This is a genomic window from Roseateles chitinivorans (assembly GCF_002761755.1).
Classification (GTDB): Bacteria; Pseudomonadota; Gammaproteobacteria; order Burkholderiales; family Burkholderiaceae_C; genus Roseateles; species Roseateles chitinivorans.
Genome location: NZ_PEOG01000035.1, coordinates 1 through 55359, shown reverse-complemented (window position 1 = coordinate 55359; position 55359 = coordinate 1). Strand labels below are relative to the sequence as shown.

Genomic DNA, 55359 nt, shown 5'->3' with positions numbered 1-55359 from the left:
GTCGGCAACCGGGTGCTGGCACTGCATCGCCAGCGCATCGGCGCGCTGGAGCTGCCGGCCGAGTTGCCTTGCGGCGGCTGGATCTGGCTCGACGATCGTCAGCGCGACCTGGCGATGAGCGATCCGACTTCGACGCCGGACAGCTCGTCCGCCCGATCGGGCGGCACGCCCGCCTGAACCGCCCCGTGGCCGCCGGATCGTGGCGGACCGCACCGGGTCTTGTTGGACCGCACCGGATGGGCGTCAGGCGCCCGTCGACGCCGCGCCCTCGCGCGAAGGCCGGACGGTCCCCGGGAAGTCCCCGAGCCCGAGCGGCCACGACCTTCGGTAGAAACGCGCCACCTGGACGCCGCCTGCGAAGCGGCGCCACCGATCTGAAGGGCGGACGGCCGGAATCCTCGACGGCCGGGTCGTATGGGAGTGTCTGAAATCGAACATCTCGGGGATCCTGGCGCCGCCAGCGTGGCGATGCAGGTGCGGGCGGAACGCCTGACCAGCCTGCAGGCGCGCGTGGCGATGCCGGCCTGCGTCGGCGGGCTGTTCAGCCTGCTGCCGGTGGCGCTGCTGTGGTCGCACCTGCCGGCCGTGGACCTGCTGGGCTGGCTCGCGGCGCGCTGGGGCATCTCGGCCTGGCGTGCCCTGGAAGCGCGGCGCTTCCTGCGCCTCCCGCTGGCGGAGCGCGCCTCGTCGCGCCGGGAGCAGCGCTACCTCGTCGGCCTGGGCCTGGACGGCCTGGCCTGGGGCGTGATCGGCGCCCTCTTCGCCACCCCCAACCTGCCCGAGATCGACGGCGCGGTCATGACCACCCTGGTCGGCCTGGTCGCCTTCACCATGGTGTCGCTGGGCCACTGGGCGCGCGGGCAGGCGCTGTTCGCCTCGCTGGTGATCGCGCCGCTGGCGATCCGCCTGGCGCTGCAGGGCGGCACGACCGGTTGGCTCAGCGCCGGCGGTCTGACGATGTTCTGGTTGCTGACGGTGCTCGAGTCGCGCCGCATCGAGGCGCGCACGCTGGAACTGCTGCGGCTGCGCTTCGAGCAGGCCCGGCTGGCCGAGCAGCGCCGCCTCGCGCTGGATGCGGCGGAGGAAACCAGCAGCAGCAAGAGCCGCTTCGTCGCGGTGATGAGCCATGAGATCCGCACGCCGCTGAACGGCATCATCGGCATGACCCAGTTGCTGGAGCGCGGCGAGCTCAGCCCGCAGCAGCGCGAGCAGGTGGAGATCGTGCGCCGTTCCGGCCGCCACCTGCTGACGCTGGTGAACGACATCCTGGACCTGGCGCGCATCGAGTCGGGCAAGCTGGTCGTCGAGGCCCGCCCCTTCGACCTGCGCGAGGTGGCCGGGGACGTCGGCCGCCTGCTGGGTGAGACGGCGCGCGCCAAGGGCCTGGACTTCTCGATGACCATCGCGCCACAGCTGCCGGCCCGTGCGATGGGCGATGCCTCGCGCATCCAGCAGGTGCTGCACAACCTGGTCGGCAACGCGATCAAGTTCACCGATCACGGCAGCGTCGAGGTCGAGGTCTCGTCGGTGCTGGACATGCGCGCGGGCACGCTGCTGCGCTTCGCCGTCAAGGACACCGGCGACGGCATCCCGGCGGACCAGCTCGAGCGCATCTTCGCCCCGTTCGAGCAGGCCGGCCGCGCCGACGACCCGCGCGCGCGCCGGGATGGCGCGGGACTCGGGTTGACGATCTCGCGCGAACTGGCCCGCGCGATGGGCGGCGACCTGCGCTGCGCGTCGGCGCCGGGCCAGGGCTCGGTGTTCGAGTTCACCCTGCCGCTGCTGGCCTGCGCCGTCGAGATGCCGGCGCCGCCCTCGAGCGCCGCCCCCCACTCCACCTCCACCTCCGCCTCCACCTCCACCTCCGCCTCCGCCTCCGCCTCCGCCTCCGCCTCCACCTCCGCCTCCACCTCGACCTCGACCTCGACCTCGACCTCGACCTCATCGGACCCGTCGAGCACATCGGCCACCGCGACCGCAACCCCGTTGCCGGCACTGGACGGCCGCGTGCTGCTGGTCGACGACAGCCCGGTCAACCTGCTGGTCGCCACGACCATGCTGGAGCGCTGCGGCCTGCGGGTGGTGCCGGCGGAACACGGCCGCGAGGCGCTCGAGCAGTTGCGCGCGCAGCGCTTCGACCTCGTGCTGATGGACTGCCAGATGCCGGAGCTCGACGGCTACGCGGCCACCGTCGCCTGGCGCCAGGAGGAAGCGCGTCGGCTGCTGCCCCGTACGCCGGTGGTCGCGCTGACCGCCAGCGCCGTCGACGACGACCGGGCACGCTGCCTGGCCAGCGGCATGGACGGCTACCTGGTCAAGCCGTTCGAGATGGAGGAGCTGCTGGCTGTCGTCACCCAGCATCTGTGCGGCCCGGCGGCCCCGACGCCCCCGGCGGCAGATAATCCCGCCCCATGCACGTCTTCCGAGGCTTCCACCATCCCGGCGTCGCGGCGCACAGCGCGCTGACGATCGGCAACTTCGACGGTGTCCACCGCGGCCATCAGGCCATGCTGGCGCTGCTGCTGTCCGAGGCCCGCCACCGCGGCCTGCCGACTTGCGTGCTGACCTTCGAGCCGCATCCACGCGACTTCTTCGCCAGGAAACTCGGCAAGCCCGAACTGGCGCCGGCGCGCATCGCCACGCTGCGCGACAAGCTGCAGGAACTCGAGCGCTGCGGCGTGGACCAGGTGGTGGTGCTGCGCTTCGACGAGGCGCTGGCCTCGCTGCCGGCGCAGGACTTCATCCAGCAGGTGCTGATCAACGGCCTGGGCGCGAAGTACGTGCTCGTCGGCGACGATTTCCGCTTCGGCGCCAAGCGCCAGGGCGACTACGCGACCCTGGACGCCGCGGGGCAGCGACTGGGCTTCGACGTCGCCCGGATGATGAGCTACGAGGTGCACGGTCTGCGGGTGTCGAGCTCGGCCGTGCGCGAGGCGCTGGCCGCCGGCGACATGGACGGCGCGGCGCGGCTGCTGGGCCGGCCGTATGCGATCTCCGGCCATGTGATCCATGGCCAGAAGCTGGGTCGCCAACTGGCCGAGACCGCGCCGGGCCGCGGCGACGGCTTCCGCACGCTGAACCTGCGCTTCGACCACGACAAGCCGGCCGCGCACGGCATCTTCGCGGTGCGGGTGCATGGCATCGACGGCGACGAGGGCATGACGCTGGACGGCGTCGCCTCGCTGGGCGTGCGCCCCACGGTGGAGGATGCCGGGCGGGTGCTGCTGGAAGTCCACGCGCTGGACTGGCCGGCGAAACTGGCCGCCCGCCTGGGGGCCGCGGAGGCCTACGGTAAACTCGTGCGCGTGGAACTCCTCCAAAAACTGCGCGATGAAGCCCGTTTCGACGGGCTTGATTCGTTGACGGCCGCGATCCATGAGGACGTCCGTCAGGCGCGCGAGTTCTTCGCGCAACAGGCGGGCCCCCATGCCGCCGTCCGCCGCCAGACCACCCGCGACCGAATTTGACGGGCTGACCGCCCTCCCCCCGCGTTCAGCCGGCGCGCGGCGTCCCACGCCCCCGCGCCCTCCTCCTCGTTCCTCGCTGCCCCACGATGCCTGGGGCCGCCCTCTTCGATTGCCGCTGCCATGACCGACACGTCCAAGCCCGACACGTCCAAGCCTGATTACCGCTCGACGCTCAACCTGCCCGACACCGCGTTCCCGATGCGCGGCGACCTGCCCAAGCGCGAGCCGGGCTGGGTCAAGGAATGGGAAGACCAGGGCATCTATCAGCGCCTGCGCGTGGCGCGCCAGGGCAAGCCCAAGTTCGTGCTGCACGACGGCCCGCCCTACGCCAACGGCCAGATCCACATGGGCCACGCGGTCAACAAGATCCTCAAGGACATGATCGTCAAGGCGCGCCAGCTCGAGGGCTTCGACGCCGCCTACATCCCGGGCTGGGACTGCCACGGCCTGCCGATCGAGAACCAGATCGAGAAGACCTTCGGCCGCGGCCTGCCGCGCGACGAGGTGCAGGCCAGGAGCCGCGCCTACGCCGGCGAGCAGATCGACCAGCAGCGCGCCGACTTCAAGCGCCTGGGCGTGCTGGGCGACTGGGACCGCCCCTATCGCACGATGGACTTCAAGAACGAGGCCGGCGAGATCCGCGTCCTCAAGCGCCTGTTCGAGCGCGGCTTCGTCTACCGCGGCCTGAAGCCGGTGTACTGGTGCTTCGACTGCGGCTCGTCGCTGGCCGAGTTCGAGATCGAGTACGCCGACAAGCAGTCCCCCGCCGTCGACGTCGCCTTCCTGAGCGCCGAGCCCGATAAGCTGGCCGCCGCCTTCGGCCTGCCCAAGCTGGACAAGGACGCCTTCACCGTCATCTGGACCACGACCCCGTGGACCATCCCGGCCAACCAGGCGCTCAACCTGAATCCGGAGCTGCCGTATGCGCTGGTCGACACCGAGCGCGGCTACTTCGTCGTCGCCGAGGCGCTGGTCGAGAAGTGCCTGGCCCGCTGGGGGATCGAGGGACGCGTCGTTGCGACCGCCGCCGGTCGCAACCTGGAGCTGCTGAAGTTCAAGCATCCGCTGGCGCATGTGCATCCGGGTTTCGACCGCGAGAGCCCCGTGTACCTGGCCGACTACGCCACCGCCGACGACGGCACCGGCGTGGTCCACTCGGCGCCGGCCTACGGCGTGGACGACTTCAACTCGTGCATGGCGCACGGGATGGCGTTCAAGGACATCAAGAACCCGGTGCAGGGCAACGGCGTCTATGAAGCCGAGCTGCCGCTGTTCGGCGGCCAGCACATCTGGAAGGCCAACCCGGTGATCGCGCAGGCGCTCGCCGATGCCGGACGCCTGATGGCGCAGAGCAAGATCAGCCACAGCTATCCGCACTGCTGGCGCCACAAGAGCCCGGTGATCTATCGCGCCGCGGCGCAGTGGTTCGTGCGCATGGATGAGGGCGACGGCGTGTTCACCGTCGACAAGGCCGAGAAGACGCTGCGCCAGCTGGCGCTGGACGCGATCGAGCAGACCAGCTTCTATCCGGAGAACGGCCGCTCCCGCCTGCACGACATGATCGCCGGCCGGCCCGACTGGTGCATCTCGCGCCAGCGCAGCTGGGGCGTGCCGCTGCCGATCTTCCTGCACAAGGACAGCGGCCAGCCGCATCCGAAGACGCTCGAGTTCATCGAGCGTGCCGCTCAGCTGGTCGAAGCCGGCGGCATCGAGGCCTGGTCCAAGCTGGATCCGGCCGAGTGGCTGGGCGCAGAAGCCGAGCAGTACTCGAAGGGCCAGGACATCCTGGACGTGTGGTTCGATTCCGGCTCGACCTTCCAGCATGTGCTCAAGGGCTCCCATGCCGGCGCGGCGCACGACACCGGCCCCGAGGCCGACCTGTATCTGGAAGGCCATGACCAGCACCGCGGCTGGTTCCACTCGTCGCTGCTGATCTCCTGCGCGCTCAACGGTCGCGCGCCCTACAAGGGCCTGCTGACCCATGGCTTCACCGTGGACAGCCAGGGCCGCAAGATGAGCAAGTCGCTGGGCAACGGCGTCGATCCGCAGGAGACCAGCAAGTCGCTGGGCGCGGAGATCATCCGGCTGTGGGTGGCGGCGTCGGATTACTCGGGCGACATCGCCGGCGACAAGAAGATCCTGGATCGCGTCGTCGACGGCTACCGCCGCATCCGAAATACGCTGCGCTTCCTGCTGGCCAACACCTCGGACTTCGACCCGACCCGGGACGCGGTGCCGATGGACCAGCTGCTCGAGGCCGACCGCTATGCGCTGGCGCGCGCCGCGCAGTTCCAGGAGGAGATCCTGGCGCATTACCAGCGCTACGAGTTCCACCCGGTCGTGGCCAAGCTGCAGGTGTACTGCTCGGAAGACCTGGGCGCCTTCTACCTGGACGTGCTGAAGGACCGCCTGTACACGAGCGCGCCGAAGTCGGCCGCGCGGCGCTCGGCCCAGACCGCGCTGTGGCACATCACCCACGCGATGCTGCGCTGGATGGCGCCGTTCCTGAGCTTCACCGCCGAGGAGGCCTGGAAGGTCTTCGCCGGCAAGCAGGCCGGCGACACGATCTTCACCGAGACCTTCTGGTCCTTCGGCGTCGCGCACGACGACGGCCTGATCGACAAGTGGAACCGCATCCACGAGATCCGGGATGCGGTGAACAAGGCGATCGAGGCGGTGCGCACGACCGGCGCGATCGGCTCGTCGTTGCAGGCGGAAATCGCGCTGGGCGTGAACGGCGAGGACCTGGCGCTGCTGAGCAGCCTGGGCGACGACCTGAAGTTCGTGCTGATCACCTCGGCCGCGAACGCGGTGCTGGCCGATGAACTGAGCATCTCGGTGACGCCGTCGACGCACCAGAAGTGCGAGCGCTGCTGGCACTACCGCGCGGACGTCGGCATCAATCCCGAGCATCCGACGATCTGCGGCCGCTGCGAGAGCAACCTCTACGGCGACGGCGAGACCCGCATGGTGGCCTGAGCCCCGGCGCATCGACGACAAGGCCGCCGCGCCCTCCGGGCCGGCGGCCTTTCTCATGGACGTGTGAGGGTGCGAGCGGCGCGGGTGATCTCGCGTGATCTTGCAGGATCGGCGCAGGACCGGCGCGGGATCAGAACGTGTCGATGTTCAAGTCCACGCCGATCAGCTCCCGACGTGCGCCGCCGGGTCCGCCGCGCGCCTCGAGGAACACCCGCCCGCGATAGAGGCCCGCGGGCAGGCCGGGGTTGTCGCCCTCGACGAACTGCAGGCTCACGCCCGGCAGCCGGCGCCCTTCGCAATCGACCGTCGCCGCCAACGGCATCGGCGCGCAGGCCGTGGAACCCGCCGGCCGCCGGAACGCGCGCAGGACGACGGTCCGATCCCGACTCTCCAGCACATCCCTCACCGTCGCGACGACACGGCTGAAGGAGGACACGCCGCCGGTGACCGCGCCGTCGCCGCGCGCGCGCGGCTGCACCGCCAGCGCGACACGCACCGGCGAGCCGTCCTGCGGGGCCAGGAGCGCCGCGAGGTCCGGCGTCTCATACCCACGGGCCGCCGTGACGGTGCCCGCGACCAGATGCCCGATCCGCAGCCGCAGCGGGAAGCGTTCGCGATAACGCCCGTCGCGCGTGCCGACCGCCTCGATCTCGATCTGGCCGACATAGCTCCCCCGCATCAGGCCGGGGTTGTCCTCCGCATGGAAGGACACCGTCAGTCGGGCGCTCCGCCGCTCGCCGCACGTGGTGTCGTCCTCCATCCGCGAGGCCCAGCCGCAACCGGTCTCGCGCTGGCCGCGCAGACGGATCTCGACCCGGTGCCGCGTCAGCTCGTCCTCGACGACCGCCTGGATGACGCTGTAGCCCGAAGCGCCGGAGGCGGTGGGCTCGGCAGGTCCGGTGCCGCCGGCCTGCGCCGGCACGAGATAGACCACCGAGCCGCTCGAGACGTCTTCCGCGTGATCGCGGGAGACGAACGGGACGCCCGCCAGGACGCTGAGGCGATCACCGAGGGTCCGCGCGCCGGGAAACACGCCCTTCACCCATTGGACGAGCGCCGCGGTGCGCGGGCCCTCCGAGCCGCGCCAGCGCTTGTCGCGGGCGCTCGCCGTGGCGACGACATGCCAGTAGCCCCAGCGAGCCTGCCAGAAGGCGCCGCCGCTGTCGCCGGAGGTCAGCGAGAACCAGCGATCGGTCTGGCCGGTCGGTTGATAGTCGACGGTGAACCGCTGCCGCGCGCGGCCGGTCGCACGGCCGGGCGATCGCGCCCAGAGGCGCCCTGCGCGGTCGATCGACCGGGTGCCGACATGCCAGGCGCCATAGCCGACGAACTCGGTGGGCGCGCCTTCGGGACGGGCGCTGGCGGTCGAGTCGTCGTCGAGGTCGTCGAGCAGCGGTGGCGCTTCCGACACCAGCGGGCGGGCCGTCCGGCGCGGCAGCCGCAGGATCGCCAGATCGCTGTCGCTCTCGCTGGCATCCTGCTCGGCCGCGCCGCCGTCCTGCGGCGGTCGCGGCATCGGGATGAAGGCCAGGCCCCGCCCTTCATGCTTCGACAGGAGACGGCTGCTCAGCGTCACCGGGCCCAGCGACCGGGCCCAGGGAGCGCTTCGGAAATCGCTGGCCACGCAATGCGCGGCGGTCATGACGTAGGCATGCTGCTCGTCGTCGCCCAGCCAGGTGGCGGTGCAATTGCGGTCAGTGCCGGGGAAGCCCAGTTGACCGACGTTGCGGAACCGGGGCCGAAGGCTCTCGGGCTCCAGCCTGGCCTGGACCAGGTGCATGGAAGACAGCGGTTCGTCAAGCCGACCACCGAGGGCCTCGAACCGCTGTTCATTGATGCCGATGGCGAGGGCGCTGGTGGCCGCCACGGCCGTGGCGATCGCGATCGCCACGCGTTTGATCCGGTATTTCATCGTCGCTGCCTGTGCTCTTGGAGACAGGCAGCGATCGTGTTGAGGGACCCTCTAAAGCGGGATCGCTAGTGGCGGTGGTAGCGACCCGGACACTGACCTCGTTGAATGGGGGTGGCAGTCAATCTTTGCTAGTCAACCCTCGCATCCAGACCAAACCGTCAGAAGTTCCACACGCGACATCGCCCCGACGCGGCCGGTACTCGCAGCCGATCCAGCCCTCCCAGCCCGTGGCCGCCGAGATCTCGTCGATCGCCCCCAGCACGCTGCGCCAGTCCAGCGATCCCTCGTCCGGCTCATGCCGGCCCGGCACGCCAGCGATCTGGCAATGCGCGACACGGCCGGTCGGCAGCCAGCGCCTCACCTGGGCAACGACATCCCCCTCGACACGCGCACAGTGATACAGGTCCATCTGGACCCTCAAATGCGCCGAACCGATGCGCTCGACGATCGCATGCGCCTCCTCCTGGCGCTGCAGCAGGTAGCCGGGCATGTCGTACGGGTTGATCGGCTCGATCATCAGCGTCACGCCCGCGCGAGCCCCCTGCTCCGCCGCCCAGCACAGAGCCGCCTCGTAACGCGCGATCGCGGCATCGCGCGATGCCCCCGCCGGCAACACACCCGCCAGGACGTGCAGCCGCGGCGAACCCACATGGCAGGCGTAATCCAGGCCTCGTTCGATCGAATCGCGGAACTCGTCGTCACGCCCCGCCAGCGAGGCCAGGCCACGCTCGCCCGCCGACCAGTCGCCCGGCGGAGCATTGATCAGCACCACCTTCACACCCGCCTCGTCAGCGCGCGCACGCAACTCGGCAGCGGGCACGTCGTACGGGAAGAGACACTCCACGGCAGCAAAGCCGTCGCGGGCAGCAGACTGGAAACGATCCAGGAAAGGGGCGTCCTGGTACAGGAAACCGAGGTTGGCAGCGAATCGAAGCATGCGGCGTAGTGTCACCGAGCCCGCGCAAGACTGCCCGAGGCCGGCGGCGGAGCCCGCTTTTGGCGCTCAACTCGCTTTGCTCACCTGCGGTTCGCGACGCTCGGACAGAACGCGCCTGGTCAGTCCTGGAAGCGGGCTCCGCCGCCGGCCTCGGGCAGTCTTGCGCCCCCTCCACGAGGAACGGCCCCGCAGGGCCGTTCGTTCAGGTGGTGGGCGGGTCAGCAGCAGCGACCGGTGCGGGCGTTGTAGCGAGCCTCCTGGCGCTCGAGGAAGAAGGCCTCGTAGCTCAGGGGCTCGTCGTCCGGATGCGTGCGGGCCATGTGCGCCAGATACGCGCCGTAGTCCGCGCCAATCAGTTGCTGGCGCACACCACGGGCCATGTAGCGGCCCGCCTGCAGCAGGTCCGACGCAGCAGACAGCGCCGCCTGCGCTGCCTCCGCGGCCACCTGCTTAAGCATGGCCGCCCGCCGTCACGCCCTCGGGCATGCGCTCGAACGGGGTCTCGTGCACCGTGGGCTTGCGCTCGGCGCGCGCCTTCAGCACCGCCTTCACGCTGTACACCAGCACGCTGATCACGACGAACATGAACAGCCCGCACAGCGCCGCATCCAGGCGGTCATTGAAGATCACCCGCTCCATCGCCTCCAGGCTCTTGGCCGGCGCCAGCACCTTGCCAGCCGCCAGCGAGTCGGCGTACTTTGAGGCATGCGCCAGGAAGCCCACCTTCGGGTCGGCGCTGAAGATCTTCTGCCAGCCCGCCGTCATCGTGCACACCAGCAGCCAGGCCGCCGGCACGATCGTGGTCCAGGCGTAGCGGTCCTTCTTCATCTTGAACAGCACCACCGTGCCCAGCAGCAGCGCTACGGCGGCCAGCATCTGGTTGGCGATGCCGAACAGCGGCCACAAGGTGTTGATGCCACCCAGCGGATCGACCACGCCCTGGTACAGGAAGTAGCCCCAGGCCGCCACGCACAGGCCGGTCGCGATCAGGTTGGCCGGCAGCGACTCGGTGCGCTTGAGCGCCGGCACGAAGGTGCCCAGCAGGTCCTGCAGCATGAAGCGGCCGGCACGGGTGCCCGCGTCGACGGCGGTCAGGATGAACAGCGCCTCGAACAGGATGGCGAAGTGGTACCAGAAGGCCATCATCGCCTTGCCGCCCACCACCTGGTGCAGGATGTGCGCCATGCCCACCGCCAGGGTCGGGGCGCCGCCGGCGCGCGCCAGGATGGTGTTCTCGCCGACATCCTTGGCGGTCTGCACCAGCATGTCCGGCGTGATCACGAAGCCCCAGGTGGACAGCGTCGCCGCCACCGTCTCCGGCGTGCTGCCGACCAGCGCGGCCGGGCTGTTCATCGCGAAGTAGACGCCCGGCTCGATGCACGAGGCCGCCACCAGCGCCATCACCGCGACGAAGGACTCGGCCAGCATGCCGCCGTAGCCGATGAAGCGCGCGTTGACCTCGTTGTCCAGCATCTTGGGCGTGGTGCCCGAGCTGATCAGCGCATGGAAGCCCGAGACCGCGCCGCAGGCGATCGTGATGAACAGGAAGGGGAACAGGTTGCCGGACCACACCGGGCCGTTGCCGGCCGCGAACTGGGTGAACGACGGCATCTGCATCGGCGGAGCGACGACCACGATGCCGATCGCCAGCGCGATGATCGTGCCGATCTTCAGGAAGGTGGACAGGTAGTCGCGCGGCGCCAGCAGCAGCCACACCGGGATGCAGGCGGCCACGAAGCCGTAGCCGATCAGCATCCACGTCAGCACCTTGCCGTCGTAGGTGAACATCGGCGCCCAGGTCGGGCTCTCATGCACCCACTGGCCGCCGACGATCGCCAGCATCAGCAGCACGAAGCCGATGATGGACACCTCGCCGATGCGACCCGGACGGATGAAGCGCAGGTACACGCCCATGAACAGCGCGACCGGGATCGTCGCCGCGACGGTGAAGGTGCCCCAGGGCGAGTGCGCCAGTGCCTTCACCACGATCAGCGCCAGCACCGCCAGGATGATGATCATGATCATGAACGCGCCGAACAGCGCGATCACGCCGGGCACCGTGCCCATCTCCTGCTTGACGAGGTCGCCCAGCGAGCGGCCGTCGCGGCGGGTGGAGATGAACAGCACGATGAAGTCCTGCACCGCGCCGGCGAAGATCACGCCGGCCAGGATCCAGAGCAGGCCCGGCAGGTAGCCCATCTGCGCCGCGAGCACCGGACCGACCAGCGGACCGGCGCCGGCGATGGCGGCGAAGTGGTGGCCGTACAGGACGTACTTGTGGGTCGGGACGAAGTCCAGGCCGTCGTTGTGCTTCCAGGCCGGCGTCTGGCGGGTGGGGTCCAGGCCCAGCACCTTGGTCGCCAGGAAAAGGCTGTAGTAGCGGTAGCCGATGAGGTACACGCAGATCGCGGCGACGACGACCCACAGGGCGCTCACCGCTTCTCCGTTGGCGAGCGCCACGGTGGCCAGGGCGAACGCCCCGAGGATGGCCACGCCCGCCCAGGCGAGGTGGCGACTCAAGTTCGACATCGATGTCTCCTTATCTGGCGCGCACCGATGGACGAATGGGGCCTGGGCACGCGGGCTTTGTTTGCCGCGGCAGTTTCCATTCCCGTGCGATTCCCCACATCCGTCGACCGGACTAGCCCACCGGCGTAGGACCGCTTAAGTGGAAACCCTCAGCGGCGCGGAGGCCGCCCCGTGGGGCGAGGCGCGCCCGGCCTGTTCAGGCGGTCAGACCTCGTCGCGGTGCGGGCCGCGGGCGTGCTCCACCGCGTAGCGGATCAGCTCGGCCTGGCCTTCCAGCTCGAGCTTGCGCTTGATGTTCTGGCGATGCGTCTCGACGGTCCTCACGGACAGGTCGAGCGCCTTGGCGATCTGCTTGCTCGATTCGCCGCGGCCGAGCGCGGAGAGGATCTCGCTCTCGCGCGGCGACAGGATGGGCCGCGGCTGCTGGCTGCGAAACATCCGCTTGGACACGCCCGGGCTGAGGAAGGTGCCGCCGGCCGCGACCGCGTCGATGGCGGCGACGATCTCGCCGGCCGGCGCGTCCTTGAGCACGTAGCCGCGGGCGCCGGCCTGCAGCGCGCGCTGCACGTACTCGGGGTTGTCGTACATGCTGTACATCAGCACGCGCAACTCGGGCGCACGCTCCAGCATCGTCTGCGCCAGCTGGATGCCGTTGTGCCCCTTCAGGCCGACGTCCAGCAGCACGACCTCCGGCTGCGTGGCGATCAGCATCATCATCGCCTCCTCCGCATTGCCGGCCTCGCCGACGACCAGGTAGCGAGGCTCGCCCTGCAGGCGCGAGCGCACGCCCTCGCGCACCAGCGGATGGTCGTCGACCAGCAGGAGGCGCACCGGCGTGGAGGTGCCGGGGGCGGAGGGGCGCTCGGGACTCATGGGGCGGGATTGTCGCGCGCCAGCCGCCGGATCGCCGCGGCGCTCACCAGCGCCTCGATCTGGGTGCCGTGTCCCGGACTGGTCTGCAGCTCCAGCGCACCGCCGACCGAGGCCATCCGCTCGCGCATGTTGCGCAAGCCGATGCCCAGCCGCGGATCGGCGCGCTCGGCCGCCTCGGGATCGAAGCCGGCACCGTCGTCGAGCACCCGCAGCAGGACACCGCCGGGCTCGCCGCGTGGATCGTCGGGCGCGAACTCGAGCGCCATCTCGACCCGCGCCGCGCCCGCGTGCTTGGCCACGTTCGTCAGCGCCTCCTGCGCGACACGGAACAGCACCGTGTTGAGCAGCTCCGGCAGTTCGCGGGGCGCCCCGGCCACGCGCATCGAGACCGGCACCGCGCCGCCCTCGTCGAATTCGCGCGCCAGGTGCTCGAGCGCGGCCGGCAGGCCGAGCGTGTCGAGCAGCGCCGGCCGCAGCCGGTGCGACAGGCCGCGGACCTCGGTCAGGCTGGCATTCAGCCGCTCCAGCGCGCGTGGCAGCAGCGCGGTCGAGTCCGCCTGCTGCGCCGATTCGATCAGCAGCTTGGTCGACACCAGCGTCTGGCTGACGCCGTCATGCAACTCGCGCGAGAGGTGGGCCCGCTCCTCCTCCTGCGAGCGCACCACCTCGTGCGCCAGCGCGCGCAGCTTGGCCTCGGACTGGCGGTGTTCGCTGAGGTTGAGCGCCAGCGCGCAGGCGCTGATCAGCACGACGCCGAACAGCGCGATCGCCGCGATGCCCCACATCGTGCGCGCGATGTTGGCCTGCGCCTCGCGGTCGAGCTGTTCCAGCGTCGCGCGGATGCCGTCCAGGTAGAGCCCGGTGCCCAGCATCCAGTTCCAGCGCTGCATCGCCACGACATAGCCGAGCTTGGGCGCGCGCTCGCCGGTGGACGGCTTGCGCCATTCGTAGTCGACATAGCCGCCGCCGGCCTTGGCCTGCGCGATCAGTTGCTGGATGGTCGGCCGCCCCTGCGCGTCGCGCAGGCCCCAGAGATCGCGCCCGACCAGTTCCGGCTGCCGCGAATGCATCAGCACCCGGCCCTGCAGGTCGTAGACGAAGAAATAGCCGTCCTCGCCGTAGTCCAGCGCGGACAGCAGCCGCAGCGCCTCGCGCTTGTCGCGCTCGACGTCCGCGTCGCTGGTCCGGGCGGCCAGCGCGGGCGAGCGCTCGTACAGCGGCTGCAGCGTGCTCACGGCCAGCTCGACGTAATGGCGCAGTTCGTCCCGGCGTGCGTCCATGTAGGCGCGCTGCACGGCCGCATGCTCGCGCTCGAGCAGTTCCCGCTCCTGCTGGCGCACCGCCACCGCGATCAGCAGCAGCGAGGCGACCAGCGGCAGCAGCGCCAGCAGCAGGATCTTCAGGCGGAGTCTCATCGGGTCCTCTTCGGGCCCGCACTGTAGCCGCACGGTGCGCCCGTGGCGGACGCTACAGTTGCGGGTTTCGCGCCCGCGCCTTCCCTACCCGCAGCAGCCATGGCCACCAAGTCCCCGTCCTCGTCGAACAACCGCCTGATCCAGTGGCTGGCCATCGCCCTGCTGGTGATCGTGGCCGATCAGTTCACCAAGGTCCTGATCCTGCACAGCTTCCAGTACGGGGACAGCCACTACGTCCTGCCCTTCTTCAACCTGGTGCGCGTCCACAACACCGGCGCGGCCTTCAGCTTCCTGGCGGGCGCCTCGGGCTGGCAGCGCTGGTTCTTCGTCGGCCTGGGCGTGGCCGCCACGATCTTCATCATCTGGATGCTGCGCCGGCACGGCCACCAGACCCAGTTCGCCTGGGCCCTGAGCCTGATCCTCGGCGGCGCAGTGGGCAACATCGTCGACCGGCTGCTGCACGGCTATGTCGTCGACTTCATCCAGCTGCACTGGGCCGGCTGGTACTACCCGTCGTTCAACATCGCCGACAGCGCCATCACCGTCGGCGCCGTCCTGCTGATCTGGGACGAGCTGCGCCGCGTCAAGCGCGGCTGATCCGCACGCCGCGCCCCTGCATCCGAGGGTTCCTCCGGAGAAACGAGGCTGGCGCTGCGGCGACCGCCTGCGTAGCCTAGTACCCATCGAGGGCCGCGCCACGCATGCGCGGCTCGGAGGGACTCCACCGGGCGACATCGGCCCGCCATCCGGCGAGCGCGACGGCAGTGCGCGCGCGTCCGCCGGCGCGACGCGGCCGGGCCGCGCACGCGTGGCGGCGGGCGCTCTTCACGCACGGGCGCGGGGCCGCGCACGGCCGCGCGGGGGACGTGACGAAGTGGACATCGCGACCATGGACAGGACACGGCCGGCGGCGACAATCCGCTGCGACCAAACGTAACCAGAACAGGGCCTCGCCCCCATGCTCGACTTCTCCTGCCTGACCCACTATGACTGGCTCGATGTGCCCATGTGGGTCTACGACCAGGAGCGTCAGCGCAACCTGTGGGCCAATGCCGCGGCGCTGGCCTTCTGGCGGGCGGACAGCGCCGAGGAGTTCCTCTCCCGCGACCTCAGCGACATGAGCCCCTCGGTGGCCGAGCGGCTGGCCGTGACCGCCGCCGACCACACCCAGGGCAAGCTGGTGCGCGAGCAGTGGACGCTCTATCCCAAGGGCCAGCCCACCACGGTGATGCTGGTCTCCCGCGGCATCCGCACCCCCGACAAGCGTCAGGTGATGCTGTTCGCGGCCGATTCGCTGGTCAGCGGCGTCGACAAGAGCCTGCTGCGCGGCGTCGAGGCGCTGCAGCACACCTCGGTGCGCATCGCCGTGTTCTCGCTGCGCGACGGCAGCGTGCTGATGCGCAACCCGGCCGCGGCGATGTGCTTCAACGGGCTGCGCAAGACCATCGGCGCGACCGACTTCAGCGCCATCTTCCCCGAGCCCGACCTGGCGCGCCGCATCGTCGCCCAGGTGCGCGGCGGCCAGACCTTCGGCGCCGAGCTGGAGATCAACACCGCCAATGGCCGCCGCTGGCATGCGGTCGACGCCCGACCGATGCGCGACCCCGTCAGCGGCGAGGTGGTGCTGCAACTCAACGCCCGCGACATCGGCGACTTCAAGGCGACCCAGGCGCAGCTCGAGGCCGCGCGCGAAGCCGCCGAGGCGGCCAGCCAGGCCAAGAGTTCCTTCCTGGCCAACATGAGCCACGAGATCCGCACGCCGATGAACGGCGTGCTGGGCCTGACCGAACTGGTGCTGCAGACCGAGCTCAACGAGCGCCAGCGCAAGTTCATCGAGCTGGCCCACAGCTCGGCCAAGGGCCTGATGGTCATCATCAACGACCTGCTGGACATCGCGAAGATCGAGGCCGGCCGGGTGATCATCGACCAGGCGCCGTTCAGCCTGCACGACTGCCTGCGCGAGGCGCTGCATCCGCTGCTGCTGCAGGCGCACGAGAAGGGCCTGCAACTGCATGCGCGGGTGCAGCCCGGCGTGCCTCAGCACCTGCTGGGCGATGCGCTGCGGCTGCGCCAGATCCTGGTGAACCTCGTCGGCAACGCGCTCAAGTTCACCGAGAAGGGCGAGGTGCGTGTCGACATCCAGCGCATCGATGCCGACGAGCCGCTCCACGCCGGCCCGCTGCGGCTGCGCATCGCGGTGCACGACACCGGCATCGGCATGACGCGCGAGCAGATCGCGCAGATCTTCAGCCCGTTCACCCAGGCCGACGGCAGCATCACCCGCCGCTACGGGGGCACCGGCCTGGGCCTGACCATCGTCAAGCGCCTGGTCGAGCTGATGGGCGGCGAGGTGCAGGTGGAAAGCCAGCCCGGTGCTGGCTCCTGCTTCAGCTTCGAGGTCAAGGTCTCGCAGCCGCTCGTGCTGGATGAGGTGCTGCGCACCGAGACGGTGGACGTCGACGTGCACGAGACGACCGCCGGAGCGCTGGACGACGAGGCCGCCACCGACTTCGGCGCGGACACCGTGCCGGCGGAACTCGACGAACTGCCGCCGCCGCGTCGCGTGGTCAGCGACGCCGGGGCGCCGCAGGCGCGCCGGGAGACACGGGTGGAAACGCGGACGGACGCTCGGGACGAGCACAGCGCCAACGAGGCGCTGCTGGACGCGGAGACGGTGGCCGCCGACCTCGACGGCCCGATCGCCCCCTCCGGTTCAAACCAGCAGCACGCCTGAGCCGGTCGTCGTGCGAGCCTCCAGCTCGCGATGGGCGCGCTGGACCTCATCGAACGGATAGCGCTGCTCGACCTCGATGCGCACCGCGCCGCGCTCGACGGCGGCGAACAGGTCGCCAGCGATCGCCTGCGTGGTCTCGAGCGAATCGAGGTGCACGAACAGCGAGGGCCGCGTCAGGTACAGGCCCTTGGCCGACAGCGCGCCCAGCGCCACCGGCGGGACCACGCCCGACGCATTGCCGAAGCTCACCATCAGCCCGAACGGCCGCAGGCTGGCCAGCGAGCCTTCCCAGGTCGAGGCACCGACCGAGTCGTAGACGACCTTCACGCCCCGGCCGCCGGTGATCTCCTTGACCCGCTCGGCGAAGTTCTCGGTCGAGTAGTTGATCGCGAACTCGGCGCCATGGTCGAGCGCCAGCCGGCACTTGGCGTCGCTGCCGGCGGTGGCGATCAGCCGCAGCCCCAGCGCCTTGGCCCATTGGCAGGCGATCAATCCGACGCCGCCCGCCGCCGCGTGGAAGAGCACATGGTCGCCCGGCTGCAGCCCGCCCTGCGGCAGCGTGCGGCGCAGCAGGTACTGCACCGTCATGCCCTTGAGCATCATCGCGGCGCCCTGCTCGAAGCTGAGGAAGTCCGGCAGCTTCACGACGCACCGGGCCGGCATCACGCGCGCGGTCGCGTAGGCGCCGATCGGCTGGCTCGCATAGGCGGCGCGATCGCCGGGTCGCAGGTGCGTGACGCCCTCGCCCACCGCCTCGACGATGCCGGCGCCCTCCATGCCCAGGCCGGTCGGCAGGGGCAGCGGATAGACGCCGCTGCGATGGTAGATGTCGATGTAGTTCAGGCCGCAGGCGGCATGGCGGATGCGGATCTCGCCCGGGCCGGGGTCACCGACCTGGACCGGCTCGATCGTCAGGACCTCCGGTCCACCAGCTTGCGAGATGCGCACGGCTCTGTCGCTCATCGGGGTTCTCCTCATGGGGGGATGTCGCTCGCGCGTCGCCCGACGCGTCGATTGCGGCTATCGTGCCAGCCTCCCGACCGACGCGCACCGCCGCGATGAGCTTGACCCCACGCCTGGCCCTGATGCTGACGCTGCCCCCGCTGCTGTGGGCCGGCAACGCCGTGGTCGGGCGCTCGGTCGGCCCGCTGGTGCCGCCGCTGCTGCTCAACGCGATGCGCTGGACGCTGGCCTTCGCACTGCTGCTGCTGATCGCCCGTCCGGCACGGGCGCTGCTGCAAGACCTGGCCCCGCTGCGAGCACGCTGGGGCTACTTCGCGCTGACCGGGCTGCTGGGCATGGGCTGCTACAACGCGCTGCAGTACCAGGCGCTGCACAGCTCCACCGCGCTCAACGTGACGCTGATCGCCGCCAGCCTGCCGGTGTGGATGCTGGCGGTCGGCGCACTGCTCTATCGCGTCTGGCCGACACGACGTCAGCTCGCCGGCGCGCTGCTGTCGCTGGCCGGCGTGGCGCTGGTGATCTCGCGCGGACATCTGGAGCGCCTGGCGCAGGTGCAGTTCGTGCGGGGCGACCTGCTGATGCTGCTGGCCGTGCTGAGCTGGGCCTTCTACAGCTGGCTGCTGGCGCGACCGCCCGCCCACATGCAGCGCGAGCGCCGGCCCGATTGGGACTGGTCCGCGCTGCTGATGGCGCAGATGCTGTTCGGCCTGGTCTTCGGCTGGGCCTCGGCCGGCGCCGAGCAGGCCATCGGCGTGCCGCCGGTGCAGTGGGGCTGGCCGATGGTCGCGGCACTGGTCTACGTGGCGGTGGGGCCGTCGCTGATCGCCTACCGCTGCTGGGGCCTGGGAGTCGCGCAAGCGGGGCCGACGCTGGCCGCCTTCTTCGGCAACCTGACGCCGGTGTTCGCGGCGCTGATGTCGGCGGCGCTGCTGGGCGAATGGCCGGCCTGGTTCCACGGCGCGGCCTTCGCGCTGATCGCGGCGGGGATCGTGGTGTCCTCGGGCCGCGGCGGGGCCGGCAAGCTCACCGCGCCAGCGGCACCCACACCCCGTTGAGCACCAGCCCGCGCGGGGCGCCGGGCCCGGCGGATACGCGCGGCTCGATGTCGATGACCTCGGCGACAGCCGGCGACCGATCGCGCGCCGTGCCGGGCGCCACGCGCATCACGCGCTGGATGCGCTCGACGCGCTCCACGCGCTCGATGCATTCGACGATCTCGATCCGTTCGGAGGCCATGGGGCGAATTCTTCGCGCCCGGCCCGATCAGTTCGATCCCTCTTCAAGTCTTCAAAGCAGCATCCACCGACTCATTGAGGTCGACGACTAGCAATATCTGGCTAGTCGCCGCCGCCTCAGAAGGTGCCCGGATAGGCGCCGCCATCCAGCAGGATGTTCTGCCCGGTCAGGTAGCCGGCGTGGGCCGAGCACATCAGCGCGCAGATCGCGCCGAATTCCGCGGCGCTGCCGAAGCGCTGCGCCGGGATGGTGCTCATGCGCTTGGCGCGGACGTCGTCCACGGGCTGACCGGACTTCTGCGCCCCGGCGGCCATCGTCTTCTGCAGGCGTTCGGTATCGAAGGCGCCGGGCAGCAGGTTGTTGATCGTGACGTTGCGGCCGGCGATGCGCGGCTGGCGCGCGATGCCCGCGACGAAGCCGGTCAGGCCGGAGCGCGCGCCGTTGGACAACCCCAGCACGTCGATCGGCGCCTTCACCGCGCCGGACGTGATGTTGACGATGCGGCCGAAGCCGCGATCGGCCATCTGGTCGACCGTCGCCTTGATCAGCGCGATCGGCGTCAGCATGTTGGCGTCGAGCGCGGCGAGCCACTGCTCGCGCTCCCAGTCGCGGAAATCGCCAGGCGGCGGCCCCCCGGCATTGTTGATGAGGATGTCGACGCGCGGCGCGGCGGCCAGCGCGGCGGCGCGGCCGGCCTCGGTGGCGATGTCGCCCGCGACGGCCAGGACCTGCACGGCCGGGTTGATCGCGCGCAGCCGCGCGGCCTGCGCCTGCAGCGCCTCCTCGCCGCGCGCGGTGATCACCACGTTCACGCCTTCAGCGGCCAGCGCCTCGGCGCAGCCCGCGCCCAGGCCCTTCGAGGCCGCGCACACCAGGGCCCACTTGCCCGAGAGTCCCAAGTCCATGTCGATCTCCGTTGCTTGATTCGTCGGTCCTCGCGGGCAGACTTGCGCACTGCCATCGCCGCCGACCGTCACCCTGCCCTCTCCCGCTGGCGGGAGAAGCGCTCATCCCTTCAGCGGCGCTGGCGCGCCAGCAGCCACACGCCGCCCAGCACCAGCACCGTGCCCGCGACGACCCAGCCGGTGAGCGGCTCGTCGAGGATGAGCACGCCCATCAGTATCGTGGACATGGGCCCCACCATGCCGGTCTGCGCCGCGACACCCGCCCCCAGGCGCTCGATGGCCATCATCACCATCAGCACCGGCGCGAAGGTGCAGGCCAGCGCATTCAGCGCCGACAGCCACCACACCGCCGGCGCCAGTTCCGCCAGGCCCGACACCGGCCGCGTCAGCAGGAACTGCGCGATGCACAGGCCGCAGGCGACCGAGGTGGCCAGGCCGGTAAGCCGCATGGCACCCAGGCGCTGGACCCACTCCCCGCTGTAGACCAGGTAGAGCGCGTAGGACACCGCGCTGCCGAAGACCAGCGCGCCGCCGAGCCACACGTTGGCGCCGGCGACCTGGAGTTCGTGCCCGAAGACCAGCAGCACGCCGGCGTAGCTGACGGCCAGTGCGCCCGCCTGGCGCAGCGTCACGCGGCGACCGAACATCGCCCACGAGAGCAGCAGCACGAGGGTCGGGTTGAGGTAGAGGATGAGGCGCTCGAAGCTGGCGGTGACGTAGGCCAGGCCGGCGAAGTCCAGGAAGCTCGCGAGGTAGTAGCCGCTGAAGCCGAGGCCCAGCACGGCGAGCTTCTCGCGGCCGGTCAGCGCGGGTTTGCCCCGACCGGCCCACCACGCGAGCGCGAGGAACAGCGGCAAGGCCAGCAGCATGCGCAGCATCAGCAGCGTGATCGCGTCGACGCCATGGCGGTAGGCCAGCTTCACGATGATGGCCTTGCCGGAGAAGCCGATCGCGCCGCCGACGGCCAGCATCAGCCCCGGCAACGGCACGCGCGCGCCGTGGGCATCGGGGCGGGCGATCGAGGTCGCCGGTGAAGGACTGCTCATGGCGAGCGATTCTAGGAATCGCGACCGGCGCCGCTTTCGCGAAGGGGCAATGCACGATTGCTCCGCGTCCGTGTCCGGGCCGCCCCTCGCCCTTCACCCTCGCACTGCGCCCCGCGCCCTCACCCTTCGCCCTTTCGCCCATTCGCTCTTTCGCCTTCTCACCATTTGCACCTTGCATCCGTTCGCACTGGAAGCCACGGACGCCGGGCCCTCGCCAGGCCGGCGCGCTCGTGTCCCCTGCCCTGTCCCCTCCCGCGTGAATAGTTGTCCCGCGCACTGCGCGCGTGCGGCGGCGCGCTCAAGTCCTGCCCCCTTGCGCCGATGACCGGAAGCGCCTGCCGCCATCGAGCGGCGGGCGCCGTGGGGATGGCAACGACAAGGGGCCGCGCGCCGACGGGCGCGACAAGGTCCCGGACCTGAGAGGGACCCTGCATGAGATACACCGAAAGCATCGCCGCCAGCGCGCAGGCGCTGCGTGCCGCCTTGCCGCTGATGTCGAGGCAGCGCGCGGCACTGCACCCGGTCACCTATGCCGTCTGGTACGAGCATGTGACCGCGATGAACGGCGCGTTGAGCCGCGAACTGATGAGCCTGACGCAGGACGGCGCCACGCTGGACGAGCCGCAGACCTGGGCGCTCTACCGCCGGCACATTGCCGAGCTGGACGAGCAGATGGCCGCGACGCTGGCGCAGGACGTCGGCGACGTGCTGCGGGGCGTCTCGGACTGCACCGATCAGGCCGGTCAGCAGGTGCAGCACTATGCGCACGCGTTGCAGGACTGGGAGCGCGCGCTGCGCTCTGCCGCGCCGGGCCAGCATGTGGCGGTGCTGGCCGCCGCGCTGCAGGGCACGCGGGACATGCGCCACGCGGTCGACAGCCTGATGAACCGCCTGGAGGCAAGCCGGCAGGAAGTGGCCACGCTGCGCCAGGAAGTCCATCGCGCCCGCAGCGAGGCGCTGCTGGATCCGCTGACCGGGCTGAGCAACCGCCGCGGCTTCGACCGCGCCCTGGCCGACTGCCTGCGCAGCCCCGAGGCCGGCACGCCGACCGCGCCCTGCCTGCTGCTGGGCGACCTCGACGACTTCGCCGCCTTGCGGGAGCGCCTCGGCCAGCAGCGTCTGGACGAGGCGCTGCGCCAGGTCGCCAGCACGGTGCGCAGCATCGCGCAGAGCCACCACCTGGCCGCGCGCCTGGAGGACGACGAATTCGCGCTGCTGATCCCCGGCGCCGGCCTGCACGAGGCCTACACCCTGGCCGAGCAGCTGCGCCATGGCGTCGCCCAGCTGCAGGCGGACGCGGAGCGCCGCCTGAGCCTCTCGCTGGGCGTCACGCAGCTCGGCGGCGGCGAGACGGCGCGCGAGTTCCTCGGCCGCGCCGACCAGGCCTTGCGCGCATCTCGTGCACAAGGCCGCAACCGGGTCACCGTGCTGGCCGCGGATGAGCGTTTCGCCGCATGAGGCCGTCTCCCCCGGTGCGTATCATCGGCCGTCACAAGGGTGGGACAGAGGGACGGACGTGGCCCTGATGAAGACTTCGTTGCGCAGCGCCGTGATCCTGGCGCTGCTGGTGGGCCTGGCCCTGCCGACCGGCGGCGTGCTGCTGTACGAGCAGCAGCTCAGCCGCCGCGTCGTGATGGAAGACCTGCAGCGCGACCTGTCGCGCGTGTCGGAGGTGCTGGCGCTGTCGCTGGCCGAGCCGATCTGGCAGGTTTCGCCCGACCTGGCCGAGCCGATGGTCAAGGCGCAGGTGGAAGACCCGCGCTTTGTCTCGGTCGTCGTGACCGAGAACTCGGCCCAGCAGGCCTTCGTCGAGTTCCACCGCGGCTCGCCCGACGACGCGATGACGCTGAGCGAGACCCGGCCGGTGCTGCGCGACGGCCGCGAGATCGCCCGGCTCACCGTCGTCATGAGCGCCGAGCCGCTGATGGCGCGCAAGCGCGCCGACCTGTGGAACGCGCTGTGGCGCAGCCTGCTGACGCTGACGGTGTCGCTGGCGCTGATCCTGGTCGTGATGCAGCGCCGCGTGCTGCGTCCGATCGATCGACTGTCCGGCGCGGCCGACGAACTGGCCTCCGGTCAGCTCGACAAGCCGCTGGAACTGGGCGGCGAGGACGAGATCGCCCGCGTCGGCAAGGCGATGGAGCGCATGCGGCTGGCGCTGCTCAAGGCCTTCGACGACCTGCGCGGCCATGCCAGCACGCTCGAGGAGCAGGTGGCGCAGCGCACCGCGGAACTGACCGAGGCCAATGCCGAGCTGACGCAGGCGCTGTCCAACCTCAAGACCGCGCAGCGGGAACTGGTCGAGTCGGAGAAGCTGGCCTCGCTCGGCCGCCTCGTGGCCGGCGTCGCGCATGAACTGAACACGCCGCTGGGCAACGCGCTGACCGTCGTCTCGGCGCTGGAGGACCGCTGGGGCAAGCTCGACCGCATGCTGGCCGACAACACGCCGATGCGTCGCAGCCAGCTCGAGGAACTCGTCAAGGACACGCGCCGCGGCCAGGACATCCTGCACCGCAACGTGCAGAAGGCGGCCGACCTGGTGCGCGACTTCAAGCAGGTCGCCATCGACCAGACCAGCGACACGCGGCGCGACTTCGAGCTGGGACAGGTGGTCGAGGACGTGCTCGTCATGGTCGAGCCCAGCTTCAAGCACACGCCCTTTCGCATCGTCACCGAGTTGCGCTCGGACCTGCGCATGAACAGCTATCCCGGCGCACTGGGCCAGGTGCTGACCAACCTGCTGATGAATGCGCTGATCCATGCCTTCGAGGGCAGCGAGCGCGGCCAGGTGACCGTCAGCTGCCACCGGCTCGACGCGTCGCAGGTGGAGCTCAGCGTCAGCGACGACGGGCGCGGCATGGATGCCTCGGTCGTGCGCCGGATCTTCGATCCGTTCTTCACCACCCGGCTCGGCAAGGGCGGCTCGGGCCTGGGCATGCACATCGTCCACAACATCGTGACGAACGTGCTGGGCGGTCAGATCGAGGTGATCTCGCAGCCCGGCGAGGGAACGCGCATGGTGATGCGCCTGCCGGTCGACGCGCCGCTGCGCGCCGCCGGCGAGGACCGGATCGCCTGATCCGTCCTCCGGTCGCGGACGCTTACTGCGAAGCGCCCGACGCGGCGGCCGAGGCCGCTTCCGTGGGCAGCGCCGCGGACGCCGCCGCGATCGCAGCCGAGGCCGCATCGCTGGCGGCCTGCTCGGCATGCCCGCCGGTCACATCGTGCTTCTCGCCCGTCAGGTCGATGTTGCCGCCACTCTTCATCAGCACGAACAGGGCCACGGCGGCGAAGACGATGAATCCAAGGACGAGTTTCCACATGGCTGCGATGTTCCTTCTTGAGGTTGCCGGTCACGACTGTCGACCGGGTCGGCGGCCATTGTGGAAAGCCAGCCTGACATCAGGCTGAGCGCCGCTTCGGCGCGGCCGATGCGCGCGATCGCAAAGGCGATCGGGCCGGCCGCCGCAACGGAATGGAACGCAACGGAACGAAAAAGGGCGGCCCGAGGGCCGCCCTTGTCGTCGGAGGGACGCGCGCTCAGTCGCGGGCGTAGATGTCCACGTCCTTGGTCTCGCGGACGAACAGCAGGCCGATCACCAGGGTGAGCGCGGCGATGCCGATCGGGTACCACAGGCCGTGATAGATGTTGCCGTTCTGGGCCACCATCGCGAAGCTGATCGACGGCAGCAGGCCGCCGAACCAGCCGTTGCCGATGTGGTACGGCAGGCTCATCGACGTGTAGCGGATGCGGGTCGGGAACAGCTCGACCAGCATCGCGGCGATCGGGCCGTAGACCATCGTCACGTACAGCACCAGCACGCTCAGGATCGCGATCACCAGCGGCGTGTTGACCTTGGCCGGGTCGGCCTTGGCCGGATAACCGGCGGCCTTCATCGCCTCGCCCAGTTCCTTCTTGAAGGCGGCGATCTTCTTGGCGCTGTCCTCGTCGAACTTGTGGCCGCCGGCGGTCAGCGTGGCGCTCGGCGCCTCGATGACCTTGTCGCCCACCTTCACCTGGCCGGAGCCTGCGGCGCCCGGCACGGTCTCGTAGTTCGCCGCGGCCTGCGCCAGGGCGCGCTTGGCGATGTCGCAAGGCGTGGTGAAGTCCACGTCGCGCGCCACCGGGCTGCCCTGGAACGAGCACTGCGCCGGGTCGGTCGTCAGCGTGATCTGCGCGGTGGCCTGGGCCTTGGCCAGGTCCGGGTTGGCCGCGTTGGTCAGCGCCTTGAACAGCGGGAAGTAGGTCAGGATCGCCAGCAGCAGGCCGGCCATGATGATCGGCTTGCGGCCGATGCGGTCCGACAGCGTGCCGAACACGACGAAGAACGGCGTGCCGATCAGCAGCGCGACCGCCACCATGATGTTGGCCGCGGCCGGATCGACCTTGACCACGCTCTGCAGGAAGAACAGCGCGTAGAACTGGCCCGTGTACCAGACCACGCCCTGGCCGGCGACCAGGCCGAACAGCGCCAGCAGCACGATCTTCAGGTTCTTCCACTGGCCGAAGGACTCGGACAGCGGCGCCTTGGAGGTCTTGCCTTCCGACTTCATCTTCTGGAAGGCGGGCGACTCGTTCATCGACAACCGGATCCACACGCTGATCGCCAGCAGCAGGATCGAGACGATGAACGGAATGCGCCAGCCCCAGGCCGCGAAGGTCGCCTCGCCGAGCGCCGTGCGGGTGCCCAGGATGACGATCAGCGACAGGAACAGGCCCAGCGTCGCCGTGGTCTGGATCCACGAGGTGTACGCGCCGCGCTTGCCGTGCGGGGCGTGCTCGGCGACGTAGGTCGCGGCACCGCCGTATTCGCCGCCCAGCGCCAGGCCTTGCAGCAGGCGCAGGCCGACCAGGATCACCGCGGCGGCGGGACCGATCGTCTCGTAGGTGGGCAGCACGCCGACGATGAAGGTCGACAGGCCCATGATCAGGATGGTCACCAGGAAGGTGTACTTGCGGCCGATCATGTCGCCCAGGCGGCCGAACACCAGCGCGCCGAACGGACGCACGATGAAGCCGGCGGCGAAGGCCATCAGCGAGGCGATGAACTGGGCCGTGGGATCCAGGCCGGTGAAGAACTGCTTGCCGATGATCGCGGCCAGCGAGCCGTACAGGTAGAAGTCGTACCACTCGAACACCGTGCCCAGCGACGAGGCGAAGATGACCTTCTTCTCCTCCGCTGTCATCGGCGCATTGGTGGTCACCGCGCTTGCAGTTGCCATGGGTTTTCTCCTCGATTCCCAGAACCATCGACCGATGGCCCTTGGGGCGGGACTATCCGAGCGCGCTCTGACCTATTTCTGACGGCATCCTTGCCTGAGGCTGACAAACTCCGGCGCAACCCGGAGTCTGGATTTCTCGATGCGGAATTTCGAAGCCTGTGCGCCGCAGCAAAGGGTATGTCCCTACCCAGGGTTTGCTAGCCCGAGTCAGCTGCGACGCACCCCGACCGGCAGCGTCGCCGCGGCCGTCCAGGCCGGCCCGTCGAACCAGGCGTCGCCGTCGAGGTAGCCGGTCAGCATGTCCATCGCATCCAGGCCCCAGAACAGCTTGTCGTCGACGGCCATCGTCGGCACGCCGAAGACGCCCCGCGCCAAGGCGGCGTCAGTGGCCTCGCGCAGCGCGGCCTTGACCTCGTCGGACGCCGGATCGCGCTGTGGCGCGAGCTCCGCCGCCAACGCCGCCAGGCGCGCCGGATCGGCCGCGTCCAGGCCGCCGCGCCAGACGTGGCGCAGCACCCGCTCGACCGCATGGCGGCCGGGCGTCTGTCCGGCCGGCGCGGTGGCCCAGAGCAGCCGCAGCAGCGGCAGCGGGTTGAACGGATGCGCCGCCGGCAGGTCCAGCGGCACGCCCAGCCGGTGGCCCTGCCACAGCACCTGGCGGTAGGTCCAGTCGCGCTTGCCGGGGATCTCGGCCGGGCCCTTGTGGTCGAGCGACTTCAGCATCGCGCCGAACACGATCGGCAGGTAGCGCACCGCCACGCTGCGCCCGGCCAGCGCCTCGGGCAGGCGCTCGAAGGCCAGCGCGGCATACGGGGAGATCGGGTCGAAGTAGAAGTCGATCGTGTGCACGTTCAGGTCTCCTGCCTGGCGCCGACGCCGACGCCGGCGGCGGCGGTGGTCGATGGTCCCCTCGCGCGCGCGGGCTGGCGGGACCGGGGAAAGGGTCGGGTGAAGCAGTCGCCGGATCAACCGCGCGGCGGCTCGGTCGCGAGCGCGCCGTGCGCGGCCAGGAGCGCCCGGCGCTGCGGCAGCAGGTTGAGCAGCCGGATGCGGTCCTCGTCGTCGGACTTGCTCCAGCCGGCGATCTCCGGGATCGTCCGCGCGCAGCCGCGGCACAGCGCGGTGGGCTCGTGCATCTTGCAGATGTTGATGCAGGGCGAGGCGACCCGGCCTTCCGGCGTTCGCCGGGCGTTGTCGGCGGTGACGGGGGCGTCGGCGCCGGCCGGCTGCCCGGCCGCGACGGGCGTGGCGGCGCTCACTGGGCCACCTCGATCACCGGCGCGCCGGTCAGGGCGACGAGCTGCCGCGGCGTCATCGGGAACACGCCGTTGGGATGGCCGGCCGCGGCCCAGATCGTGTCGAAGCGGAACAGTTCCTGGTCGATGTACAGCTGCGGCGCGGTCGCGTCGCTGGCGTAGGTCGGCTGGAAACCCAGCGGCGAGACGCCACCGATCGAGAAGCCGGTGCGCGCCTTCACATAGTCCGCATCGGCACGGCCGAGCTTGCCGGTATGGGCTTCGAGCTTGCGCTCGTCGACGCGCTTGTCGCCCGAGGCGATGACCAGCACCGCGGTGTCGTCGGCCTTGCGCCGGAACACGACGCTCTTGGCGATCTGGCCCAGGGCCACGCCCAGCGCGTCGGCCGCTTCCTGCGAGCTGCGGGCCGAGACCTCGAGCCATCGCGGCTCGTGCTCGTGGGACAGGGCGCGCAAGGCGGCGCACACGCGCTGGAAGCCGTCAGGCCGGGCCGCGCCGGCCTCGGCGGGCGGCACGGGGGAGGTGGAGTCGCTCAGGTCACTCATGGCGCGCATTGTGCCGAAGCGTCATCGACCCGATGAGGGCCAGGGTCGACATGCGACGCGGGCGCGACCCGATGTCACCTCGGCGTCAGAGGCCGCTAGGGCGAGCGCTCTCCTGCGGCGGGCGGGCTTGCGCTATGGTCCGCGCTCATGACCGATGCGAAGCATGAATCGAAGGCCGCGACGGCCGGTGCGGCCGGGACTGCGCCCGAGGCAATCCCCGACAGCGCCGGCGCTGCGGCGCCGGGCGTGAAGAGCCCTTTCGAGCCGGAATTCACCGACGCGCTGTGCGAGATCTTCGAGCGGCTGATCACCTTCAACCAGGTGCTGGGGTTGAAGGTCGACGAACTGCAGCATGAGATCGTCCGGGCCCACATCCGCATGCGGCCCGACCTGGTGGGCCATTACGCCCACAACCGGCTGCACGGCGGCGTGATCAGCGCGACGCTGGACGCGATGGGCGGTCTGGCGGTGATGGCCGCCACCGGCGCGCGTCACCTCGACGAAGCGCCGCAGCAGCGGCTGCAGCGCTTCAGCAAGCTCGGCACGATCGACCTGCGCGTGGACTACCTGCGGCCCGCCATCGGCGCCGTCTTCCGCTGCGAGGCCGAGGTCATGCGCCTGGGCAGCCGCGTCGCCAATACGCGCATGGCCTTCACCGACGAGCAGGGCCGGCTGCTGGCCACCGGCGCGGCGGCGTACATCGTGTCGTGAAGACCGAGCCGGGGCGGGTCGTCCTCGGCATCACTCCGCCGCGGCCTCTTCCTTCACGGTGCTGACCCGGTACGCACAGCGCCTCGCGCCGGCGAGCAGATGCTCGGTGCGCTCGACAGCGAGTGCCGGCCCCAGGCAGCGCTGGAACAGCGCCAGTTCCGAGCGGCAGAAGCCCTGGCAGCTGCGCGCGGCGGCGCAGATCGGGCAGTGGTCCTCCACCAGCAGCCAGTCGCGTCCGGCGCGCTCGGCGCGCGCCATGTAGCCCTCCTCGGCACGCAGCCGGGCGAGTTCCCGCACCTTGTCGCCGGGGGTGCGGCATCGCGCGAGCGCGGCGCGATAGCGTTGCTCGCTGTCACGCTCGCGGGCGGAGATGAGCTGGTCCAGCCCCGCCTCGCCGAAGACCGCGCGCGCCTGCTGGATCAGCTGCAGCGTCAAGTCGGCATGTCGATCCGGGAAGCGGCCGTGCCCGGCCTCCGTCAGCGCCCAGAGTTTGCGAGGCCGGCCCGGGCGCGAGCCGGTGCCCGGCTCGCCTGGTGCGCCGCGGTCGAGGTCCCCGATCGTGCCCTCGTCCTCGCCGAACGGACGCCCGTCCCGGCGCTCGTCGCGCGCATCGACCAGGCCCTGCTCCTCCAGCCGCGCGAGCAGCTTGTGCGCGCCCATCGGCGTGATCGCCAGCGCCGCGGCCAGCGCGGCGGCCGGCTGCGGACCGCGGCTCTTGAGCTCGAACAGCAGCCGGTCTTCGTTGCCCTGGCTCATGAATGGCGCCTCGCGAAGCGGATGAAGCCGATCGCCGCGAGCAGGCAGGTCGTGCCGCCGAGCAGCATGATCCAGCGCGCCGACAGCATGCCGAGCGCCCCGCCGATCAGCGCGATCAGCGTGTTGGACAGGCAGAACACCGTCGTCAGCAAGCCCATCACGCGGCCCTGGCCGTGCGCGGCGAAGCGCTCCGACATCCACGCCGGCATCAGCGCGTTGTAGAACGACAGCGGCACGCCCAGCAGCGGGATCAGCGCCAGCCCCAGCCACGACGGCGCCAGGCTCAGCGCCAGCAGCCCGATCGCCGCCACCACCGCGAAGCGCGCCGCGCGATGCAGCGGCGTCGGCCCCGAGCCGATGCGGGCGGCGAAGAGGCTGGCCGCGGTCATCGCGGCGCACTGCACCGCCGTCACCAGCGCGATCCCCCGGCTCCCCAGCCCGGCCTGCTGCAGCATCCACAGCGGCGCGAACTCGTACAGCGCATTGACCCCCAGCGTGTAGGCCAGCTGCAGCAGCGCGAGATGGCGCAGCACCGGGTCCTGCACCACCAGCCCCAGCGACTGCTGGCGCCGCATCGCCGCCAGCAGGCCGCCCTCCGGCCGCGCCGCGGGACGGTCGTCCGGCAGCCCGACGCCCAGCAGCACCAGGCAGGGCACCAGCACGACCGCGGCGACGATGAAGGGCACCGCCTCGCCCCAGGGCAGCGTCAGGCCACCCAGCAGCGGCCCGACCAGCCAGCCGATGTAGAGGCTCGCATTGAGCCAGGCGAAGCTGCGCGTGCGTTCCAGCTGCGGATGCCAGTCGGCCAGCAGCGCCCGCACCACCGCGACGTTGCCCTCGGTCAGCCCGGTCGCGAAGCGCGACAGCACGAACAGCGGATAGTCGCGCGAGGCCAGCGCGAAGGCGCTCAGCCCGTAGCCGACCAGCGTCGCGGTGATGGTGATGCCGAGCACGCGGCGGCGACCGTAGCGGTCGGACATCGGCCCCACGACCAGGCTGCCGACCAGGATGCCGGCGGGATTGACCGCCAGGGCCAGGCCCATGAGCAACTCCGGCCGCAGGCCCAGGAAGTGGGTGAAGTCGTCGACGGGTCCGCCGACGAAGATCGGCGCCAGGATCGGATACGGCAGCGCGACGCCGGCGGTGCTCATCAGCGCGAGCGCGCAGACGGCCCAGAGCAGCAGGTGCGGATGGCGCAGCGGCGCCGGCGGGACGGAGGGGGACGCAGAGGGGGACAGCACGGCGCTCATTGTGCGGCCCCCTCCCGCCGCAGGCACAAGGCATAGCCGGGCCAGCCGCGATGACGCCATTCCTCGCGCGCGGCGTCCGCGACCTTGATGCGGTGGTCGTTCATCGTCCAGTGGAGGCTGGGCAGTTCGCGGGTCCAGTCGTCCTCGGACGCGCTGCCCGCATGCACCAGCGCCCAGGCCGGCGCCGGCCGCTGGTCCGACAGGTAGGTGCCCAGCCAGGCGCGCCAGGCATTGCGCAGCACCTGGCCCTCGTCGACGACCAGGCCGCGCGAGGCCGCCGCCTCCAGCAACACCCGCAGCGCATGCGTGCCGGTCACCAGGTGCAGCGCGGCGAACTGGTGTCGCGACAGGTAGACCGCCAGCGAGGCCTCGGCCAGGTCGTCCAGCGTCAGGCGCGGACGCTCGACGTAGGCCGCGAAACCGGGCAGGGTCGCAGCGTGCTGCATGCGGGTCGTGATCAGGCTGCCGGGCATCGCCGGCATGGTCATCGCCGGATCGGCGCGCACCGCATCGATCACGTCGCGCAGCCGTGCGCTGCCCTGCCCCGACGGCACCGGCGGGCCAAGCGGCGACTCGATGCCGGCCGTCGTCCGCAGCGCGGCGTCCAGTTCCTCCGCATGCCCCGACTGCAGCGCATACGCCAGCCGGATCGCGACATGGAAGGCCTGCGCCTCCGGCGCGTCCAGCACGCGCCGCAGGGCGTCCTCCACCGTCGGGGCCGGCGTGTCGTCCGCCACGGCCGGACGCGACAGCGGCGCCCAGTGGTCGATCTGCCGCTGCAATGCCTGGCGAGGAGCGCCGAGCCGCGCCAGCGCCCCCAGCGCCATCGGCAGGTGGTTGAACAGCGGCATCGCCTCGGTGCCGTACATCGGGCCGAAGCGAACCGACTGGTCCAGGGCCTCGTGCAGGCCCGCCGGCCAGGGCGGCCCCTTGAGCTCGAGCTCGTTGTCGTCCGGATCGAACAGGTACAGCGACGGGCCGTCCCCCTCCGCCCCGTAGCGCGAGCCGTAGGCGTCGACGCGCACGCCGCGCTCGGTCAGCCAGCGGCGCAGCGCGGGCTCGTCGAGCGCCTCGACGCGCAGGCAGAAGTGGTCGACGTTGCGGCCCTCCGCGCCCGGGCCGGCGCCCCCCGCGCTGCCGAGCTTCCCGTCCAGTGGCACGAGGTCGATCAGCTGCGCGCCGGCGCGCAGCTGCACCAGACCGATCGCCTCCTGACGCCGCTCGACGGTACAGCCGAGCAGGTCCACGTAGAAGCGCAGCGAGGCGGACAGGTCCCGCACGCGCAGGACGATGTGGTCGAGTCCCTGGATCTTGATCATGGCGCGCTCCTTCTGCTTGCTGTCGTTGCGTCGCGGCGTCCGCGTGCCGTCGATCGTCGTGGCGCCATGATCGCGCTGCGCCCCGATTAAATAAACAATTTGTTTATTAACACTCCTCCCCGCAGGGAGACCCGACAATCGCGTCCATGGCTTTCCGACCTCTTCCCCTTCCCGACGACATCCCCGGCCGGCTGTGGTTGCAGTCGATGCCGGGCCGCCGTGAGCCGTGGAGCGCGTTCCTCGACGAGGCGCGGCTGAACCGGCTCGACATGCTGGTCTGCCTCAATCCGCTGGAGGAAGTCGCCGAGCTGTCGCCGGCGTATCACAAGGCGGTCGCGCAGGGCCGGATGCCGTTCCGCTGGCTGCATGTGCCGATGCGCGACTTCGGGCTCGCGGCGGATGCCGCGGCCTTCCGCCAGGGCGTGGAGCAGGTCGCGCAGGGCCTGCGCATGGGCGATCGCGCGCTGCTGCATTGCGCCGCCGGCATGGGCCGCACCGGCACCATGGCCGCCTGCGTGCTCAAGCGCCTGGGCATGCCGGCCGCCGAGGCGCTCGCCGCGGTCAGCGCCGCCGGATCGAATCCTCAATCGGCGCTGCAGTCCGGCTGGATCCATCAGTTCTGAAGCTCGCCACCGCCGGACGTCCGGCCCGGCCCCTCCCCGCGTTCCCTCGCCCGCCGCCGTCCCGACCGATCCCGTCATGTCGCCCTCGCCTTTCGCCCACCTCGACCAACAGGTGCTGCACGCCGATGCCCATCGCGTCGTCGTCGACAAGCCGCCCGGCCTGCTGTCGGTGCCGGGGCGCGGCGAAGAGAAGCAGGACTGCGCCTGGGCCCGCGTCGCGGCGACCTGGCCCGATGCATTGATCGTCCACCGCCTGGACCAGTCGACATCCGGGCTGATCGTCTTCGCCCGCGGCGAGGCGATGCAGCGCGCGCTCAGCGACGCCTTCGCGACCCGGCTCGTCGACAAGCGCTACGAGGCCGTCGTGCACGGCCTGATCGCGCGGGACGCGTTCGAGATCGAGCTGCCGCTGATCGTCGACTGGCCCAACCGGCCGCGGCAGAAGATCGATGCCGAGCGCGGCAAACCCAGCCTCACCCGGGTGCGGGTGCTGCATCGCGACCTGGCCGCCAACACCACGCGCGTCGAACTGGAGCCGGTCACCGGCCGCTCGCACCAGTTGCGCGTGCACCTGCTGGCGGCCGGTCATCCGATCCTCGGCGACGCGCTCTACGCGCCGCCCGAGGTGCTCGCCCGCTCGCCCCGCCTGCTGTTGCATGCGCGGGACCTGCACTTGCCGGCGATGCTCGACGCGCCGCCGCTGACCTTGCATTCACCCCCGGCGTTCTGAGCGCACGTCGCGCCCCGCCCGATCCAGGAGTCCTCGTCATGTCCTCTTCCCCGAACGCCCTCACCCTCATCACCGGCAGCTCCCGCGGCCTGGGCGAAGCGCTGGCGCGCCAGTCGCTCGAGGCCGGTCACCTGGTGGTCGGCATCGCGCGCGGCCGCAGCGAGGCGCTGGAGCGCTTCGCCCATGAACGCGGCCTGCCGCTGCAGCAGTGGCAGGCCGACCTGTCCGCGCCGCTGGCGATCGCGCAGCATCTGGCCGACTGGCTGCGCACGCAGCCACGCGACTGGCGCTCGGCCACGCTGATCAACAACGCCGGCGTCGTCACGACGCCTGGACCGATCGACGGGGAGTCGCTGGAGGTGCTGTCCGCCGCGCTGCGCGTCGGCCTGGAAGCGACGGTGCTGCTGAGCGCCGCCTTCCTCGACGCCACGCGCGACTGGCCGGCCGAGCGCAAGGTGCTGAACATCTCGTCGGGGCTGGGCCGTCGCGCGATGGCGGGCAGCGCCCTGTATTGCGCAGCCAAGGCCGGCATGGACAACCTCAGCCGCGCGATGGCGCTGGACGAGGAACACAAGGCCAGCCAGGGCTTGCCGGCGGCGCGGATCGTGTCGCTGGCACCGGGCATCATCGACACCGACATGCAGGCGCAGCTGCGCGGCGGCGATGCATCGAAGTTCCCGGACCGCGACCGCTTCGCCGCATTCAAGGCCGAAGGCCAGCTTGTCAGCGCCGAGGACACCGCGGCGCGCGTGCTGCGCTTCCTCGGACGCGACGACTTCGGCCAGCAGGTGCTCGCGGACGTGCGCGACGCCTGAGCGACAGCCAGCCAGAAAACACGAAGCCGCCCGAAGGCGGCCCGGATGCCGCCCGAGGGCGGCGCGCCGACGCGTCGTTCAGCCGACCAGGTTCGCCAGCGTCAGCAGCGCCAGCAGCATCATCCACAGCACCACCGAGCGCCAGACCAGGCCGACGACGCTCTGCAGATGCCCGAGCTGCGGCGGCACGCCGCCGGTCGAGCCCTCGGCGCGCGTGGCGTCCATGTCGCCGCCGGATTCGAAGGTCTTGCTGCGGTCCGGGGTCACGCCCGGCGCGGCGCTGCCGCCCAGCTGCACGCCGACGGCGCCGGCCGCGGAGGCCAGGATGATGCCCTCGTTGTCATGGGCCCAGAGGGCCGCGTCGCGACGCCAGGCGTTCACCGCCTCCTCGAAGTTGCCGACGATGGCGAAGCCGGTCGCCGTCAGGCGCGCCGGGATGTGGTCGATCATGCCGAACAGCTTGCGCGACAGCGCCATCAGGCGCTCGTTGGTCGGCGCGTCCAGCGTGCGGCTCTTGAAGGCCCAGTAGCGGCCGGCGAATTCGGCCATCCGGTACAGCACCGCGCCGGCCGGACCCAGGCCCAGCGTCGAGAACAGCACGAACCAGAAGAAGACGCCGAAGACATGCCGATGCGCGGCCAGCAGCGAGTGCTCCAGCACATGGCGCAGCAGCTCGGTGCGCGGCAGCTCGCTGGCGTCCAGGTGGCGCCACTCGGCCAGCAGGCGACGGGCCTCGAGCTCGTCGCCGCGCTCGAGCGCGTCACGGATGTCGGTGAAGTAGTGACTGAACTGGCGGAAGCCCAGCGTCAGGTAGAGCACCAGCACGTCCAGCGCCAGGGACAGCAGCAGGCTGTAGGGGCGCACCAGCGCGTAGATCGCGCCGACCAGCAGCGCCGGGCCGACGACGGTGATCGTCCACACGACGGCCGCATGATGCGACCGCCCCGCGTCGAAGTTGCGCCCGGTCCAGCGCACCCAGGCGATCATGCCCTGGTGGACCGGGTTCCCGTGCGGCAGAGGCTTGAGCTGCTCGCACACCAGCGCCAGCAAGACCGCGAAGAAGTTCATGGCCCGGGATGATAGCGGGCGTCAGACCTGCAGGAAGCGGTAGAGATTGCGCAACATCGCGGCGGTCGCGCCCCAGATGAAGAACTCCTTCGGGCTGTCCGCGGTCAGGCCGACGCCGGGGTCCGCGTTCGAGACCGCAAGACCTGGCCCCGTCCACGGCATCGAGAGGAACTGGCGTCGGCCCAGCAGCGGGCCGTCGGTCCCGGGGACCTCGTACTCGAAGCTGTGACGCTGGTGGTGCGCCGGGTTCATCAGGAAGGCCAGCGGCACCTCGAAGGCCTCCGCCACCTCGAACGCGTCCAGCCGCAGCGAGAAGTCCGGACGCACCAGCGCGACCACCGGCGTGACCTCGTAGGCCGTCACCGTGCGATAGACCGGCAACTGCCCGATCAGGTCGACATGGCGCTCGTCCAGGCCGATCTCCTCCTGCGCCTCGCGCAGCGCGGTGCGCTCGGGCGAGCCGTCCTCGGGCTCGGCGCGTCCGCCGGGAAAGCTCACCTGGCCGGCGTGATCGCGCAGATGCGCGGTGCGCTGCGTCAGCAGCACCTGCAGCCCGGCGGGACGCTGGACCAGCGGCACCAGCACGGCCGCCTGGGTGGTGGTGCGGCCGGGGAAGACGCCACCGTCGCCGGGAATCTCCGGATCGATGTCGGGCGGATGGAGGAAGCGCTGGCGCAGCCAGACGGCAGTCAGGCGCTCCGGCGGAACGGCCGGCAGGTGGGCGTCGGTGCCGGCGACGGGAACGACGCGGGGATCCTTGATGGCGGGACGGCTGGGGGAAGGCGTCGACATGCGGCGGGATCGTCCGGTGAGCCGGACTTGTTCGTGGGCGCCCGGGGCGCGAAGCCCCGATTGGACGCCAGAAACGACAAAGCCGCTCCGGGCAGGGCCTTGGAGCGGCTTTGAGGGGGCGTGCGCCGAAGGATTATTCGGCTGCCTTGAAGGACAGCTTTTCCTTGATGCGCGCCGACTTGCCCGAACGCTCGCGCAGGTAGTACAGCTTGGCGCGACGGACGTCGCCGCGGCGCTTCACCTCGATCGAGGCGATCAGCGGGCTGTACAGCTGGAAGGTACGCTCCACGCCTTCGCCGCTCGAGATCTTGCGGACGATGAAGTTGGAGTTCAGGCCACGGTTGCGGCGGGCGATGACCACGCCTTCGTAGGCCTGCACGCGCTTGCGGGTGCCTTCGACGACGTTCACGTTGACGATCACGGTGTCGCCGGGGGCGAACGCGGGGATGGTCTTGTTCAGGCGAGCAATTTCTTCTTGCTCGAGGGTCTGGATCAGATTCACGAGGATCTCCTGGTGATCGTGCCGGCGCGAATCAGGATGATTCCAGGACTGGCCGCCATCGAAAGACTTCTTCGGCGCCGCCCGCGTGGGGATTCAACCAACAGCACCTTGGACCATGGTCCTGTGCTGCCCTTGCCCCATCAGCCCGGTAGAGGATCGGAAAAACCCGCGATTATAGACGTGGACGGGCCAGCGTCAAACTTTGTGCGGCTTGACAGGCGTCCCGCCTGCGAGGGAGGCGAGGAATTTCTCGTCCTTCTTGTCGAGCCGACCGTCGCGTCGCGCCGCCTCGATCAATTCCGGGCGACGTGCCAGCGTCAGCATCAGCGACTGCTCGCGGCGCCAGCGCGCGATCTCGGCATGGTGGCCGGACAGCAGCACCGGCGGCACCGGCAAGGGCCCTTCGGGTGTCTCCAGGACCTCGGGACGGCTGAAATGCGGGCAGTCCAGCAGGCCGTCGGAGAAGCTGTCCTGCTGATGCGAAGCCGCGTCGTTGAGCACGCCGTCCTGCAGGCGGGCGATGGCGTCCAGCATCGCGATCGCCGGCAGTTCGCCGCCCGACAGCACGAAGTCGCCCAGGCTGATCTCCATCGTCACGTGACGGTCCAGCACGCGCTGGTCAATGCCTTCGTAGCGTCCGCAGAGCAGGATGGCGCCCTCGCCCACCGCCAGCTCCCGCGCCAGCGCCTGGTCGAGCCGGCGGCCGGTGGGGCTGAAATGGATCACCGCGGGCGCCCCCGGATGGGTGGTGGCGCGGTCGGCCTTGACCGCGGCCAGCGCACGCTCCAGCGGCGCGGCCAGCATCACCATGCCGGGTCCGCCGCCAAAGGGGCGGTCGTCGACCCGGCGGTAGTTGTCTTCGGCGTAATCGCGCATCTGCCACAGGCGCACGTCGACCTGCCGGCTCTCGTAGGCGCGACGGGTCACGCCGACCCGCAGGAAGGGGTCGAACAGTTCAGGAAACAGCGTGAGCACGTCGAAGCGCATGGGCAGTCAGGCCCGCGGCTTCAGTAGTCGAGGTCCCAGTCGACCGGGATGACCCGCGCGGCCTTGTCGACGTCGCCGACATAGGCGTTCACGAACGGGATCAGGATCTCTTCATCCGGCTTGACCGGTGCGGTCTTGCCGGCGGGCAGGATGCGCAGCACGCAGTGCGGGCCGGTGTCGATCAGGTCGATCACCTCGCCCAGCGTCGTGCCGTCCTTGTTGACGACCGACATGCCGATCAGGTCGACCCAATAGAACTCGTCGTCGTCCGTCTCGGGGAACACGCTGCGCGAGACGAAGATGCGGGCGCCCTTGAGCGCCTCGGCGCCGTTGCGGTCGGCCACGCCTTCCACCTGGGCGACGATGCCGTCCGCATGGTCGCGGACAGCCAGGATCTTGAGCACGGGCGGCACGACATGCGGCTTGCCCGGCAGCGCCTTCTCGCTCGGTTTCAGGAACCAGCGGCGAGAGGCGAAGAGCGCCTGGGCATCGGCGGAGTGGCTGAGGATCTTCAGCCAGCCCTTGATGCCCCAGGCGTCCAGCACGCGCCCGACTTCGATGGCGTCTTCCGGGAAGGCCGGAGAGGACTCGATCACGTCGTCAGGCGCCTGCTTCATCGCTGCGATCCGTGGATCAGGCAGCGGCGGCGGCCGGAGCGGCAGCCTTCTTGGACACGTCGACCAGACGGGCGACGGCCGGCGACAGCTGGGCGCCCACGCCGACCCAGTACGACACGCGGTCCTGCGAGACGCGCAGGCCTTCGGCGTTGCCGGAGGCGACCGGGTTGTAGAAGCCGACGCGCTCGATGAAGCGGCCGTCGCGGCGGTTGCGGCTGTCGGTCACGACGATGTTGTAGAACGGACGCTTCTTGGAGCCACCGCGGGAGAGTCGAATCACGACCATGATCTATCCTTCAGGTTTTGAGCGTTCCACCGCACCAGGGAGACACACAGGGGCAAGCAGACAATGAACCGACCGTTCCGTACAGGGCGCGCGTGTGTCGCGCATCAGATCCCCGGGACAGGTCGGCAGCTGGCACCGTAGATACGCCCCCGGTCCGTCCTTCGCCCCGCCAGCCCCGGATCAGGAAGCTTCGAAGCGTGACAGCCACACCCAGGGGCCAGCGCCAAAACCCGGCATTATAAACTCGCTCTTGACGCTTTGTCCTCCTCCCCCAATGACGACAACCACCAGCAGTTCCTCCCCGCTCCTGATCCGCCCCAGTCTGGAAGGCGACATCGCCGCGATCCAGCAGATCTACGAACATGCGGTGCTGCACGGCACCGGCACCTTCGAGACCGACGTCCCCGATCGCGCCGAGATGGCCCGCCGCCGCACCGAGGTGCTCAGCCGCAGCCTGCCCTACCTGGTCGCGGAGCGTGACGGACAAGTGCTCGGCTACGCGTATGCCAACTATTTCCGCCCGCGTCTGGCCTATCGCTATTTCGTCGAGGACTCGATCTACCTCGCGCCGCAGGCGCAGGGACAAGGCGTCGGCCGCCTGCTGCTGGCCGAGTTGATCGCGCGCTGCGAGGCCGCCGGCGCGCGGCAGATGATCGCCGTCATCGGCGATTCGCAGAACCTGGGCTCGATTGGCGTGCACCGCAGCCATGGCTTCGAGGACGTCGGCGTCATGAAGGCCGCTGGATGGAAGTTCGGCAAGTGGCTGGACGTGGTGCTGATGCAGCGCCAGCTGGGCCAGGGCGACACCAGCTCGCCGACCGGAGCGACCGCCACGGCGCCGGCCCAGGCGACCGCACCGGTCACGCCGGACCCGACCCCCGCCGCATGAGCGCCCTCGCCCCGGCCGACGGCAGCGCGGCGGACGCCAAGTCCAAGACCGTGGCCACCTGGCTGAGCTTCGCGCTCGGCAGCCTCGGGGCGCACCGCTTCTATCTTCATGGCTTCGGCGACCGGCTCGGCTGGCTGCATCCGTTGCCGACGCTGCTGGGGCTGTATGGCGTCCACCGGATGGACACCCTCGGCCAGGACGATGTCGCCGCCTGGTTCCTGATCCCGCTGCTGGGACTGATGCTCGCGCAGAGCATGCTGGCCGGCATCGTCTACGGCCTCACGTCCGACGAGCGCTGGGCCGAGCGCTTCAATCCCGGCCAACCGGTGCGCAGGACCGGCTGGCTGCCGATCCTCGGCGTCATCGCCTGCCTGATGGTCGGCGGCGCCTGCCTGATGGCGACGATCGCGTTCTCGGCGCAGCGCTATTTCGAATCGCAGGTCGAGGCGGCGCGCGAGATCAGTCAATAAGCCCGCGAAGGCTGCGCTACTGCCGCCGCCGCTGCTGGCCGTCGCTGCCCTCTCCCGCAAGCGGAAGAGGGCCAAGAAGACTCAGAACAGCGTGAAGCTGATCCAGTAGAACAACCCCCCGATGAAGGCCGACGCCGGGATCGTGAAGATCCAGGCCCAGACGATGTTGCCGGCCACGCCCCAGCGCACCGACGAGGCACGCTGCGTCGAGCCCACGCCGACGATGGCGCCGGTGATGGTGTGGGTGGTCGACACCGGGATGCCGAGCGCGGTGGCCAGGAACAGCGTGATCGCGCCGCCGGTTTCCGCGCAGAAGCCGCCCACCGGCTTGAGCTTGGTGATCTTCTGTCCCATCGTGCGGACGATGCGCCAGCCGCCGAACATGGTGCCCAGGCCGATGGCCAGGTAGCAGACGACGATCACCCAGGTCGGCGGCGAGTGTTCGCCGGCGCCCGCATACCCCGAGGCGATCAGCAACATCCAGATCAGGCCGATCGTCTTCTGCGCGTCGTTGCCACCATGGCCCAGGCTATACAGGCCGGCCGAGACCAGCTGCAGCCGTCGGAACCAGTTGTCCACCCGCAGCGGCGAGCTGCGGCGGAACAGCCAGGCCACCGCCACCATCAGCAGCGAGCCGAGCAGGAAGCCCAGCAGCGGCGACACGAAGATGAACATCACCGTCTTGCCGATGCCGCTCATGATCAGGCCCTTGGTGCCCGCCTTGGCGATCGCCGCGCCGACCAGGCCGCCGATCAGCGCGTGGGACGAGCTCGACGGGATGCCGTAGAACCAGGTGATCACGTTCCAGGCGATCGCGCCGATCAGCGCGCCGAAGATCACATGGTGGTCGACGATGCTCGCGTCGATCGATCCCTTGCCGATCGTGGCCGCCACCTTCAGCTCGAAGAACAGCACCGCGATCACGTTGAAGAAGGCCGCGAACAGCACGGCCTGCTGCGGCTTGAGCACGCCGGTCGAGACGACCGTCGCGATCGAGTTGGCCGCATCGTGGAAGCCGTTCATGAAGTCGAAGGCGATGGCCAGCACCACCAGCATGGCCACGACCCAGAAGGCCACCTGCATCGTTCCCATAGCAGACGCTCCGCTATCGGATCAGGAGTTCTCGAGGACGATGCCCTCGATCAGGTTGGCCACGTCCTCGCAGCGGTCGGAGATCGACTCCAGCTGCTCGTAGATGGCCTTGAGCTTGATCAGCTCGCGCACGTCCTCCTGCTCGCGGAACAGCTTGGACATCGCGGCGCGCATCACGCGGTCGGCATCGGACTCGAGCTTGTCGATCTCCTCGCAGGCCTTGATGGCCGCCTCGGCGGTGTGCGGCTCGCTGAGCTTGGGCAGCAGGGTGACGGCATGCTTGACCCGCTCGCAGCACTTGGCCGACAGCTCGCCCAGGCGCAGCACTTCGTCGGGGATGGAGCGCACGTCGTAGAGCTGCATCGTTTCACTGGAGTCCTGCAGCAGGTCCAGGATGTCGTCCATCGCGTTGATCAGGCCGTGGATCTGCTCCCGGTCGATCGGCGTGATGAAGGTCCGGTGCAGCAGCCGGTTCACCTCGGCGGTGATGCGGTCGGCATGGTGCTCGGCCTTGTCGACCTCGGCGGCATACTTTTCGCGCAGCGTCAGGTCGTTGTAGTTCTGGATCATGAGCATGAAGGCGCGCGCGCCTTCCACGATCTGCGTGCCGTGCTCATTGAACAGTTCGAAGAAATTGCCCTCGCGGGGCAGCAGCTTGCCGAAAAACATGGGGGAGGCTCCGCGCCGTGCGATCCACGCCGGATCGTCACAAATGGTTCATTTCCGTGTCACGGAAAACCCGCAAGTGTAGCGGCCTAGGGCCCGAACGGGCCATGGGGCCGGCGCAACGGCTCGTCCTCGCGTTCGATCGCCTGGGCGTCGACGCCGGGCAGATGGCTCTTCAGGGCGCCGAGTCCTGGCGCGCTCAGCGTCGGATCGAGTTCCAGCAAGGGCCTGAGGACGAAGGCGCGTTGATGCAGCCTCGGATGGGGCACGGCCAGACGCTCGAGCGCGACGGTCTCGTCGCCGTAGAGCAGCAGGTCCAGGTCGAGCGTGCGCGGCGCGTTGACGAACGGACGCTCGCGTCCATGACGCAGCTCGATCGCCTGCAGCGCCCCGAGCAGCGTCAACGGCGGCAGGGCCGTGCGCACGCGCGCGACGGCATTCAGGTAGTCGGGCCCCTCGCAGCCGACCGGCGCGCTGCGCCAGGCGCCGGAGACGGCCTCCAGGGTCAGGTCCTTCACGTCGGCGAGGTCGGCCAGCGCCGCCTCCAGCGTGCGCCGCAGGTCGCCGAGGTTGGCGCCCAGGCCGACGTAGGCCGTGATCATTCGTCGGCGGACGACGCCGCCGGGGCGCTCGACGATTCGCCGGCACCCGCCGACTTCGGCTTGCGACGACGACGACGCTTCTTGGCCGGATGGGACATGCCGCCCTCCCCGTCCATCGCCTCGGGATCGATCGGCAAGGCCGCCGCCGATTCACCGGTCACCGGCACCGCCGGGACATTGCCGGCGGCCACCGAGCCGCGCGGCACCGAGTGCACGCGCCCGCCACCCGCCTTGGGCTTGCTGCGCGGACCGGTCTGGCGCTGCGTCTCGCGCGCCTGGTCGAGCAATGCGCGGCGATCGTCCTCGCTGCCGAGCGCGAAGTCCTCCCACCAGTCGGCCAGCGCCGGATCGATCTCGCCCGCCTCGGCGCGCAGCGCGAGGAAGTCGAAGCCGGCGCGGTAGCGCGGCTGCTCGATCAGGCGATGCGGCCCGCTGCCGGTGCGGCGCTCGAAGCGCGGCTGCATCATCCAGATCTCGCGCATGTCCGCCGCCAGCTTGCCGCGGCCGGAGATGTCGCCGACACGCGCGTCGAAGACCAGGTCGATGGCCTGCTGCAGCGCCGGCACCGCGCCCTCGCCGGCGTCGATCAGGCGCTTCCAGCGCTGCTGCACCTCGCCCCACAGCATGCAGGCCAGCATGAAGCTCGGCGCCACCGAGCGACCCTCGGCGACCCGCTTGTCCGTGTCTTCCAGCGCCAGCCGGACGAACTTGCCATGCACGTTGTCCGGCAGCGCGCCATCCTTGTCCAGCACCGCGTCCAGGATCGGGAACACGCCGCGCGCCAGGCCCTGCTTGCGCAGTTCCTCGATGCTCGCGAGCGCGTGGCCGGTCTGCAGCAGCTTGATCATCTCGTCGAACATCCGCGACAGCGGTACGTTCGCGAGCAGCGGCCCCATCGCCACGATCGGCGCGCGGGTCTTGGGTTCGATCGTGAAGCCGAGCTTGGCGGCGAAGCGCACCGCGCGCAGGATGCGCACCGGGTCCTCGCGGTAGCGGGTCTCGGGGTCGCCGATCATGCGCAGCACCTTCTTGCGCGCGTCGGCCAGGCCGCCGTGGTAGTCGACCACCAACTGGCGCTGCGGGTCGTAGTACATCGCGTTGACGGTGAAGTCGCGGCGCGCCGCGTCCTCGATCTGCGGCCCCCAGACGTTGTCGCGCAGCACCCGGCCCGAGGCGTCGACGACATGCGACTTGCCGTCGAGTGCGCTCTTGGACGTCTTCTCGTTGCCCTGCACCTGCTCGGCGTCGTCCTCCTTGAGCAGCGCGCGGAAGGTCGAGACCTCGATCACCTCGTGCTCGCGGCCGCGGCCGTAGACCACGTGGACGATGCGGAAGCGCCGGCCGATGATGAATGCCCGGCGGAACTGGTTCTTCACCTGCTCCGGCGTGGCGTCGGTGGCGACGTCGAAGTCCTTGGGCCGGCGGCCCAGCAGCAGGTCGCGCACGGCGCCGCCGACGATGTAGGCCTCGAAGCCCGCGTCGGTCAGCCCCTTGACGACCTTGACGCCGCGCTCGTCCAGCAGCGCCGGATCGATGCGGTGTTCCTCCGCGGCGATTTCCACCCGCTTGCCCAGCGGCGTGGCGGTCCCCTCGGGCTTGCCCAACAGCTTGTTGATCAGTTTTTTAATCATTCGAACAGCTTCAATATCGGCCAGCCGCGCTCGCGCGCCAGCGTCTCGAGGGCCGCGGTGGGATTGGTCGCCACCGGATGGCTGACCCGCTCCAGCAGCGGCAGGTCGTTCATCGAGTCGCTGTAGAAATGCACGCGCTCGAAATCCTCCCAGCGCCGGCCCTGCGCGGCCAGCCACTCGTTCACGCGCACGATCTTGCCCGCCTGGAAGGACGGGGTGCCGCGCACGCGACCGGTGAACGCGCCGGTCGCGTCGCGTTCCAGCTGCACGGCGATCAGGTGATCGATGCCGAAGGCCTGGGCGATCGGCGCGGTCACGAATTCATTGGTCGCGGTCACCACGACCACGAGATCTCCGGCATCCAGGTGGCGCTGCACCAGTGCGCGCGCATTGTCGCGCAACATCGGCGCGACGATCCGGCTCATGAATTCGGCCCGGGCGGCCTCGGCCTCGGCCAGTGGACGGGCACGCCAGACGGAGGTGGCGAACTCGACGTACTCGTCCAGGTCCAGCTCGCCGCGCTGGTACTGCGCATAGAACTCGTCGTTGCGGGCCGCCCAGGCGGCGCCGTCGGCCCAGCCGATCTCCACCATGTAGGCGCCGAAGGCGTGATCCGAGTCCTGCGGGATCAGGGTGCCGTCGAGGTCGAACAGGGTCAGGTCCACGTGATGTCCTTGAAAAACCTTGAAATCGTTGCAACCGGCGACGCACCGCGGCTCAGGCGGGCGCGCCCTGGTCGGCGAGCATCTGGCGCAGCAGCGGCACGGTGACGGCGCGTTTGCTGGCCAGCGCGAATTCATCCAGCCCGTCGAGCAGCGTCATCAGGTGCTTGAGGTCGCGGGCGTAGCGGGTGAGCAGGTAGTCGATGACATCGTCGGTCAGCGCGATGCCGCGGCGGTCCGCCTCGCGGCGCAGCACCGCGCGCACCTCGGCCTCGGACAGCGGCACCAGCGCGAAGGTCGGCCCCCAGCCGAGCCGGGTGCGCAGGTCCTCTCGCAGGGCGAGGTCCACCGGCGGCGCGGTGCCGGTCGAAACGACCGCCAGCCCCAGCGTCGCCGCCTCGACGAACAGCGCGAAGGCCGCATGCTGCTGGCCGGCGTCGAAGCGCTGCGTATCGTCGAGCAGCAGCAGGCTCGGATGGGTGGGCAGCTCCCAGGGCAGCGGCGTGTCGGCGTCATACCAGCCGACCTGGGCGCCGGCGTGCTGCCAGTGCTGGGCGAGCGCGCGCAGCAGGTGCGTCTTGCCGCTGCCCGGCGGCCCCCACAGGAAAACCGGCGGCGAGCCCGCGCCCAGCCCCAGCACATGCGTGAGGGCTGCGGTGTTGGCACCGGTGAGGAGCGTGTCAAAGGTGTAGTCGGGCTCGGGACCGAGCGACAGCGGGATCTGCTTCAAACCACTTCAGCGTTGGATGGAGGGAGGCCCCTGGCGGCGACGCCGGGCCGGGCCCTCAAGGAGCGGGATTCTAAGCGGCGCCTCCCACCCGCCCGTCCCGCCGACCACCCCGAGGGCGGGGGCCGGCAAAGGGCAGCCCAGGAACGGCACCCTCAATGGAAGGTCGCCGGGCCGCCTTCGCCATCCCGGATCTGCTGCAGGCATTGCTCCAGCTCGACCTGCTCGACGCGGTCCCCGGGCAGCAGCGCCACCAGCTTGCGCTGCACGGCCAGCAGCCGGGGCAGGTCCTGGCGGTCCATGTGGATCTGCTTGAGGTTGCGCAGCATCCGCGCCAGGATCTGGCGCGGCGACGCGGTGCCCAGGAAGGCATCCAGCGACATCGGCTCCTGCGGCATCATCCCGGCGCGCTCGCGCCAGGGGCTGAGGAACTCGTCGAGCTCGCCACGTCCGAGCGAGCGCCCGCTGAACGGATCCAGCACCACCTCGCCCTGCGGCAGCCGCAGCTTCATCAGGAAATGCCCCGGAAAGCTGACCCCCTTCACCCGCAGGCCGACATGGGCGGCGAGCTCCATGTAGATGATCGCCAGCGTGATCGGGATGCCGCGCCGGGTCGCCAGCACCTGGTGCAGGTAGCTGTTGCCGATCGAGTAGTAGTCGTTGACGTTGCCCGCGAAGCCGAGCTCGCCGTGGAAGTACTGGTTGAGCATCCGCAGCCGATGGCTCGGCGGCGCGTCGGCCGGCAGGCGCTGGCGCAGCCGCTCGCCGAGCCGGTCCAGCTCCGCCATCACCTGCTGCACGTCCAGCCGGGGGACGTCGTCCAGCGCGATCGCGGCAGCGGCTTCGGCCAGGTTCAGCGTGTCGTCGTCGGCAACCAGCGTCGAGAAATAGTCCAGCGCCGACGGCACCGTCCACTGCAGGGGCGAACTCATGCGCCCGAGTCTACGCCCTGGCCTGCCGGCAGCATCCGCGTCGACCCGAGGAGCCGGTGCCGGGACCCGGCACTCAAGCCCGGCGCGCGAACTGGCGCAGCTTCACCCCCAGCAGCAGCAGCACGCCGAAGTACAGCAGCGCCGACGCGCCCAGGCTCAGCGCCATCCAGCCGGCGCGCGCCAGCTCGAATTGGAAGCCCTTGCCGCCGACCCAGGCGAAGTGCCCGGCCAGCCACCACTGCAGCGCGCCCATCGCCGCGCTGGCGAGCAGCACGCGCAGCAGGAACAGCGCCCAGCCGGCTTCCGGCGTGTAGGTCCCCAGCCGGCGCAGCCCGCGCAGCAGCAGCAGCGCGTTGACCACCGCGCCCAGGCCGATCGACAGCGACAGGCCGGCGACGCCGATCTGGAAGCCGAAGACGAAGATCGCATTGAAGACCTGCGTCAGCACCAGCACGCCGACGGCGATGCGCACCGGCGTGCGCATGTCCTGTCGCGCGTAGAAGCCGGGCGCGAGCACCTTGATCGACACCAGTCCCATCAGCCCGAGTCCGTAGCCCATCACCGCATGGGCAGTGCTGGTGACATCGGCGGCGCGGAAGGCGCCGCGCTGGTAGAGCACCGCGACCAGCGGCTCGGCGAAGACCACCAGCGCGACCGCGCAGGGCAGCGCCAGCAGCAGCGTCAGGCGCAGCCCCCAGTCGAGCAGGCCCGAATACTTCTCGGTCTCGCCCCTGGCGGTGCTGGCCGCCAGCTGCGGCGTCAGCACCACGCCCAGCGCGACGCCGAGCAGCGCGATCGGAAACTCCATCAGGCGGTCCGCGTAGGTCAGCCACGACGCGGCGCCCTCACCCACCGAGATCGCGATCTGCGTGTTGATCAGCAACGACAGCTGCGCCACGCCGACGCCCAGCAGCGCCGGTCCCATCTTGCGCAAGACCTGGCGCACGCCCTCGTCGGCGGCGGCGCGCCGAAGGCCGGACAGTCCCAGCGCGAAACGCGGCATCAGGCCGATCTTCCTCAGCGCCGGCACCTGCAGCGCCAGCTGCAGCAGTCCACCGACCATCACGCCCACCGCCAGGGAATAGATGGGCGCGTAGCCCTGTCGCTCCAGCACGGGCGCCAGCCCGTAGCCGCAGGCCAGCGAGGCCAGGTTCAGCAGCACCGGCGTCACCGCCGGCACGACGAAGCGCTTCCAGGTGTTCAGGATGCCGGCCGACAGCGCCACCAGCGACATGAAGCCGATGTAGGGGAACATCCAACGCGTCATCACGACGGCGGCCTCATGGGCCGGCGCGGACAGCCCCGCGCCGAGCGCCCAGACGAGCACCGGTGCGCCGACGACGCCCAGCACGCAGGTCACCAGCAGCGCCCAGAGCAGCACGGTGGCGACCGCGTCGATCAGGTGCCGGGTGGCGTCGTCGCCGTCCCTGGCGCGGGCCGCGGCCAGCGCCGGCACGAAGGCCTGCGAGAACGCGCCCTCGGCGAACAGCCGCCGCAGCATGTTGGGAATGCGGAAGGCGACGTTGTAGGCGTCGGTCATTGCATTCGCGCCGAACAGGCCGGCCACCATCTGCTCGCGGACCAGCCCGGTGATGCGGGACAACAGGGTGAAGATCGAGACGACGGAGGCGGTGCGGAGCAGATTCATGCGGAAGCGGCGCGGCGGAGCGGAAAGGAGCGAAGCGGCCCTGGCAGGCGACCGCGCATTATGGGTGTCTCGCTGACGCGCAATGCCTGGGATTTGGTTTTTCCATTCCTGGCTGCTATACTCGCCGTCTTTGCACCAACTGGACCCATAAGACAATGGCAAGCTCTTCCAAAGCCAAGAAGAAAACCGTGCGTCTGGCCTCGGGCCGCAAGCGCGCACGTCAAGACGTCAAGCTGAACGCCGCCAACTCGGCGCTGCGTTCGAAGTTCCGCACGGTCATCAAGAACGTGCAAAAGGCGATCGTCACTGGCGACAAGGCCAAGGCCGCCGACCTGTTCAAGACCGCCCAGCCCGTGATCGATTCGGTCGCCGACAAGGGCATCTTCCACAAGAACAAGGCTGCTCGTCACAAGAGCCGCCTGTCCGCCAAGATCAAGGCGCTGGCCGCCTGATAGCCAAGATCCAGCTCTGGTGCATGCAAAAGCCCGCCACCCGGCGGGCTTTTTCATTCCCGCCACTCCGGGCGGCTGCGGGTTGGGCGCATAGCGTCGTTGCGGATCCTCGCCATAGCGCCGCTATGGCTCCGGTCCGCGCCTAGCTCTGCATCCCAACCCGCAGCCGCCCGGAGCGGCGGACCACGGAAACACCACCTGAGACCATCAGAGCGGCATCGGGGTGGTGATCTGACCCACCACCTCCCGCACGTGGAGCCAATCCACGACGTTGCGCGCCACCCAGTCCCCGTCGTCCAGCGGCAGGTCGTGGCCCGCATGCTTGTGCAGCCGCAGCGGCGCACCCCAGGCGCGGCTGATGGCTTGTGAGCACCGCCAGTCCACCAGCGAATCACCCTGGCTGCAGAGCAGCAGCATCGGCGGCTCCGGCTTGGCGATGCTGGCGCGATAACGCGCCGCCGCGAGCAGTTGCCGCAGCGCATTGCGGCGGCGCACCGGATGCCGTCGCTGGATCGACACCCAGTCATCAATCACCTGGTCGGGCTGCCGCTGCAGCCGGGTCGTCATCTGCAGCACCTTGGCCTCGCGCCGGCGCAGGCTCAGCCGCGTCAGGCTCAGCACCAGCAAGGACCAGTAGTTCGACGGACGTAGGCGACGGAAGAAGGCGCTGAAGGGTCGCAGGCTGGTGTTGATCAGGACGACACCATCGAGCTCGCCCGGATGCCGCGCCGCCCATTCGCTGGCGACCATCGCACCCAGCGACATCGCCAGCACCTGGTACGGCGGCGGCACGCCACGGCGGCGCAGCTCCGCGCGGCACGCTTCCATCATCGCGTCCACATGCGTCGGGCTGCTCTGCCGGTGCTTGTCGCCGTTGCCGGGCAGGTCCAGCAGCTCGAGCCGCGCATCCGGCTGCTGCACCCGCAAGGCACGCTGCAGGCGCGCCGGAAAGTCGCCCCAATGGCCGCTCTCGCGCGTCAGGCCGCGCAGCAGCACCCAGGTGTGCTCGCTCATCGGACCGTCCTCCGATACCAGCGGATCAACGCCTGCTCCCCGTGATCGATTCTTGTGTCCGGCCCCGGCAGCCACCGGAACGCGCTCTGCGTCGCGCGAGTCATGAAGTCCATCCAAGCCATGTGGCGGCGCAAGACCCGCTGCTGTCGATGTTCGATCAGCGGGTTGAACATGCCGTGGCGGGAGAGTAGCTGTCGCGGATTTTTCTTGACCCACAGCCATGACCCCATTTCGAGCGTCATTGGCAGGAAGATCCCTCGATCAAGGGAGAGCGCCTCGTCGTACAGGTGGTCCCACAGGTCGCCGTGGGTCAGGTAATGCCGGCTCTGCGGCTCCATCACATAGGGATGCGGGGACAGGCATTGATCAAGCACCTCGCACAGCGCATGGATCTCGGCGAGGTGGCGCATCGGTCGCCGCGTGCGCGCGTACGGAAACCAGATGCGGTCGCGCAGGCCGAAGCCGCTGTGGAAGTCGATGGACACCGCGACCGGCCGCCCCAGCAACTCCTCGCGGACGAAGCGGCACAGGGCCTCGCTCTCCACCTCCATCGGCGCGCCGCCCGGGCCGCGGAAGTACGGCAGCTGGCGGGTCAGGCGATGCCCGCCGATCAGGAAGGGCACGCCACGGTCGGCGTCCTGCGGCGCATTGCGCATCAGGTCCACGCCCTGCGGGTTCGCGCGCGTGCCGGCCCGGATACCGCCCGGATTGACGAGGGGAAGGAACACCAGCCGGAGCGACTCGAGCTGCTGATGCAGGCTCAGGTCCCAGCGCAGGCGCCGCACCAGGCTGCCGAGGTAGGCCAGCACCACCTGCGCGCCGATGCGCTCCAGCCCATGGACGCCGCCGATGAACCCGAGCGCGGGCACGGAGGGATCGGGGTTGCCCAGGGTCACGCCGATCACCGGCATCGCTCCAGCGGGGGCGGCGACGGTGGCCAGCTCGCGGGCATGCAGCATCGAGCCTCCCTGATCGATCAGGCGCAGCAACTCCTGCAGTTCCGGCAGGGCGGCCGCGGCCCGCGGGGCCGCGTCGGCGGAGAGGACGGCCATGTGCGGGCGCTCGATCGAAGGGTCGCGGGGAACCCGTCAGCCTAGGCGAGCGCAGGCGTGCTGGCGATGGCCCGTTCGGACCGGGGGCGCCCCTCCAGCGGGGGAAGGCTCTTGGGCGATGCGGTGAAGCGTCAGGGGACGGGGACCGCCGCGAGCGCGGTGGTCGCGGTGGTGGTGCTCAGGCCTTGCCCGCCTCGCGCCCGTCCGGCAGCAGGCAGGCGTCGACGACCTGCAGCTTGTTGTCGCGCGCGAAATTCATGACGAAGTCCCAGGCCATCGGCTCGACGGACTTCAGCGCCTCGTTGACGATCACGCACTTCACGCCGTTGACGACACGCGGCACGCAGTAGGGGGAGTAGCCCAGGTAGGCATCGCGGCCGCTGCGGGTGCCGCCCGGCCGAAAGCAGGACATCGCGCCAGCCAGACGTTCGGCCCAGTCGCTCGGGCGGAAGGTGCGACCATCCGTGGTGATCCCCTGGATGAACACTTCTCGCGGCTTGGGCTGCTCAGTCATTGGCTACTCGGTCTGCGTCCCGGCCCGCGGCGGCTGCGGCACTCCTTTGACGAGGGTCAACCGCGGCAGGCAAAACCGCTATTGTGCCTTGGATGTGTTGCGCCGCAGCACACATGGATTTCTGCTCGCCCACTGGTCAGTCGGCCTGCCGACGCTGTCCAGGAGGAATCTCCTCGCCAGCCAGGGTCGACCCGTAGAATCGGCCGCTTCCCCCTGCCCTCCCCCGCCGGGCCGCCCGGCGCAGGACTTGCCAGGGTGCTCTGGAGGTTTTTCCGCAGCGGCCCTGACCAGCCGCATTTCCCACCCCCTCCTACTTTCTGGAGACTTGATGAACGCCCCGGACTCCTCGTTCGCCGCCCCGACCGAACCCCATGTGATGCAAACCTACGGCCGCCTGCCGATCGCCCTGTCGCACGGCGAAGGCGCCTGGGTGTGGGACACGGCCGGCCGACGATACCTGGACGGCCTGGGCGGGATCGCCGTCAACACGCTCGGACACAACCATCCGAAGCTGGTGGCGGCGCTGCGGGACCAGGTGGGCAAGCTGATCCACACCAGCAACTACTACCACGTCCCGCTGCAGGAGCAGCTCGCGGCCAAGCTCTGCGCGCTGTCCGGCCTGACCAACGTCTTCTTCTGCAACTCCGGCCTGGAGGCCAACGAGGCGGCGCTCAAGATCGCGCGCAAGTACGGCCATGACCGCGGCAATGCCAATCCCGAGGTGATCGTCTTCGAGAAGGCCTTCCACGGCCGCTCGATCGCGACACTGTCGGCCACCGGCAATCCGAAGGTCCAGGCGGGCTTCGGCCCGCTGGTGCCGGGCTTCGTCCGCGTGCCGCTGAACGACATCGAGGCCCTGCGCCAGGCCCTCGCCGCGCATCCGGACGTGACCGCGATCTTCCTGGAGACCATCCAGGGCGAAGGCGGCATCAACCCGGCGCGCATCGACTTCCTGAAGGACCTGCGCAAGCTCTGCGACGAGCACGACCTGCTGCTGATGCTGGACGAGGTGCAGTGCGGCATCGGCCGCACCGGCAAGTGGTTCGCGCACCAATGGGCCGGCATCGTGCCGGACGTGATGCCGCTGGCCAAGGGCCTGGGCTCGGGCGTGCCGATCGGCGCGGTGGTGTGCGGCGACAAGGCCGCCAAGGTCTTCGGGCCGGGCAACCACGGCACCACCTTCGGCGGCAATCCGCTGGCGATGCGCGCTGGCGTCGAGACGCTGGCGGTGATGGAGACGGACGGCCTGCTGGCCAATGCCGCGACCGTCGGCGCGGAGCTCAAGGCGGCGATCGAGCACGGCCTGGCGGGCCTTCCCGGCGTGGTCGAGGTGCGCGGCCAGGGCCTGATGCTGGGCATCGAGCTGGACCGCCCCTGCGGCGTGCTGCTGACGCAGGCGATGGAGGCGGGCCTGCTGCTGAGCGTGACGGCCGACAAGGTCATCCGCCTGGTGCCGCCGCTGATCCTGACCAGTGCCGAGGCCGCGGAGATCGCGGCGCGTCTGGTGCCGCTGGTGAAGGCCTTCCTGGCCGCGCCGGCGTCGGCGCCATGAAGCCGGGGAACCGCCTCATGCGTCACTACCTGCAGTTCAAGGACCTGCGCGCGGAAGAGTACGCCCACCTGTTCGACCGCGCCGCGATCATCAAGCGGCGCTTCAAGAACTACGAGAAGTACCAGCCGCTGCAGGATCGCACCCTCGCGATGATCTTCGAGAAGGCGTCGACCCGCACCCGCGTCAGCTTCGAGGCGGGCATGTACCAGATGGGCGGCTCGGTGGTGCACCTGACCACCGGCGACAGCCAGCTGGGCCGCGCCGAGCCGATCGAGGACAGCGCGCGCGTGATCAGCCGCATGGTCGACATCGTGATGATCCGCACCTTCGAGCAGACCAAGCTGGAGCGCTTCGCGGCGCACTCGCGGGTGCCGGTGATCAACGGCCTGACCAACGAGTACCACCCGTGCCAGATCCTGGCGGATCTGTTCACCTTCATCGAGCAGCGCGGCATGGACCGCCGCGGCGCGATCGACATGGACTGCCTGAAGGGACGCGTGGTGGCCTGGGTCGGTGACGGCAACAACATGGCCAACACCTGGCTGCAGGCGGCGGAGATCCTGGGCTTCACCGTGCATGTGAGCACGCCCAGCGGCTACGAGGTGGATCCGGCAGTCGCCGGCATCAAGGACACCCGCTGCTACAAGGTCTTCCAGGACCCGAAGGAGGCCTGCCGCGGCGCGGACCTGGTGACGACGGACGTCTGGACCAGCATGGGCTACGAGGCCGAGAACGAGGCGCGCCGCGCCGCCTTCGCGGACTGGTGCGTCGACGCGGACATGATGGCCGTGGCGAAGCCGGACGCGCTGTTCATGCACTGCCTGCCGGCGCATCGCGGCGAGGAGGTCGCCGCCGAGGTGATCGACGGCCCGCAATCGGTGGTCTGGGACGAGGCCGAGAACCGCATGCATGTGCAGAAGGCGCTGATGGAGTACCTGCTGCTGGGCCGGATCGGCTGAGCGGCGGCCGTCTCCCCCTGTACGACCAGGCCCGCCTCGCGCGGGCCTTTTCCTTGCGGCGCGGCCGCGCTACTTCGCGATGGCGAGCGGCTTGAGCCCTTCTTCATAGGACCCGGTCGGATAGTGCTTCTGCACGGTCTTCCAGACCGCGCCCGACCGCGCGCTGCGCTCCAGCGCGTCGACCAGCAGTTCGCGGTCCTTCGCGGCCAGATGCCGCGACAGGTAGATCCCGCTGTCGGTCCAGTTGAGCTCGGCCACCGGCTCCAGCCGCAGCCGCTCCAGCAGCGGGCGGGTGCGCGAGTCCTGCAGCAGCGTCCCCGCCAGGATCGACGGCGCCATCACCGTGACGTCGGCGAGGCTGCGCTCCAGCGCGCGCACGACCGCCGCCGCGTCGGCCTCGACCACCAGCCGGCGTTGCGCCTTGAGCGTCCTCAGCAGGTCCTGGTAGGGCTCGCCGTAGTCGAAACCGCGCACCACCGCCACGCGCAATTCGCGGCGCTCGGCCAGTTCGGCCAGGCTGTCGACCGGGGCACGGTCCGATGCCAGCGAGATCAGCAGCGCCCGGGCCTTCATCACTGGAATGAAGTCGCCGTGCAGGTCGCGCTTGGAAGTCCGTGTCGCCGGCACCAGGACGTCGGCGCCGTTGGCGGCGAACATCGCCTCGACCCGGGCCCGCGGCACGACGGTGAATTCGAACTGGCAGCCGGTCTCCGCGGCCACCTTGCGCAGCAGCTCCGGAAAGACGCCGCTGACCTCGCCGCCCGAGGTCACCACGCTCAGGCCGATCGGCGCCACCGGCACCCGGATCGGACGGGTGCAGTCGGCCCGCGCCGCACCCGCGGCCACGCCCAGCCCGCACAGCAGCCAGGCCGCGGCGCGCCGGCGCGCGCGTGTCCATCGATCGATCACCACCGCCCCCGTGCGCATGCGCGCGGGCCCGTCCGGCCGCCCGAATCGCCACGTCGTCATCTTGTCTTCTCCCGTGCCGGCACTGCCGCTGGCGGCGCATCCGTCCGCCGCCCGCAGCGCGCCATGTCGCCGTCCAGGGTAGCAAAGCGCCGGCACGCCACAACGCGTGAAACCCGCGGCTCCCGCTGTTCATCGCCCATCCGGAGGGGGAGCGCCCCTCCGGTTCGGGGGAGCCCCGGCCGCCGCCTTGCGCTCCAATGGATCCCCTCGCGCCGGAAGCGGCGAACGCCGGCTCGTCTGCCCCGGCGACCGCGACCGGTCCTCGCCCCGCCCTCGCCGACTCGCGAAGCTTGGCGTCAGCCGTCCGTGGCATCCTGTGCCTGCTCATGAAAACCGCTCTGATCTCCGACCTGCACGCCAACCGCCAGGCGTTCGAGGCCGTCCTCGACCACGCCCGGCGGCAGGGCGCGGGGCATTTCGCACTCCTGGGCGACTACGTCGGCTACGGCAGCGATCCCGGCTGGGTGGTGGACCAGGTCCGCGCGCTGCGCGCCGCCGGGGCGGTCGTCGTCGCGGGCAATCACGACCTGGGTGTGACCCAGGGACCGCGGCCGACGATGAACGAGGACGCGCGCGCCGCCATCGCCTGGACCCGCGCGCGGCTCGCCGAGGACCAGCTGGCCTTCCTCGCCAGCCTGCCGATGGCCGAGGAGGAGGACGACTGCCTCTACGTGCACGCCAACGCCTTCGACCCGGCCGGCTTCGCCTATGTGCAGGGCCGGCTGGAGGCGATGCGCAGCCTGCATGCGACCGAGTGCCGCTACACCTTCTGCGGCCACATGCACGAGCCGATGCTCTACCACCTGTCGGGCACCGGCAAGGCGGGCGACTTCCGGCCCCAGCCCGGCGTGCCGATCCCGCTGCTGCCCAACCGGCAATGGCTGGTCATCCCCGGCGCCTGCGGCCAGCCGCGCGACGGCAACCCGGCAGCGGCCTACGCGCTGTTCGACCACGACAGCGAGGAGCTGAGCTTCCAGCGCGTCCCCTACGATGTCGAGGCCGCCGCCGCCGCGCTGCGCGCCGCGCCCGGCCTGCCGGCCGGCCTCGCGGAC

The 55359-nt window shown here is 70.3% G+C and carries 55 protein-coding genes and 1 pseudogene (1 of these 56 only partly in view); 19 read left to right on the top strand and 37 right to left on the bottom strand.

The features are described from left to right. The 4 genes from CS062_RS14200 to ileS all read left to right on the top strand — a co-directional run. Positions 1 to 177: the end of a pseudouridine synthase gene (locus CS062_RS14200; protein ID WP_099862268.1), read on the top strand. 636 nt of this gene lie to the left of the window's left edge; only the last 177 of its 813 coding nucleotides appear in the window; its start codon lies off the left edge, out of view; the stop codon is at positions 175 to 177. A 237-nt stretch (positions 178 to 414) separates the two neighbouring features. Next, a complete protein-coding gene (locus tag CS062_RS14195) occupies positions 415 to 2466 on the top strand; it encodes an ATP-binding protein (protein ID WP_143742348.1) in 2052 nt (683 codons plus the stop codon). Further along, positions 2412 to 3467, top strand: a complete 1056-nt coding sequence (locus tag CS062_RS14190) for a bifunctional riboflavin kinase/FAD synthetase (protein WP_099862266.1) — start codon at positions 2412 to 2414, stop codon at positions 3465 to 3467. Before CS062_RS14195 ends, CS062_RS14190 begins: the two co-directional genes overlap by 55 nt. A 120-nt stretch (positions 3468 to 3587) precedes the next feature. Further along, entirely contained in the window at positions 3588 to 6446 is a 2859-nt protein-coding gene (gene ileS, locus CS062_RS14185; protein ID WP_099862265.1) for an isoleucine--tRNA ligase, read from the top strand. A gap of 130 nt (positions 6447 to 6576) precedes the next feature. Here the strand turns inward: ileS and CS062_RS14180 are convergent, their stop codons facing one another. From CS062_RS14180 to CS062_RS14155, 6 genes are all read right to left on the bottom strand, one after another. Then, positions 6577 to 8358, bottom strand: a complete 1782-nt coding sequence (locus CS062_RS14180; protein WP_099862264.1) for a trypsin-like serine peptidase — start codon at positions 8356 to 8358, stop codon at positions 6577 to 6579. Between the two features lie 118 nt (positions 8359 to 8476). Then, entirely contained in the window at positions 8477 to 9295 is an 819-nt protein-coding gene (locus CS062_RS14175; protein WP_099862263.1) for a hydroxypyruvate isomerase family protein, read from the bottom strand. Positions 9296 to 9513: 218 nt separating this feature from the next. Beyond that, entirely contained in the window at positions 9514 to 9753 is a 240-nt protein-coding gene (locus CS062_RS14170) for a YbdD/YjiX family protein (RefSeq protein ID WP_099862262.1), read from the bottom strand. Beyond that, on the bottom strand, positions 9746 to 11824 hold the full coding sequence (locus CS062_RS14165) for a carbon starvation CstA family protein (protein ID WP_099862261.1): 2079 nt from the start codon (positions 11822 to 11824) through the stop codon (positions 9746 to 9748). The genes CS062_RS14170 and CS062_RS14165 overlap by 8 nt, the downstream gene beginning before the upstream one ends. Before the next feature lie 204 nt (positions 11825 to 12028). Beyond that, positions 12029 to 12697 (bottom strand): response regulator, encoded by a 669-nt coding sequence (locus tag CS062_RS14160; protein ID WP_099862260.1) that lies wholly within the window; start codon positions 12695 to 12697, stop codon positions 12029 to 12031. Then, positions 12694 to 14112, bottom strand: a complete 1419-nt coding sequence (locus tag CS062_RS14155) for a cache domain-containing protein (protein ID WP_099862259.1) — start codon at positions 14110 to 14112, stop codon at positions 12694 to 12696. Before CS062_RS14155 ends, CS062_RS14160 begins: the two co-directional genes overlap by 4 nt. Before the next feature lie 99 nt (positions 14113 to 14211). Here CS062_RS14155 and lspA point away from each other — a divergent pair, with 99 nt between their 5' ends. Together lspA and CS062_RS14145 are read left to right on the top strand one after the other, a co-directional pair. Then, a complete protein-coding gene (lspA, locus tag CS062_RS14150) occupies positions 14212 to 14709 on the top strand; it encodes a signal peptidase II (protein ID WP_099862258.1) in 498 nt (165 codons plus the stop codon). A 361-nt stretch (positions 14710 to 15070) separates the two neighbouring features. Further along, positions 15071 to 16846: an ATP-binding protein gene (locus CS062_RS14145; RefSeq protein WP_099862257.1), complete on the top strand. Its 1776-nt coding sequence runs from the start codon at positions 15071 to 15073 to the stop codon at positions 16844 to 16846. Here CS062_RS14145 and CS062_RS14140 read toward each other — a convergent pair. Beyond that, a complete protein-coding gene (locus CS062_RS14140; protein WP_099862256.1) occupies positions 16826 to 17809 on the bottom strand; it encodes a quinone oxidoreductase family protein in 984 nt (327 codons plus the stop codon). The genes CS062_RS14145 and CS062_RS14140 overlap by 21 nt on opposite strands. Positions 17810 to 17904: 95 nt before the next feature. Here CS062_RS14140 and CS062_RS14135 point away from each other — a divergent pair, with 95 nt between their 5' ends. After that, positions 17905 to 18864 carry a DMT family transporter gene (locus tag CS062_RS14135; protein WP_099862255.1) on the top strand — a complete coding sequence of 320 codons (960 nt, stop codon included), beginning with the start codon at positions 17905 to 17907 and terminating at the stop codon, positions 18862 to 18864. On the opposite strand, the gene CS062_RS14130 is transcribed toward CS062_RS14135, so the two are convergent. From CS062_RS14130 to CS062_RS14120, 3 genes are all read right to left on the bottom strand, one after another. Then, complete coding sequence (locus tag CS062_RS14130; protein ID WP_099862254.1) at positions 18833 to 19045, bottom strand: hypothetical protein; 213 nt, start codon at positions 19043 to 19045, stop codon at positions 18833 to 18835. The two genes, CS062_RS14135 and CS062_RS14130, sit on opposite strands and share 32 nt — an antisense overlap. Before the next feature lie 116 nt (positions 19046 to 19161). Beyond that, entirely contained in the window at positions 19162 to 19950 is a 789-nt protein-coding gene (locus CS062_RS14125) for an SDR family oxidoreductase (protein ID WP_099862253.1), read from the bottom strand. 110 nt (positions 19951 to 20060) lie between these two features. Beyond that, a complete protein-coding gene (locus CS062_RS14120; RefSeq protein ID WP_099862252.1) occupies positions 20061 to 20996 on the bottom strand; it encodes a DMT family transporter in 936 nt (311 codons plus the stop codon). 432 nt (positions 20997 to 21428) lie between these two features. Here CS062_RS14120 and CS062_RS14115 point away from each other — a divergent pair, with 432 nt between their 5' ends. Together CS062_RS14115 and CS062_RS14110 are read left to right on the top strand one after the other, a co-directional pair. Continuing rightward, positions 21429 to 22454, top strand: coding sequence for a GGDEF domain-containing protein (locus tag CS062_RS14115; protein WP_099862251.1), 1026 nt, complete (start codon positions 21429 to 21431; stop codon positions 22452 to 22454). 67 nt (positions 22455 to 22521) lie between these two features. Beyond that, positions 22522 to 24075 carry a sensor histidine kinase gene (locus CS062_RS14110; protein WP_158238789.1) on the top strand — a complete coding sequence of 518 codons (1554 nt, stop codon included), beginning with the start codon at positions 22522 to 22524 and terminating at the stop codon, positions 24073 to 24075. Between the two features lie 22 nt (positions 24076 to 24097). Here CS062_RS14110 and CS062_RS14105 read toward each other — a convergent pair whose 3' ends face one another. The 5 genes from CS062_RS14105 to CS062_RS14085 all read right to left on the bottom strand — a co-directional run bounded on the left by CS062_RS14105 (position 24098) and on the right by CS062_RS14085 (position 28020). Beyond that, positions 24098 to 24319 (bottom strand): hypothetical protein, encoded by a 222-nt coding sequence (locus CS062_RS14105; RefSeq protein WP_099862249.1) that lies wholly within the window; start codon positions 24317 to 24319, stop codon positions 24098 to 24100. Between the two features lie 217 nt (positions 24320 to 24536). Continuing rightward, positions 24537 to 26219, bottom strand: a complete 1683-nt coding sequence (locus CS062_RS14100; RefSeq protein ID WP_199174244.1) for an MFS transporter — start codon at positions 26217 to 26219, stop codon at positions 24537 to 24539. A gap of 207 nt (positions 26220 to 26426) precedes the next feature. Further along, a complete protein-coding gene (locus CS062_RS14095) occupies positions 26427 to 27068 on the bottom strand; it encodes a 2-hydroxychromene-2-carboxylate isomerase (protein ID WP_099862248.1) in 642 nt (213 codons plus the stop codon). Between the two features lie 116 nt (positions 27069 to 27184). Beyond that, complete coding sequence (locus tag CS062_RS26940; RefSeq protein WP_233218058.1) at positions 27185 to 27478, bottom strand: DUF1289 domain-containing protein; 294 nt, start codon at positions 27476 to 27478, stop codon at positions 27185 to 27187. Then, positions 27475 to 28020, bottom strand: a complete 546-nt coding sequence (locus CS062_RS14085) for a YbaK/EbsC family protein (RefSeq protein WP_099862247.1) — start codon at positions 28018 to 28020, stop codon at positions 27475 to 27477. Before CS062_RS14085 ends, CS062_RS26940 begins: the two co-directional genes overlap by 4 nt. Positions 28021 to 28167: 147 nt before the next feature. Between CS062_RS14085 and CS062_RS14080 the strand changes: the two genes are divergently transcribed. After that, positions 28168 to 28731 carry a thioesterase family protein gene (locus CS062_RS14080; RefSeq protein WP_099862246.1) on the top strand — a complete coding sequence of 188 codons (564 nt, stop codon included), beginning with the start codon at positions 28168 to 28170 and terminating at the stop codon, positions 28729 to 28731. Positions 28732 to 28761: 30 nt separating this feature from the next. Here CS062_RS14080 and CS062_RS14075 read toward each other — a convergent pair whose 3' ends face one another. The 4 genes and pseudogenes from CS062_RS14075 to CS062_RS26930 all read right to left on the bottom strand — a co-directional run. Further along, the gene (locus tag CS062_RS14075) at positions 28762 to 29487 is read right to left on the bottom strand and encodes a helix-turn-helix transcriptional regulator (RefSeq protein WP_099862245.1); all 726 of its coding nucleotides are present in this window, start codon (positions 29485 to 29487) and stop codon (positions 28762 to 28764) included. Next, positions 29484 to 30728, bottom strand: coding sequence for an MFS transporter (locus CS062_RS14070; RefSeq protein WP_158238788.1), 1245 nt, complete (start codon positions 30726 to 30728; stop codon positions 29484 to 29486). The genes CS062_RS14075 and CS062_RS14070 overlap by 4 nt, the downstream gene beginning before the upstream one ends. A gap of 5 nt (positions 30729 to 30733) precedes the next feature. After that, complete coding sequence (locus tag CS062_RS26935) at positions 30734 to 31183, bottom strand: questin oxidase family protein (protein WP_233218059.1); 450 nt, start codon at positions 31181 to 31183, stop codon at positions 30734 to 30736. A 465-nt stretch (positions 31184 to 31648) separates the two neighbouring features. Further along, positions 31649 to 32056: pseudogene (locus CS062_RS26930) on the bottom strand (VOC family protein); the annotation flags it as partial. Positions 32057 to 32202: 146 nt separating this feature from the next. On the opposite strand from CS062_RS26930, the gene CS062_RS14060 reads away from it, so the two are divergent. The 3 genes from CS062_RS14060 (at position 32203) to CS062_RS14050 (ending at position 34224) form a co-directional block, all read left to right on the top strand. Then, positions 32203 to 32679, top strand: coding sequence for a protein-tyrosine phosphatase family protein (locus CS062_RS14060; protein ID WP_099862242.1), 477 nt, complete (start codon positions 32203 to 32205; stop codon positions 32677 to 32679). 76 nt (positions 32680 to 32755) lie between these two features. Then, positions 32756 to 33409, top strand: a complete 654-nt coding sequence (locus CS062_RS14055; RefSeq protein WP_099862241.1) for a pseudouridine synthase — start codon at positions 32756 to 32758, stop codon at positions 33407 to 33409. A 38-nt stretch (positions 33410 to 33447) separates the two neighbouring features. Continuing rightward, on the top strand, positions 33448 to 34224 hold the full coding sequence (locus CS062_RS14050) for an SDR family NAD(P)-dependent oxidoreductase (RefSeq protein ID WP_099862240.1): 777 nt from the start codon (positions 33448 to 33450) through the stop codon (positions 34222 to 34224). A 78-nt stretch (positions 34225 to 34302) separates the two neighbouring features. Here the strand turns inward: CS062_RS14050 and CS062_RS14045 are convergent, their stop codons facing one another. From CS062_RS14045 to rpsP, 6 genes are all read right to left on the bottom strand, one after another. Continuing rightward, positions 34303 to 35292, bottom strand: a complete 990-nt coding sequence (locus CS062_RS14045; RefSeq protein ID WP_091723506.1) for a CobD/CbiB family protein — start codon at positions 35290 to 35292, stop codon at positions 34303 to 34305. A 21-nt stretch (positions 35293 to 35313) separates the two neighbouring features. After that, on the bottom strand, positions 35314 to 36084 hold the full coding sequence (locus tag CS062_RS14040; protein ID WP_099862239.1) for an NUDIX hydrolase: 771 nt from the start codon (positions 36082 to 36084) through the stop codon (positions 35314 to 35316). Positions 36085 to 36217: 133 nt separating this feature from the next. Next, positions 36218 to 36586, bottom strand: a complete 369-nt coding sequence (gene rplS / locus CS062_RS14035; RefSeq protein ID WP_091723501.1) for a 50S ribosomal protein L19 — start codon at positions 36584 to 36586, stop codon at positions 36218 to 36220. A 195-nt stretch (positions 36587 to 36781) separates the two neighbouring features. Beyond that, positions 36782 to 37573 carry a tRNA (guanosine(37)-N1)-methyltransferase TrmD gene (gene trmD, locus CS062_RS14030; RefSeq protein WP_099862238.1) on the bottom strand — a complete coding sequence of 264 codons (792 nt, stop codon included), beginning with the start codon at positions 37571 to 37573 and terminating at the stop codon, positions 36782 to 36784. A 20-nt stretch (positions 37574 to 37593) separates the two neighbouring features. After that, on the bottom strand, positions 37594 to 38190 hold the full coding sequence (gene rimM / locus CS062_RS14025) for a ribosome maturation factor RimM (protein WP_099862237.1): 597 nt from the start codon (positions 38188 to 38190) through the stop codon (positions 37594 to 37596). 16 nt (positions 38191 to 38206) lie between these two features. Continuing rightward, positions 38207 to 38476: a 30S ribosomal protein S16 gene (gene rpsP, locus CS062_RS14020; protein ID WP_091723493.1), complete on the bottom strand. Its 270-nt coding sequence runs from the start codon at positions 38474 to 38476 to the stop codon at positions 38207 to 38209. 274 nt (positions 38477 to 38750) lie between these two features. Here rpsP and CS062_RS14015 point away from each other — a divergent pair, with 274 nt between their 5' ends. Together CS062_RS14015 and CS062_RS14010 are read left to right on the top strand one after the other, a co-directional pair. Continuing rightward, positions 38751 to 39365, top strand: coding sequence for a GNAT family N-acetyltransferase (locus CS062_RS14015; protein WP_099862236.1), 615 nt, complete (start codon positions 38751 to 38753; stop codon positions 39363 to 39365). Further along, on the top strand, positions 39362 to 39835 hold the full coding sequence (locus CS062_RS14010; RefSeq protein WP_099862235.1) for a TM2 domain-containing protein: 474 nt from the start codon (positions 39362 to 39364) through the stop codon (positions 39833 to 39835). Before CS062_RS14015 ends, CS062_RS14010 begins: the two co-directional genes overlap by 4 nt. Positions 39836 to 39916: 81 nt before the next feature. On the opposite strand, the gene CS062_RS14005 is transcribed toward CS062_RS14010, so the two are convergent. The 8 genes from CS062_RS14005 to murJ all read right to left on the bottom strand — a co-directional run bounded on the left by CS062_RS14005 (position 39917) and on the right by murJ (position 47795). Beyond that, positions 39917 to 40927 (bottom strand): inorganic phosphate transporter, encoded by a 1011-nt coding sequence (locus CS062_RS14005; RefSeq protein WP_099862234.1) that lies wholly within the window; start codon positions 40925 to 40927, stop codon positions 39917 to 39919. 21 nt (positions 40928 to 40948) lie between these two features. Further along, positions 40949 to 41596: a DUF47 domain-containing protein gene (locus tag CS062_RS14000; protein ID WP_091723483.1), complete on the bottom strand. Its 648-nt coding sequence runs from the start codon at positions 41594 to 41596 to the stop codon at positions 40949 to 40951. Positions 41597 to 41682: 86 nt separating this feature from the next. After that, positions 41683 to 42195 (bottom strand): 2-amino-4-hydroxy-6-hydroxymethyldihydropteridine diphosphokinase, encoded by a 513-nt coding sequence (gene folK / locus CS062_RS13995; protein WP_099862233.1) that lies wholly within the window; start codon positions 42193 to 42195, stop codon positions 41683 to 41685. Continuing rightward, positions 42192 to 43826, bottom strand: a complete 1635-nt coding sequence (gene pcnB, locus CS062_RS13990; RefSeq protein WP_099862232.1) for a polynucleotide adenylyltransferase PcnB — start codon at positions 43824 to 43826, stop codon at positions 42192 to 42194. Before pcnB ends, folK begins: the two co-directional genes overlap by 4 nt. Continuing rightward, a complete protein-coding gene (locus tag CS062_RS13985) occupies positions 43823 to 44491 on the bottom strand; it encodes a histidinol-phosphatase (protein WP_099862231.1) in 669 nt (222 codons plus the stop codon). Before CS062_RS13985 ends, pcnB begins: the two co-directional genes overlap by 4 nt. A gap of 52 nt (positions 44492 to 44543) precedes the next feature. Next, positions 44544 to 45218, bottom strand: a complete 675-nt coding sequence (locus tag CS062_RS13980) for an HdaA/DnaA family protein (RefSeq protein ID WP_099862230.1) — start codon at positions 45216 to 45218, stop codon at positions 44544 to 44546. Between the two features lie 152 nt (positions 45219 to 45370). After that, positions 45371 to 46147 carry a SirB1 family protein gene (locus CS062_RS13975; protein WP_099862229.1) on the bottom strand — a complete coding sequence of 259 codons (777 nt, stop codon included), beginning with the start codon at positions 46145 to 46147 and terminating at the stop codon, positions 45371 to 45373. Between the two features lie 73 nt (positions 46148 to 46220). Continuing rightward, the gene (gene murJ, locus CS062_RS13970; RefSeq protein ID WP_099862228.1) at positions 46221 to 47795 is read right to left on the bottom strand and encodes a murein biosynthesis integral membrane protein MurJ; all 1575 of its coding nucleotides are present in this window, start codon (positions 47793 to 47795) and stop codon (positions 46221 to 46223) included. A gap of 155 nt (positions 47796 to 47950) precedes the next feature. Between murJ and rpsT the strand changes: the two genes are divergently transcribed. Beyond that, positions 47951 to 48247: a 30S ribosomal protein S20 gene (rpsT, locus tag CS062_RS13965; protein ID WP_067066702.1), complete on the top strand. Its 297-nt coding sequence runs from the start codon at positions 47951 to 47953 to the stop codon at positions 48245 to 48247. 207 nt (positions 48248 to 48454) lie between these two features. On the opposite strand, the gene CS062_RS13960 is transcribed toward rpsT, so the two are convergent. The 3 genes from CS062_RS13960 to CS062_RS13950 all read right to left on the bottom strand — a co-directional run bounded on the left by CS062_RS13960 (position 48455) and on the right by CS062_RS13950 (position 50827). After that, the gene (locus CS062_RS13960; RefSeq protein WP_099862227.1) at positions 48455 to 49261 is read right to left on the bottom strand and encodes an alpha/beta fold hydrolase; all 807 of its coding nucleotides are present in this window, start codon (positions 49259 to 49261) and stop codon (positions 48455 to 48457) included. Continuing rightward, positions 49258 to 50313, bottom strand: a complete 1056-nt coding sequence (locus CS062_RS13955; RefSeq protein ID WP_099862226.1) for a M14 family zinc carboxypeptidase — start codon at positions 50311 to 50313, stop codon at positions 49258 to 49260. The genes CS062_RS13960 and CS062_RS13955 overlap by 4 nt, the downstream gene beginning before the upstream one ends. Positions 50314 to 50491: 178 nt before the next feature. After that, a complete protein-coding gene (locus CS062_RS13950) occupies positions 50492 to 50827 on the bottom strand; it encodes a DUF3579 domain-containing protein (RefSeq protein ID WP_099862225.1) in 336 nt (111 codons plus the stop codon). A 328-nt stretch (positions 50828 to 51155) separates the two neighbouring features. Between CS062_RS13950 and CS062_RS13945 the strand changes: the two genes are divergently transcribed. Continuing rightward, positions 51156 to 52379, top strand: a complete 1224-nt coding sequence (locus CS062_RS13945) for an aspartate aminotransferase family protein (RefSeq protein ID WP_099862224.1) — start codon at positions 51156 to 51158, stop codon at positions 52377 to 52379. Then, the gene (gene argF, locus CS062_RS13940) at positions 52376 to 53338 is read left to right on the top strand and encodes an ornithine carbamoyltransferase (RefSeq protein WP_099862223.1); all 963 of its coding nucleotides are present in this window, start codon (positions 52376 to 52378) and stop codon (positions 53336 to 53338) included. The genes CS062_RS13945 and argF overlap by 4 nt, the downstream gene beginning before the upstream one ends. Positions 53339 to 53407: 69 nt before the next feature. Here argF and CS062_RS13935 read toward each other — a convergent pair whose 3' ends face one another. Next, positions 53408 to 54307, bottom strand: coding sequence for a substrate-binding periplasmic protein (locus CS062_RS13935; protein WP_099862222.1), 900 nt, complete (start codon positions 54305 to 54307; stop codon positions 53408 to 53410). Positions 54308 to 54633: 326 nt separating this feature from the next. On the opposite strand from CS062_RS13935, the gene CS062_RS13930 reads away from it, so the two are divergent. Then, positions 54634 to 55359, top strand: a 726-nt coding sequence (locus tag CS062_RS13930) for a metallophosphoesterase family protein (RefSeq protein ID WP_099862221.1), incomplete at its 3' end; no start/stop codon positions are given.

Coding starts and splice junctions, on each gene's coding strand:
- CS062_RS14135 (WP_099862255.1), top strand. CDS start 17,905: ATGAGCTTGACCCCACGCCTGGCCCTGATGCTGACGCTGCCCCCGCTG.
- CS062_RS26935 (WP_233218059.1), bottom strand. CDS start 31,183: ATGCAGCACGCTGCGACCCTGCCCGGTTTCGCGGCCTACGTCGAGCGT.
- rpsT (WP_067066702.1), top strand. CDS start 47,951: ATGGCAAGCTCTTCCAAAGCCAAGAAGAAAACCGTGCGTCTGGCCTCG.
- CS062_RS14015 (WP_099862236.1), top strand. CDS start 38,751: ATGACGACAACCACCAGCAGTTCCTCCCCGCTCCTGATCCGCCCCAGT.
- CS062_RS14120 (WP_099862252.1), bottom strand. CDS start 20,996: ATGAGCAGTCCTTCACCGGCGACCTCGATCGCCCGCCCCGATGCCCAC.
- CS062_RS14190 (WP_099862266.1), top strand. CDS start 2,412: ATGCACGTCTTCCGAGGCTTCCACCATCCCGGCGTCGCGGCGCACAGC.
- CS062_RS14125 (WP_099862253.1), bottom strand. CDS start 19,950: ATGGACTTGGGACTCTCGGGCAAGTGGGCCCTGGTGTGCGCGGCCTCG.
- folK (WP_099862233.1), bottom strand. CDS start 42,195: ATGATCACGGCCTACGTCGGCCTGGGCGCCAACCTCGGCGACCTGCGG.
- CS062_RS14140 (WP_099862256.1), bottom strand. CDS start 17,809: ATGAGCGACAGAGCCGTGCGCATCTCGCAAGCTGGTGGACCGGAGGTC.
- CS062_RS14170 (WP_099862262.1), bottom strand. CDS start 9,753: ATGCTTAAGCAGGTGGCCGCGGAGGCAGCGCAGGCGGCGCTGTCTGCT.
- CS062_RS14180 (WP_099862264.1), bottom strand. CDS start 8,358: ATGAAATACCGGATCAAACGCGTGGCGATCGCGATCGCCACGGCCGTG.
- CS062_RS14195 (WP_143742348.1), top strand. CDS start 415: ATGGGAGTGTCTGAAATCGAACATCTCGGGGATCCTGGCGCCGCCAGC.
- CS062_RS14085 (WP_099862247.1), bottom strand. CDS start 28,020: ATGAGTGACCTGAGCGACTCCACCTCCCCCGTGCCGCCCGCCGAGGCC.
- CS062_RS14105 (WP_099862249.1), bottom strand. CDS start 24,319: ATGTGGAAACTCGTCCTTGGATTCATCGTCTTCGCCGCCGTGGCCCTG.
- CS062_RS14055 (WP_099862241.1), top strand. CDS start 32,756: ATGTCGCCCTCGCCTTTCGCCCACCTCGACCAACAGGTGCTGCACGCC.
- CS062_RS14010 (WP_099862235.1), top strand. CDS start 39,362: ATGAGCGCCCTCGCCCCGGCCGACGGCAGCGCGGCGGACGCCAAGTCC.
- rpsP (WP_091723493.1), bottom strand. CDS start 38,476: ATGGTCGTGATTCGACTCTCCCGCGGTGGCTCCAAGAAGCGTCCGTTC.
- murJ (WP_099862228.1), bottom strand. CDS start 47,795: ATGAATCTGCTCCGCACCGCCTCCGTCGTCTCGATCTTCACCCTGTTG.
- CS062_RS14110 (WP_158238789.1), top strand. CDS start 22,522: ATGAAGACTTCGTTGCGCAGCGCCGTGATCCTGGCGCTGCTGGTGGGC.
- CS062_RS14005 (WP_099862234.1), bottom strand. CDS start 40,927: ATGGGAACGATGCAGGTGGCCTTCTGGGTCGTGGCCATGCTGGTGGTG.
- CS062_RS14045 (WP_091723506.1), bottom strand. CDS start 35,292: ATGAACTTCTTCGCGGTCTTGCTGGCGCTGGTGTGCGAGCAGCTCAAG.
- CS062_RS13945 (WP_099862224.1), top strand. CDS start 51,156: ATGAACGCCCCGGACTCCTCGTTCGCCGCCCCGACCGAACCCCATGTG.
- trmD (WP_099862238.1), bottom strand. CDS start 37,573: ATGCGCTTCGACGTGCTCACGCTGTTTCCTGAACTGTTCGACCCCTTC.
- argF (WP_099862223.1), top strand. CDS start 52,376: ATGAAGCCGGGGAACCGCCTCATGCGTCACTACCTGCAGTTCAAGGAC.
- CS062_RS14115 (WP_099862251.1), top strand. CDS start 21,429: ATGAGATACACCGAAAGCATCGCCGCCAGCGCGCAGGCGCTGCGTGCC.
- CS062_RS14160 (WP_099862260.1), bottom strand. CDS start 12,697: ATGAGTCCCGAGCGCCCCTCCGCCCCCGGCACCTCCACGCCGGTGCGC.
- pcnB (WP_099862232.1), bottom strand. CDS start 43,826: ATGATTAAAAAACTGATCAACAAGCTGTTGGGCAAGCCCGAGGGGACC.
- CS062_RS14130 (WP_099862254.1), bottom strand. CDS start 19,045: ATGGCCTCCGAACGGATCGAGATCGTCGAATGCATCGAGCGCGTGGAG.
- rimM (WP_099862237.1), bottom strand. CDS start 38,190: ATGAAGCAGGCGCCTGACGACGTGATCGAGTCCTCTCCGGCCTTCCCG.
- CS062_RS13935 (WP_099862222.1), bottom strand. CDS start 54,307: ATGACGACGTGGCGATTCGGGCGGCCGGACGGGCCCGCGCGCATGCGC.
- CS062_RS13950 (WP_099862225.1), bottom strand. CDS start 50,827: ATGACTGAGCAGCCCAAGCCGCGAGAAGTGTTCATCCAGGGGATCACC.
- CS062_RS14075 (WP_099862245.1), bottom strand. CDS start 29,487: ATGAGCCAGGGCAACGAAGACCGGCTGCTGTTCGAGCTCAAGAGCCGC.
- ileS (WP_099862265.1), top strand. CDS start 3,588: ATGACCGACACGTCCAAGCCCGACACGTCCAAGCCTGATTACCGCTCG.
- lspA (WP_099862258.1), top strand. CDS start 14,212: ATGGCCACCAAGTCCCCGTCCTCGTCGAACAACCGCCTGATCCAGTGG.
- CS062_RS14100 (WP_199174244.1), bottom strand. CDS start 26,219: ATGGCAACTGCAAGCGCGGTGACCACCAATGCGCCGATGACAGCGGAG.
- CS062_RS13955 (WP_099862226.1), bottom strand. CDS start 50,313: ATGGCCGTCCTCTCCGCCGACGCGGCCCCGCGGGCCGCGGCCGCCCTG.
- CS062_RS14080 (WP_099862246.1), top strand. CDS start 28,168: ATGACCGATGCGAAGCATGAATCGAAGGCCGCGACGGCCGGTGCGGCC.
- CS062_RS14175 (WP_099862263.1), bottom strand. CDS start 9,295: ATGCTTCGATTCGCTGCCAACCTCGGTTTCCTGTACCAGGACGCCCCT.
- CS062_RS14000 (WP_091723483.1), bottom strand. CDS start 41,596: ATGTTTTTCGGCAAGCTGCTGCCCCGCGAGGGCAATTTCTTCGAACTG.
- CS062_RS14145 (WP_099862257.1), top strand. CDS start 15,071: ATGCTCGACTTCTCCTGCCTGACCCACTATGACTGGCTCGATGTGCCC.
- CS062_RS13960 (WP_099862227.1), bottom strand. CDS start 49,261: ATGAGCGAGCACACCTGGGTGCTGCTGCGCGGCCTGACGCGCGAGAGC.
- CS062_RS14040 (WP_099862239.1), bottom strand. CDS start 36,084: ATGTCGACGCCTTCCCCCAGCCGTCCCGCCATCAAGGATCCCCGCGTC.
- CS062_RS14050 (WP_099862240.1), top strand. CDS start 33,448: ATGTCCTCTTCCCCGAACGCCCTCACCCTCATCACCGGCAGCTCCCGC.
- CS062_RS14155 (WP_099862259.1), bottom strand. CDS start 14,112: ATGAGACTCCGCCTGAAGATCCTGCTGCTGGCGCTGCTGCCGCTGGTC.
- CS062_RS14060 (WP_099862242.1), top strand. CDS start 32,203: ATGGCTTTCCGACCTCTTCCCCTTCCCGACGACATCCCCGGCCGGCTG.
- CS062_RS14165 (WP_099862261.1), bottom strand. CDS start 11,824: ATGTCGAACTTGAGTCGCCACCTCGCCTGGGCGGGCGTGGCCATCCTC.
- CS062_RS13975 (WP_099862229.1), bottom strand. CDS start 46,147: ATGAGTTCGCCCCTGCAGTGGACGGTGCCGTCGGCGCTGGACTATTTC.